Annotated in this window: 57 protein-coding genes and 1 tRNA gene (2 of these 58 only partly in view); 15 read left to right on the top strand and 43 right to left on the bottom strand. The window is 66.7% G+C overall.

The window, feature by feature from the left end; genetic code table 11:
- Together K2L43_RS02420 and K2L43_RS02415 are read left to right on the top strand one after the other, a co-directional pair.
- Positions 1–1184, top strand: the 3' portion of a protein-coding gene (locus K2L43_RS02420; protein WP_220638427.1) for a DUF3108 domain-containing protein. It extends 25 nt beyond the left edge of the window; only the last 1184 of its 1209 coding nucleotides appear in the window; its start codon lies off the left edge, out of view; the stop codon is at positions 1182–1184.
- Between the two features lie 176 nt (positions 1185–1360).
- On the top strand, positions 1361–1651 hold the full coding sequence (locus K2L43_RS02415) for a DUF3567 domain-containing protein (RefSeq protein WP_012655478.1): 291 nt from the start codon (positions 1361–1363) through the stop codon (positions 1649–1651).
- A gap of 234 nt (positions 1652–1885) precedes the next feature.
- Here the strand turns inward: K2L43_RS02415 and K2L43_RS02410 are convergent, their stop codons facing one another.
- The 15 genes from K2L43_RS02410 to K2L43_RS02340 all read right to left on the bottom strand — a co-directional run bounded on the left by K2L43_RS02410 (position 1886) and on the right by K2L43_RS02340 (position 21450).
- Entirely contained in the window at positions 1886–2431 is a 546-nt protein-coding gene (locus K2L43_RS02410; protein ID WP_047350257.1) for a hemerythrin domain-containing protein, read from the bottom strand.
- 4 nt (positions 2432–2435) lie between these two features.
- Positions 2436–2861: a ribonucleotide reductase subunit alpha gene (locus K2L43_RS02405; RefSeq protein WP_220638426.1), complete on the bottom strand. Its 426-nt coding sequence runs from the start codon at positions 2859–2861 to the stop codon at positions 2436–2438.
- Positions 2862–3524, bottom strand: a complete 663-nt coding sequence (locus K2L43_RS02400) for a nitroreductase family protein (RefSeq protein WP_011803903.1) — start codon at positions 3522–3524, stop codon at positions 2862–2864.
- Positions 3525–3529: 5 nt separating this feature from the next.
- Positions 3530–4864 carry an NnrS family protein gene (locus tag K2L43_RS02395; protein WP_220638425.1) on the bottom strand — a complete coding sequence of 445 codons (1335 nt, stop codon included), beginning with the start codon at positions 4862–4864 and terminating at the stop codon, positions 3530–3532.
- 36 nt (positions 4865–4900) lie between these two features.
- Entirely contained in the window at positions 4901–5578 is a 678-nt protein-coding gene (locus tag K2L43_RS02390; protein WP_011803901.1) for a carbonic anhydrase, read from the bottom strand.
- A gap of 21 nt (positions 5579–5599) precedes the next feature.
- Entirely contained in the window at positions 5600–6436 is an 837-nt protein-coding gene (locus K2L43_RS02385) for a peptidylprolyl isomerase (protein WP_220638424.1), read from the bottom strand.
- Positions 6437–6527: 91 nt separating this feature from the next.
- Positions 6528–7262, bottom strand: a complete 735-nt coding sequence (narI, locus tag K2L43_RS02380) for a respiratory nitrate reductase subunit gamma (protein WP_012655473.1) — start codon at positions 7260–7262, stop codon at positions 6528–6530.
- Complete coding sequence (narJ, locus tag K2L43_RS02375; protein ID WP_011803898.1) at positions 7259–7957, bottom strand: nitrate reductase molybdenum cofactor assembly chaperone; 699 nt, start codon at positions 7955–7957, stop codon at positions 7259–7261. The genes narI and narJ overlap by 4 nt, the downstream gene beginning before the upstream one ends.
- Positions 7958–7976: 19 nt before the next feature.
- Positions 7977–9500 carry a nitrate reductase subunit beta gene (narH, locus tag K2L43_RS02370; RefSeq protein WP_012655471.1) on the bottom strand — a complete coding sequence of 508 codons (1524 nt, stop codon included), beginning with the start codon at positions 9498–9500 and terminating at the stop codon, positions 7977–7979.
- An 18-nt stretch (positions 9501–9518) separates the two neighbouring features.
- Positions 9519–13298, bottom strand: coding sequence for a nitrate reductase subunit alpha (locus K2L43_RS02365; protein ID WP_220638423.1), 3780 nt, complete (start codon positions 13296–13298; stop codon positions 9519–9521).
- A gap of 36 nt (positions 13299–13334) precedes the next feature.
- Positions 13335–14780: a NarK family nitrate/nitrite MFS transporter gene (locus tag K2L43_RS02360; protein WP_220638422.1), complete on the bottom strand. Its 1446-nt coding sequence runs from the start codon at positions 14778–14780 to the stop codon at positions 13335–13337.
- A gap of 19 nt (positions 14781–14799) precedes the next feature.
- Positions 14800–16107, bottom strand: a complete 1308-nt coding sequence (locus K2L43_RS02355; RefSeq protein ID WP_220638421.1) for a nitrate/nitrite transporter — start codon at positions 16105–16107, stop codon at positions 14800–14802.
- 146 nt (positions 16108–16253) lie between these two features.
- The gene (locus K2L43_RS02350; RefSeq protein ID WP_123674874.1) at positions 16254–16925 is read right to left on the bottom strand and encodes a response regulator; all 672 of its coding nucleotides are present in this window, start codon (positions 16923–16925) and stop codon (positions 16254–16256) included.
- Positions 16922–18838, bottom strand: coding sequence for a type IV pili methyl-accepting chemotaxis transducer N-terminal domain-containing protein (locus K2L43_RS02345; protein WP_220638420.1), 1917 nt, complete (start codon positions 18836–18838; stop codon positions 16922–16924). Before K2L43_RS02345 ends, K2L43_RS02350 begins: the two co-directional genes overlap by 4 nt.
- A gap of 170 nt (positions 18839–19008) precedes the next feature.
- On the bottom strand, positions 19009–21450 hold the full coding sequence (locus K2L43_RS02340; RefSeq protein WP_220638419.1) for an adenosylcobalamin-dependent ribonucleoside-diphosphate reductase: 2442 nt from the start codon (positions 21448–21450) through the stop codon (positions 19009–19011).
- 276 nt (positions 21451–21726) lie between these two features.
- Between K2L43_RS02340 and K2L43_RS02335 the strand changes: the two genes are divergently transcribed.
- Positions 21727–22581: a ChaN family lipoprotein gene (locus K2L43_RS02335; protein WP_047350292.1), complete on the top strand. Its 855-nt coding sequence runs from the start codon at positions 21727–21729 to the stop codon at positions 22579–22581.
- 27 nt (positions 22582–22608) lie between these two features.
- Here the strand turns inward: K2L43_RS02335 and K2L43_RS02330 are convergent, their stop codons facing one another.
- Positions 22609–24789 carry a putative bifunctional diguanylate cyclase/phosphodiesterase gene (locus tag K2L43_RS02330; protein WP_370633106.1) on the bottom strand — a complete coding sequence of 727 codons (2181 nt, stop codon included), beginning with the start codon at positions 24787–24789 and terminating at the stop codon, positions 22609–22611.
- 190 nt (positions 24790–24979) lie between these two features.
- On the opposite strand from K2L43_RS02330, the gene purU reads away from it, so the two are divergent.
- The 4 genes from purU (at position 24980) to K2L43_RS02310 (ending at position 28988) form a co-directional block, all read left to right on the top strand.
- Positions 24980–25828, top strand: coding sequence for a formyltetrahydrofolate deformylase (gene purU / locus K2L43_RS02325; RefSeq protein ID WP_011803889.1), 849 nt, complete (start codon positions 24980–24982; stop codon positions 25826–25828).
- 25 nt (positions 25829–25853) lie between these two features.
- Entirely contained in the window at positions 25854–26774 is a 921-nt protein-coding gene (locus K2L43_RS02320; protein ID WP_012655462.1) for a LysR substrate-binding domain-containing protein, read from the top strand.
- A gap of 175 nt (positions 26775–26949) precedes the next feature.
- Positions 26950–28434 (top strand): FAD-linked oxidase C-terminal domain-containing protein, encoded by a 1485-nt coding sequence (locus K2L43_RS02315; RefSeq protein WP_187148595.1) that lies wholly within the window; start codon positions 26950–26952, stop codon positions 28432–28434.
- A 92-nt stretch (positions 28435–28526) separates the two neighbouring features.
- Positions 28527–28988 (top strand): carboxypeptidase regulatory-like domain-containing protein, encoded by a 462-nt coding sequence (locus K2L43_RS02310; protein ID WP_220638418.1) that lies wholly within the window; start codon positions 28527–28529, stop codon positions 28986–28988.
- Positions 28989–29047: 59 nt separating this feature from the next.
- Here the strand turns inward: K2L43_RS02310 and K2L43_RS02305 are convergent, their stop codons facing one another.
- From K2L43_RS02305 to K2L43_RS02295, 3 genes are all read right to left on the bottom strand, one after another.
- Complete coding sequence (locus tag K2L43_RS02305) at positions 29048–30394, bottom strand: DUF445 domain-containing protein (protein WP_187148593.1); 1347 nt, start codon at positions 30392–30394, stop codon at positions 29048–29050.
- Between the two features lie 82 nt (positions 30395–30476).
- Positions 30477–31613, bottom strand: coding sequence for an aminotransferase class V-fold PLP-dependent enzyme (locus K2L43_RS02300; protein WP_220638417.1), 1137 nt, complete (start codon positions 31611–31613; stop codon positions 30477–30479).
- A gap of 38 nt (positions 31614–31651) precedes the next feature.
- Complete coding sequence (locus K2L43_RS02295; protein WP_220638416.1) at positions 31652–32368, bottom strand: YggS family pyridoxal phosphate-dependent enzyme; 717 nt, start codon at positions 32366–32368, stop codon at positions 31652–31654.
- 39 nt (positions 32369–32407) lie between these two features.
- Between K2L43_RS02295 and K2L43_RS02290 the strand changes: the two genes are divergently transcribed.
- From K2L43_RS02290 to K2L43_RS02275, 4 genes are all read left to right on the top strand, one after another.
- Positions 32408–33451, top strand: a complete 1044-nt coding sequence (locus tag K2L43_RS02290; RefSeq protein WP_047350274.1) for a type IV pilus twitching motility protein PilT — start codon at positions 32408–32410, stop codon at positions 33449–33451.
- Positions 33452–33527: 76 nt separating this feature from the next.
- The gene (locus K2L43_RS02285) at positions 33528–34157 is read left to right on the top strand and encodes a Crp/Fnr family transcriptional regulator (protein ID WP_047350275.1); all 630 of its coding nucleotides are present in this window, start codon (positions 33528–33530) and stop codon (positions 34155–34157) included.
- Positions 34158–34203: 46 nt separating this feature from the next.
- Positions 34204–35340 carry a PilT/PilU family type 4a pilus ATPase gene (locus K2L43_RS02280; RefSeq protein ID WP_012655455.1) on the top strand — a complete coding sequence of 379 codons (1137 nt, stop codon included), beginning with the start codon at positions 34204–34206 and terminating at the stop codon, positions 35338–35340.
- Positions 35341–35404: 64 nt separating this feature from the next.
- Positions 35405–36334 carry an NAD(P)-dependent oxidoreductase gene (locus tag K2L43_RS02275; protein ID WP_011803878.1) on the top strand — a complete coding sequence of 310 codons (930 nt, stop codon included), beginning with the start codon at positions 35405–35407 and terminating at the stop codon, positions 36332–36334.
- Between the two features lie 97 nt (positions 36335–36431).
- On the opposite strand, the gene K2L43_RS02270 is transcribed toward K2L43_RS02275, so the two are convergent.
- Genes K2L43_RS02270 through K2L43_RS02260 form a run of 3 tightly spaced genes read right to left on the bottom strand, consistent with a single transcriptional unit; the run spans position 36432 to position 38153 of the window.
- Complete coding sequence (locus tag K2L43_RS02270; RefSeq protein ID WP_012655453.1) at positions 36432–37106, bottom strand: BON domain-containing protein; 675 nt, start codon at positions 37104–37106, stop codon at positions 36432–36434.
- Positions 37103–37696 carry an SIS domain-containing protein gene (locus K2L43_RS02265; RefSeq protein ID WP_220638415.1) on the bottom strand — a complete coding sequence of 198 codons (594 nt, stop codon included), beginning with the start codon at positions 37694–37696 and terminating at the stop codon, positions 37103–37105. Before K2L43_RS02265 ends, K2L43_RS02270 begins: the two co-directional genes overlap by 4 nt.
- A 58-nt stretch (positions 37697–37754) precedes the next feature.
- Entirely contained in the window at positions 37755–38153 is a 399-nt protein-coding gene (locus K2L43_RS02260; protein ID WP_135149859.1) for a YraN family protein, read from the bottom strand.
- Between K2L43_RS02260 and rsmI the strand changes: the two genes are divergently transcribed.
- Positions 38153–39091 carry a 16S rRNA (cytidine(1402)-2'-O)-methyltransferase gene (gene rsmI, locus K2L43_RS02255; RefSeq protein ID WP_220638414.1) on the top strand — a complete coding sequence of 313 codons (939 nt, stop codon included), beginning with the start codon at positions 38153–38155 and terminating at the stop codon, positions 39089–39091. The two genes, K2L43_RS02260 and rsmI, sit on opposite strands and share 1 nt — an antisense overlap.
- A 205-nt stretch (positions 39092–39296) precedes the next feature.
- Here rsmI and K2L43_RS02250 read toward each other — a convergent pair whose 3' ends face one another.
- Positions 39297–40226 carry a lysylphosphatidylglycerol synthase transmembrane domain-containing protein gene (locus K2L43_RS02250; RefSeq protein WP_220638413.1) on the bottom strand — a complete coding sequence of 310 codons (930 nt, stop codon included), beginning with the start codon at positions 40224–40226 and terminating at the stop codon, positions 39297–39299.
- The gene (locus K2L43_RS02245; RefSeq protein ID WP_220638960.1) at positions 40223–41254 is read right to left on the bottom strand and encodes a glycosyltransferase family 2 protein; all 1032 of its coding nucleotides are present in this window, start codon (positions 41252–41254) and stop codon (positions 40223–40225) included. The genes K2L43_RS02250 and K2L43_RS02245 overlap by 4 nt, the downstream gene beginning before the upstream one ends.
- Before the next feature lie 103 nt (positions 41255–41357).
- On the opposite strand from K2L43_RS02245, the gene K2L43_RS02240 reads away from it, so the two are divergent.
- Genes K2L43_RS02240 through K2L43_RS02230 form a run of 3 tightly spaced genes read left to right on the top strand, consistent with a single transcriptional unit; the run spans position 41358 to position 45219 of the window.
- Positions 41358–42875 carry a glycosyltransferase family 39 protein gene (locus K2L43_RS02240; RefSeq protein WP_011803871.1) on the top strand — a complete coding sequence of 506 codons (1518 nt, stop codon included), beginning with the start codon at positions 41358–41360 and terminating at the stop codon, positions 42873–42875.
- Entirely contained in the window at positions 42872–43882 is a 1011-nt protein-coding gene (locus K2L43_RS02235; RefSeq protein WP_220638412.1) for an NAD-dependent epimerase, read from the top strand. The genes K2L43_RS02240 and K2L43_RS02235 overlap by 4 nt, the downstream gene beginning before the upstream one ends.
- Positions 43879–45219, top strand: coding sequence for a UDP-glucose/GDP-mannose dehydrogenase family protein (locus tag K2L43_RS02230; RefSeq protein ID WP_220638411.1), 1341 nt, complete (start codon positions 43879–43881; stop codon positions 45217–45219). Before K2L43_RS02235 ends, K2L43_RS02230 begins: the two co-directional genes overlap by 4 nt.
- Before the next feature lie 146 nt (positions 45220–45365).
- Here K2L43_RS02230 and K2L43_RS02225 read toward each other — a convergent pair.
- The 19 genes from K2L43_RS02225 to K2L43_RS02135 form a co-directional block, all read right to left on the bottom strand.
- Positions 45366–45442 (bottom strand) — tRNA-Met (locus K2L43_RS02225).
- Between the two features lie 24 nt (positions 45443–45466).
- A complete protein-coding gene (gene rplQ, locus K2L43_RS02220) occupies positions 45467–45856 on the bottom strand; it encodes a 50S ribosomal protein L17 (protein WP_047350282.1) in 390 nt (129 codons plus the stop codon).
- Between the two features lie 89 nt (positions 45857–45945).
- Positions 45946–46938, bottom strand: coding sequence for a DNA-directed RNA polymerase subunit alpha (gene rpoA, locus K2L43_RS02215; protein WP_011803867.1), 993 nt, complete (start codon positions 46936–46938; stop codon positions 45946–45948).
- A gap of 111 nt (positions 46939–47049) precedes the next feature.
- Positions 47050–47673 carry a 30S ribosomal protein S4 gene (gene rpsD, locus K2L43_RS02210; RefSeq protein WP_012655444.1) on the bottom strand — a complete coding sequence of 208 codons (624 nt, stop codon included), beginning with the start codon at positions 47671–47673 and terminating at the stop codon, positions 47050–47052.
- Positions 47674–47761: 88 nt separating this feature from the next.
- A complete protein-coding gene (gene rpsK, locus K2L43_RS02205; protein WP_011803865.1) occupies positions 47762–48166 on the bottom strand; it encodes a 30S ribosomal protein S11 in 405 nt (134 codons plus the stop codon).
- Positions 48167–48183: 17 nt separating this feature from the next.
- Positions 48184–48549 carry a 30S ribosomal protein S13 gene (gene rpsM / locus K2L43_RS02200; RefSeq protein WP_011803864.1) on the bottom strand — a complete coding sequence of 122 codons (366 nt, stop codon included), beginning with the start codon at positions 48547–48549 and terminating at the stop codon, positions 48184–48186.
- A gap of 23 nt (positions 48550–48572) precedes the next feature.
- The gene (rpmJ, locus tag K2L43_RS02195; RefSeq protein WP_003050535.1) at positions 48573–48686 is read right to left on the bottom strand and encodes a 50S ribosomal protein L36; all 114 of its coding nucleotides are present in this window, start codon (positions 48684–48686) and stop codon (positions 48573–48575) included.
- Positions 48687–48830: 144 nt separating this feature from the next.
- Positions 48831–50150 carry a preprotein translocase subunit SecY gene (gene secY, locus K2L43_RS02190; protein WP_011803863.1) on the bottom strand — a complete coding sequence of 440 codons (1320 nt, stop codon included), beginning with the start codon at positions 50148–50150 and terminating at the stop codon, positions 48831–48833.
- A gap of 23 nt (positions 50151–50173) precedes the next feature.
- Positions 50174–50605 carry a 50S ribosomal protein L15 gene (gene rplO, locus K2L43_RS02185; RefSeq protein WP_011803862.1) on the bottom strand — a complete coding sequence of 144 codons (432 nt, stop codon included), beginning with the start codon at positions 50603–50605 and terminating at the stop codon, positions 50174–50176.
- 10 nt (positions 50606–50615) lie between these two features.
- Positions 50616–50798, bottom strand: coding sequence for a 50S ribosomal protein L30 (gene rpmD, locus K2L43_RS02180; protein ID WP_012655443.1), 183 nt, complete (start codon positions 50796–50798; stop codon positions 50616–50618).
- Positions 50799–50812: 14 nt separating this feature from the next.
- Complete coding sequence (rpsE, locus tag K2L43_RS02175; RefSeq protein WP_011803860.1) at positions 50813–51334, bottom strand: 30S ribosomal protein S5; 522 nt, start codon at positions 51332–51334, stop codon at positions 50813–50815.
- 17 nt (positions 51335–51351) lie between these two features.
- A complete protein-coding gene (gene rplR, locus K2L43_RS02170; protein ID WP_011803859.1) occupies positions 51352–51717 on the bottom strand; it encodes a 50S ribosomal protein L18 in 366 nt (121 codons plus the stop codon).
- A gap of 11 nt (positions 51718–51728) precedes the next feature.
- Positions 51729–52262: a 50S ribosomal protein L6 gene (gene rplF, locus K2L43_RS02165; protein WP_011803858.1), complete on the bottom strand. Its 534-nt coding sequence runs from the start codon at positions 52260–52262 to the stop codon at positions 51729–51731.
- 24 nt (positions 52263–52286) lie between these two features.
- On the bottom strand, positions 52287–52682 hold the full coding sequence (gene rpsH, locus K2L43_RS02160; protein WP_220638410.1) for a 30S ribosomal protein S8: 396 nt from the start codon (positions 52680–52682) through the stop codon (positions 52287–52289).
- Between the two features lie 20 nt (positions 52683–52702).
- The gene (gene rpsN, locus K2L43_RS02155; protein ID WP_011803856.1) at positions 52703–53008 is read right to left on the bottom strand and encodes a 30S ribosomal protein S14; all 306 of its coding nucleotides are present in this window, start codon (positions 53006–53008) and stop codon (positions 52703–52705) included.
- 9 nt (positions 53009–53017) lie between these two features.
- The gene (gene rplE, locus K2L43_RS02150; protein ID WP_103738498.1) at positions 53018–53557 is read right to left on the bottom strand and encodes a 50S ribosomal protein L5; all 540 of its coding nucleotides are present in this window, start codon (positions 53555–53557) and stop codon (positions 53018–53020) included.
- Between the two features lie 9 nt (positions 53558–53566).
- Positions 53567–53887: a 50S ribosomal protein L24 gene (rplX, locus tag K2L43_RS02145; protein ID WP_011803854.1), complete on the bottom strand. Its 321-nt coding sequence runs from the start codon at positions 53885–53887 to the stop codon at positions 53567–53569.
- A 10-nt stretch (positions 53888–53897) separates the two neighbouring features.
- Complete coding sequence (gene rplN / locus K2L43_RS02140; protein WP_011803853.1) at positions 53898–54266, bottom strand: 50S ribosomal protein L14; 369 nt, start codon at positions 54264–54266, stop codon at positions 53898–53900.
- Between the two features lie 191 nt (positions 54267–54457).
- Positions 54458–55456: the 3' portion of a glycerol-3-phosphate dehydrogenase/oxidase gene (locus tag K2L43_RS02135; protein ID WP_220638409.1), read on the bottom strand. It continues 600 nt past the right edge of the window; only the last 999 of its 1599 coding nucleotides appear in the window; its start codon lies off the right edge, out of view; it ends in the stop codon at positions 54458–54460.

Genomic DNA, 55456 nt, shown 5'->3' with positions numbered 1-55456 from the left:
TGACCGCCGTGGTACTGGCCCTGCACTGGCTGGTGCTGGTCGGGTTGCCGCGGGGCGGCACGGACCAAGGCGCGCCGCAGCGGCTGGCCTTCCATACGCGGATGGTGGAGCCCCCGCCTCCGCCTCCCCCGGAACCCCAGGCCGCGCCAGTGCCGCCGCCGGCCCCCAAGCCGCGCCCCCGTCCCGTGCGCAAGCCACCGCCGCCGCCCGTGGAGGCACCGCCTCCCACGCAGCACCCTGAGCCCGCACCAGCCACGGAGGCGCCCGCGCAAGCCGCACCGTCGCCCGCGGAGTCCCCTGCCGAGGTGCCGGCCGATTCCTCCACCCCACCCCCCGAAGTGCCGGCGGACGCCGCGGCGCCCTCCGCCCCCCTCTCCCCGGCCAGCGATCCGGCCATGCCCGCAATGGCCGAAGCCTCCAGCGCGTCCGCGCCAGCCGCCGCATCGCAGCCGGCGCAGGAAGCGCCCGCGTTGACCGCGGGCGTGGAAATCCTGCCCCCCGGCGCCGCAGGTGCCGTGGCCGGCACCGAACCGCCCCCGGTACGCCTGCCGCCCTCGGCGCGGCTGGCGTTCGACGTGACGGGCGAGGTGAAGAAGTTCCACTACAACGCCAGTGCCGAACTGCTGTGGCGCCAGGACGGTACGCAGTACGAGGCGCGCCAGCAGATCAAGGCCTTCCTGCTGGGAGCGCGCTCGCAAAGCAGCGTGGGCCAAATCACGCCGCAAGGACTGCGCCCCACGCGGTTCGGAGACAAGTCGCGCAGCGAGCGCGCAGCGCATTTCGACTTCGAGCGCGGCGAGGTGATCTTCAGCGCCAACGCCCCGCGCGCGGCCATCGGCAGCGGCGCCCAGGACCGGCTGAGCGTGTTCATCCAGCTGGGCGCCCTGCTGGCCGCCGCACCCGAACGCTACCCCCCTGGCACCCGGATCACGCTGACCACCGTGGGTGCGCGCAGCGCCGAGCGCTGGACCTTCACCGTGGAAGGGCCGCAAACGCTGGAGCTGCCCGCCGGCAGCACGCCCGCGCTCAAGCTGCAGCGCCTGCCCCGCCCCGACCAGCGCTACGACCAGAAGGCCGAACTCTGGCTGGGCACGGACATGGGCTATCTGCCAGTGCGCATCCGCCTCACACAGGCCAACGGCGACTTCGCCGACCTGTCCCTGAGCCATCACGACACGCCCTGATGCCGGCATTTGCCGCGCGCTGCCGGCGCATCCCGGCGTGGGACAAGGCCGCGACCGCGCACGAAGGCCGCCACGGCCCCTTTTCCGTGGAATACTGGTCACAGCGGCGGGGCGCGGGGGCTTGAACTCTGCCGATCCGCTGCAATCTGACAGGCATACCGATAGGGGGACACGCCATGAATATGCTCTACGACTCCGACTCCTTTGTGGTGGTCCACATGCTGGCAGACGCAACCCCCGACAGCGCCAGCGAAGCCGCCACGCCCGCCGTTCCACAACTGGTGCGCCACGGCTTCGAGATCGTGGACAAGCGCTCCGGCAAGGAGGTGTACCTGGATGGCTCCTGGGCCGAGATGTTCCAGCAGCAGATCCTGGCCTGGCAGCGCAACACGCCCACCCAGGAAGAGGTGGAGGACACGCTGGATGGCTATGTCGGGCTCGCGCAGAACCCGGTGATCGTGCACTGACGCGGCACGAGAGTTTCGGGGGCCAGGCCCCCGTTGCGGTCCGCCCCCGGCGGGTCGCCCCCGGCGGGTCGCCGCCCCGTGAGGGGCACAGCGCGCCGTGGCCTTGGCCACGGCGCCTTCTTTTTGGAGGCCGCGCGCTGACGAACAGCGGCGCGCCGCCGCCCGTCCGATTCAGATGAAAAATGGCTCTAGCGCTTATCCATCAAGCGTTAGCAGCTCATATTTTAATAGCGATCAACGCACGCCGCGGCGACGCGCCATCTCCTGCCCCATGGACTGCTGTGCGGGGTCGTCCAGCAGCGCGCGCGCGGCGGGATAGATGCGGTCGTCTTCATGGCGCAGGTGATCGTCATAGCACTGCGCAAACCGGTCCAAGGCCGTCTCGTGCTGCGGCGTGAACGCCTGCACGGCCCCGTCGGCCAGCGCCTGCAACCCCACGCGCGCGGCAGCCCAGCGTTCGGCCATCAGCACATGGTCCCGCTGCAGCTGGCGCACCAGGTCCTTCAGCGCGGCGTCGCCACCGGCCAGCAGGGGCGGGAAGACGTGGAGTTCCTCGTCCTCGTGGTGCAGCGGGGCGGCGATGTCGAAATAGCGCAGCACGTCGCGCGCCGCCTGGCGGGCGGAGTCATCGCAGGCGTGCGCCTTGAGGTAGTCGCGCAGGCGCTGCAGCAGGTCCAGCGAGCGGCGTACGCGGTCATGGCAGGCGCCCAGCATCTCGAACGGCTCGTCAAAGCCCGCGCCTGGCGTGTGCAGACCGGGCAGGGACACACGGCTGGCCATGGCGTCAGCCCAGCCGCACGGGCTGGCCGTCGCGGTTGAAGGGCAGATAGGCGCTGAAAGCGCCCGTTTTCACGGCCTCCACCATGCGGCGCAGCACCTTGTCGGCGTCGTCGTCGGACGGCGCCTGCGCCGCCGTGCCCGACAGCGCCGCGGTGAACACCAGGCGCCAGGGCTGGCCCGGCTGCTCGAACTGCTGCGACTCGCGCACCAGCGCGTCGAACGACTCCAACTCCTCGGGCAGCTTGTCCACGCACATCAGCGGCACCAGCACCCCGCCCTCGCCCTGCGCGAAGCGCTCGCGCTGCTCCGGCGTGGCCTCGTCGGGCAGCTCTGCACCGGCAAACACGAACAGCAGGCGCTGGCGCTCGCGGTGGCTGCGCGCGGCGCGCAGCAGGTCGTCAAAGCTGTTGATCTCGGTTTTCACTTGCATTCATTCCCCTTGTTGCGGCCAAGGCTGCACGCCCCGGCCGGGCACCAGCGTGCCCACATACTGCGCCGGCACGGGCCGCGCGCGCACGGGCTTGCGCGACACGACCGTTCCCACGCTCACGAAACACAGCGCGCGCTCGCCTTCGCCCAGCGCGAACAGCCCGCGCAGCGCCTGCGACTGCAGCGCCTTGCCGCTGGTGAGCGCGGAGCCAAAACCCAACGCGGTCGCCATGAGCAGCAGGTTCTGCACCGCGCAACCCGCGGACACCAGCCGCTCACTGGGTGCGATCTCGGGATCGCCCCCGCATTCGTCCACCACCACCAGCAGCAGCACGGGCGCGCGCAGGGCCTTCTCGCGCGCCTGCTCCTGCTGCTCGGGCGTGGCCTGCGCGTCGCGCTCGCGCAGCGCATCGGCAAACGCCTGGCCCAGCGCCGCGCGGGCCGCGTCGGGCACCAAGACAAACCGCCAGGGCAGCAGACAGCCATGGTCCGGCGCATGCGCGGCCGCGGCCAAAATGGCCTGCAGCTGCGCGGCGTCCGGCCCCGGCGCGCCCAGCCGCTTGGGCAGGATGGTCTGGCGCGCCTGCAGCAGCGCGGCGGCCAGTTCCGCCGTGGCGGCTGCATTGTTCAAGGCCTGTGGAGGCACCGGTCTCTCCTGTTCCATGGCATTCACCCCGGCCGGCCATCGGCGCGCAGCCGGCCATACCAGCCGATGAGGCGCAGGCCCCACACCGCCATGATGCCAGCCCACAGCAGGGCCGCGACGGCCAACAGCACGGGCGACCAGGGCAATGGCATGCTCGCGGCCAACCGCACCACGGTCGCCAGTTGCAGCACCCAGAACAGCGTCCAGACCAGGCGGTCCGCCACCAGCGCGCGGCCGCCATGGCCGCAGGACACGCGCGTGACCATGGCGAGCATGAGCGAGCCCAGGCACCCCATGGTGAGCGCATGCAGCGCGCCCAGTTCCCCGGCAGCGCTGCCGTAGAGACCCTGCGCCCCGTGCGCCAGGCCATGGCCCACGAAGGCCAGCCCCAGCCAGATGAAGCCGATGTGCAGCATGGCCAGCAGGCGCTGCGCCAAGCTCTGCAGCAGGCCCCAGCGGTAGGCCAGCCACAGCAGCACGGCCCCCGCCGACAACTCCAGCGCGCCACGCACCAGCAGCCCGCCCGTGTCGAGCGCGGGCGCCCAGCCAAGCCACGGCAGCCAGACGGCGAGCGCCTCGGCCACCACCGCGGCAAGCATCAGCCACAGAACCCAGAAAGGGCGCCATGCCTGCACCATGGGCAGCACGGCCGAGGTGAAGAAAGGAATCATGCGGTGCGCCACCACCACGAAGACCGCGGCCACGAACCCCCACAGCCCGGTCAGCACCCAGGCACGCGCCAGGTCGCCACGGCCGCCGGCCAGGCTCAGCCCCAGCGCCGCGATGCACACGCAGCCCACCAGGCAGGCCGCGGCAATGGCGCGCGCATGCAAACGGTCCTGCAGCGTGCTGCGCTGGACCAGGCGGATGAAAAGCACCGTCATCCACGCCAACCCGAGGAACGCGACAGCGCAGCCGGCGAGCGCAACCAATAGCCCCCAGGAACCGCCGGCGAGCCACACCAGCCAGCCGCCGGCCTGCAGCAGCAGGGGCGGCATGACGCGGGAGACCGGCCAAGGCTCAACATGCAGCCACTTGGGTCCCGCGGTGAAAAGAAAGCCGGCGAAAAACAGCGGCATGAAGCCAAACGTCATCACCGCCGCGTGCACCAGCGACGGCGCCACACCGTATGGCAATGCCAGCGCCCCGCTCACGCGGTCGATCTGCACCAGAGCCCACCACAGGCCCGAGGCCATGAGCAGCAGCATCGCCAGGAAGAACCCCAGCCGGTGCGGCGCCAGCATGAGGTAGCGCGGCCGCCAGCGCCGGTCCAGCCGCGCCAGCGCCTCGGCCGAGGGCCGGCCCGGCGCGGCGGGCTCACTGCGCAGGGGCACGGTGCGGCGCCGCGCTTCAGTCATGGGCGTGGGCCTCGCCCAGTGTGGCCAGCGTGCACCTCAATCCACCAGCACTTGCCCATCATGTTCCACATATGGCGCATACGGGCCCGTGCCGCTGCTCTTGGCCTTGGACGCCGCCACGAAGCCGCCGGTGGCCACGTCGAACACGTGGACCTCGCCCTCCTCGATCACGTAGTGCCAGCCATGCAGCGCAATGCTGCCGTCCTCGACGCGGCGGCGCACCATGGGGTACTCCATGAGGCGTTCCAGTTGCAGCACCACGGCGCGCTGTTCGGTGCGGCGCAGGGCCTCGGGGCCGGGCTGCACGGGCAGCGCGGCCTCGCGGCCCAGGTCCAGCCAGCGCTGCAGGTTGCGCGCCTCGGGCGAGACCTCGCCATACAGGGCCTTGATGGCGCCGCAGTGGCTGTGGCCGCACACGACGATGCGGCTCACATGCAGTTCGAGCACCGCGAACTCGATGGCGGCGGCCGTGCCATGGTGGCCGTAGGAGCCGTCGTAGGGCGGTACGAAGGCCCCCACGTTGCGCACCAGGAACAGCTCGCCCGGTCCTGCCCCCGTCAGCAGGTAGGGCAGCAAACGGGAATCCGAGCACCCGATGAACAGGGTCGTCGGGTGTTGCCCCTCGTCCACGAGCGTCTGGAATTGCTCGCGGTATTGGGGGAAGGCATCCAGATGGAAGCGGCGCAGCCGTTGCAGCAGCTCGTCGTCAGGCATGGGTGTCTCCCCTGCCTGGCGCTACTGCACCAGCGGCGTATCGGCCGCATCGAGGTGCACGCCCTCGACCTCGGCCTCGCCCGCCAGCAACTGAAGGTACTGGCGCAATGCGTTGACCCAGGCCTGCTGGCGCAGCATGAGCGCCACGCTGGCGCGCACCTGCTCGAAGGGCAGCTCCTGGCCCGGCTGGCGCTCGCACACCTCGACCACGTGCAGGCCGAAGCGGCTGTGCACCAGGCGCGAGAGCACGCCCACTTCCTGCGTGCCGAACACCTCGCGCGCGAACTCGGGCGCGCAGTCCTCGGCCGACAGCCAGCCCAGATCGCCGCCCTCCTGCCCGCTGGGGCAGTTGGACCACTGGCCCGCCGCGGCGGCAAAGCGCGCGCCGTCATCGTCAGCGCAACGCAGATCCAGCAACACGCCTTCGGCGCGCTGGCGCAGCAGCTTCACATCCACCCCCGGGGTGACCGCGAACAGCACGTGGCGCATCCGCACGCGCTCGCCCTGCCCGCCCAGCGTCGGGTGGGCGGCGTGGTAGCGGCGGCAGGCCTCCTCGGAGGGCTCGGGCACTTGCAGGGCCTGGTCGAGCAGGCGCTCGATGGCCTGCGATGCCTCGGCGCTGGTGGCGCCGTCCAGGCCCGGCGCGTCGTCTTGCGGCAACAGCCCCTCGCGCTGCGCCTGCTGGCGCAGCAGCTCGGTGCAGGCGCGCTGGCGCAGTGCATCGGGCGGCAGGATCTCGCCGTCGGCGTGCAGAGGCACGCCATTGATGCGGGCCACCGGGGCGGCGTCTTCCTGTGGGAGGTTGTCGGTGCTGCCGGCGCAGCCGCAGCCGCCCGATCCGCAGGTGGTGTTGCTCATGGGGTTCTCCTGGAGGCTGGGAGGCCGAAAGCCGATTTCAAGCGAAATTGGCCTCCAGCCCGCTACCAGCAAGCGCTGGTAGCTATTTACTTCATAGCGCGTTGCGATTACCCGGCTGGTTGTGGCCTGCGGGCAGGTTCATGCGGCGGGCGCGCACCAGTTGGTACGGGCGCGTGATGTAGGCCAGTGTGCCAAACCCGCTCCACACGTGCACCAAGCGGGTGAACGGGAAGATCAGGAACACGGTCATGCCCAGGAACATGTGCGCCTTGAACACCCAGCCGGCATTGGCCAGCAGTTCCACGGCGCCGCCGCGGAAGGTGACGATGCGTTGCGCCCATTCGGCCAGCAGCATCATCATGGAGCCGTCCAGGTGCTGCGCCGACAGCGGGATGGTCGCCAGGCCCAGGGCCAACTGCACCCACAGCACCCACAGCAGCAGGATGTCGCTGGTCTTGGAGGTGGCGCGGATACGCGCGTCCGTCAGGCGGCGGTGCAGCAGCAGCGTCACGCCGATGAAGCCCAGGGTGCCGGCGACGCCGCCCACGACCATGGCCATGATCTGCTTGGCGCCTGCGCTCATGAAGGGCTCGTACAGCGCGTGCGGCGTGAGCATGCCCACGAAGTGGCCGAAGAACAGGACCAGCACGCCCACGTGGAACAGGTTGCTGCCCCAGCGCAGGCTGCCGCGGCGCAGCAGCTGCGAGGAGTCGCTCTTCCAGGTGTACTGATCGCGGTCGAAGCGCGCCCAACTGCCGATGAAGAAAACGGCCAGACAGATGTAGGGGTACAGGCCGAACAAGAGGTTGTCGATCCAGGCGGTCATACCGAGGCTCCTTGGGACGAGTTGGCGCGTGCGTTGCGCACGAAATGCAGGGGTTGGGGCTGGTCCGGGCGGTTCTGGCCGCGGGTGGCGCAGCCGTCGAATGCCTCGGGCTCGGCCCAGGCGTCGTCCAGGCCCGGCTCGGGCGCGATGGCGACGGCCTGCACGCGCTGGCCGGCGACTTCGAGCACCGCCGCGATCACGCAGGCGTAGGGGTTGCCCTTGCTGGTCAGCGCGGTGAACAGCGCATTGAGGATGTGCGCCATCTCGCCGAGGAATTCGCGCGCCACGGCCGGCGGCTGGGTGGAGGCGAACTCCAGCACCACCGCCAGATGGTCGGGCAGTTCCTGCGCGTCGAACTGCAGGCCGGCCTTCTCGTAGGTCTGCATCAGGTCGATGAGCGCGGGGCCGCGCTCGCGCGAGTCGCCGTGCACGTGCTCGAACAGGTGCAGCGAGGTCTGCCGGCCGCGGTCGAAGGTGTCGACGTAGCGCGCCTCGGCCTCGTAGGGCTCCATGGCACACAGTTGGCGGCACAGAGCTTCGATCTCCTGCATGCGCGCCTCGGGCAGGGCGCGCTCCAGCCGCAACGCGTCCAGCAGCGCCGGCGCGTTCGCACGCAGCGCGGCATCGGGATAGCCCAGCAGGTGCGCCAGCGCACGCAGCGTCAGGCGCAGGGATTCAGGCGTTTTCTGGAACATGGCAATTCTTCCTTTCGCCTCAGACCGTGGCCTTGATGGGGATGGTGCGTCGCTTCTTGCCACCGAACATGCTCACGTCCGTGGAGCCGTCGGAGCAGCCGTTGCCGAACGAGAAGCCGCAGCCGCCGCGCAGGTCGAATGCGTTCTCGGCGTACTCGCGGTGCGCCGAGGGGATGACGAAGCGGTCTTCGTAGTTGGCGATCGCCATGACCTGGTACATGTCTTCCACTTCATGCACCGTGAGCCCCACCTGCTGCAGCACGGCCAGGTTCTGCTGGCGGTCCACATGCATGCCGCGCTGGTAGGCGCGCATGGCCAGCATGCGCTCCAGCGCCCGCACCACGGGGCCGGTGTCGCCGGCGGTGAGCAGGTTGGCCAGGTACTGCACGGGGATGCGCAGCTGCGACACGTCGGGAATCTCGCCGTTCACGCCCAGGTGGCCGGCGTTGGCCGCCGAGGTGATGGGCGACAGCGGCGGCACGTACCACACCATGGGCAGCGTGCGGTACTCGGGGTGCAGCGGCAGTGCGATCTTCCAGTCCACGGCCATCTTGTAGACGGGGCTGTTCTTGGCGGCTTCCAGCCAGGCGTCGGAGATGCCGTCGGCTTTGGCCTGGCGGATCACGTCCGGGTCGTTGGGGTCCAGGAAAATGTCCAACTGGGCCTCGTACAGGTCGCGGTCGCGCTCCACGCTGGCGGCTTCCTGGATGCGGTCGGCGTCATACAGCAGCACGCCCAGGTAGCGGATGCGGCCCACGCAGGTCTCGGAGCACACCGTGGGCTGGCCCGCCTCGATGCGCGGGTAGCAGAAGATGCACTTCTCGGCCTTGCCGGTCTGCCAGTTGTAGTAGATCTTCTTGTAGGGGCAGCCCGACACGCACATGCGCCAGCCGCGGCACTTGTCCTGGTCGATCAGCACGATGCCGTCTTCCTCGCGCTTGTAGATCGAGCCCGAGGGGCACGATGCCACGCACGCCGGGTTCAGGCAGTGCTCGCACAGGCGCGGCAGGTACATCATGAAGGTGTTCTCGAACTGGCCGTACATGTCCTTCTGGACCTGCTCGAAGTTCACGTCGGCGCTGCGCTTGGAGAACTCGCCGCCCAGGATTTCCTCCCAGTTCGGGCCCCACTCGATCTTTTCCATGCGCTGGCCCGTGATCAGGCTGCGCGGGCGCGCCGTTGGCGCGGCCTTCATCTCGGGGGCCGACTGCAGGTGGTCGTAGTCGAAGGTGAAGGGCTCGTAGTAGTCGTCGATCTGCGGCAGGTTGGGATTGGCGAAGATGCGCATCAGCAGCTTCCACTTGCCGCCCTGGCGGGGGGCGATGGAGCCGTCCGGGTTGCGCACCCAGCCGCCGTTCCACTTGTCCTGGTTTTCCCATTCCTTGGGGTAGCCGATGCCGGGTTTGGTCTCGACGTTGTTGAACCAGGCGTATTCCACGCCGGGACGGCTGGTCCAGACGTTCTTGCAGGTGACGGAACAGGTGTGGCAACCGATGCACTTGTCCAGGTTCAGCACCATGCCGATTTGTGCGCGAATTTTCATCGTGTCTCTCCTTGTCGCTCAGGCGTGGGCGGCGCTGGTGGATGCCTCGTCGTCCATCCAGTCGACGCGGCGCATCTTGCGCACCAGCACGAACTCGTCGCGGTTGGTGCCGATGGTCCCGTAGTAGTTGAAGCCGTAGCTGTACTGCGCGTAGCCGCCGATCATGTGCGTGGGCTTGGGGACGATGCGAATGACCGAGTTGTAGATGCCGCCGCGCGTGCCCGAGATCTCCGAGCCGGGCGTGTTGATGGTCTTTTCCTGGCCGTGGTACATCATCACCATGCCGGCGTTGACGCGCTGGCTCACCACGGCCCGGGCAGCGATGGCGCCGTTGGCGTTGAACAGCTCCACCCAGTCGTTGTCCACGATGCCGGCGCGGGCCGCGTCCTCCTCGCTGAGCCAGACCACCGGGCCGCCCCGGTTGAGGGTGAGCATCAGCAGGTTGTCGCTGTACGTGCTGTGGATGCCCCATTTCTGGTGCGGCGTGATGAAGTTCAGCGCGATCTCGGGGTTGCCGTTGGGCTTCTTGCCTTCGACCTCGTACAGCGTCTTCAGGTGCACGGGCGGGCGGTAGCTCACGAAGCCCTCGCCAAAGTCGCGCATCCACGGGTGGTCCTGGTAGAACTGCTGGCGGCCCGTGAGGGTGCGCCATGGGATCAGCTCATGCACGTTGGTGTAGCCGGCGTTGTAGCAGACCTTCTCGCTCTCCAGCCCGCTCCAGGTGGGCGAGCTGATGATCTTGCGCGGCTGCGCCTGGATGTCGCGGAAACGGATCTTCTCGTCCTCGCGGTGCAGGGCCAGGTGCACGTGGTCGCGGCCGGTCTGCTTGCCCAGCGCTTCCCATGCCTTGCAGGCCACGTGGCCGTTGGTCTCGGGCGCCAGCATCATCACGGTCTCGGCCGCGTCGATGTCGCTCAGGATGCGCGGACGGCCCTGCGTGACGCCTTCCTCGCGCACGCGGCCGTTGAGGTCGCCCAGCTGCTCCACCTCCGTCTGCGTGTTCCAGGCGATGCCCTTGCCGCCATTGCCGAGCTTTTCCAGCAACGGGCCCAGGGCGGTGAAGCGCTTGAAGGTGTTGGGGTAGTCGCGCTCGACGACGGTGATCTGCGGCGCCGTCTTGCCCGGCACCAGATCGCATTCGCCCTTCTTCCATTCGCGCACCTCGGCCTGCGCGAGCTCGGCGGGCGTGTCGTGCATCAGCGGGGTCAGCACCACGTCCTTTTCCACGCCGAGGTGGCCCACGCACAGCTCGCTGAAGGTCTTGGCGAAGCCCTTGTAGATCTCCCAGTCGCTGCGGGCCTGCCAGGCGGGGTCGACGGCCGTGGACAGGGGGTGGATGAAAGGATGCATGTCGCTGGTGTTGATGTCGTTCTTCTCATACCAGGTGGCCGTGGGCAGCACGATGTCGGAGTACAGGCAGGTGGTGCTCATGCGGAAGTCGAGCGTCACCAGCAGGTCCAGCTTGCCCTCGGGGCCCTGCGCGTGCCAGCGCACTTCCTCGGGGCGCGCGTCCTGCGAACCCAGGTCCTTGCCCTGCACGCCGTGCGTGGTGCCCAGCAGGTGACGCAGGAAGTACTCGTGCCCCTTGGCCGAGTTGCCCACCAGGTTGGAGCGCCACACGAACATGTTGCGCGGCCAGTTGTCGGGGTGGTCAGGATCCTCGCAGCTCATCGCCAGCGAACCGTCCTGGAGCGCGCGCGCCACGTAGTCCTTCGCATCCGCGCCGGCGGCCTGCGCGTCGCGCGCCACCTGCAGCGGGTTCACCTGCAATTGCGGCGCGCTGGGCAGCCAGCCCATGCGCTCGGCGCGCACGTTGTAGTCGATGATGGCGCCCGCGGCCGCCTTCTCGCTGGCCAGCGGGGAGAGCACTTCGCGCACCCCCAGCTTTTCGTAGCGCCACTGGTCGGTGTGGTTGTAGAAGCAGCTGGTGCTGTTCATCTGGCGCGGCGGGCGCACCCAGTCCAGCGCGAAGGCGAGCGCCGTCCAGCCGGTCTGCGGGCGCAGCTTTTCCTGGCCCACGTAGTGCGCCCAGCCACCGCCGCTCTGGCCGATGCAGCCGCACAGCATCAGCATGTTGATGATGCCGCGGTAGTTCATGTCGCTGTGGAACCAGTGGTTCATGGCCGCGCCGATGATGACCATGGACTTGCCGCGGGTCTTGTCCGCGTTGTCCGCGAACTGCCGCGCCACGGTGATGACCTGCTCGCGCGGCACGCCGGTGATCCGCTCCTGCCATGCGGGCGTGTAGGGCAGGTCGTCGTCGTAGCTGGCGGCGGCGTTCTCGCCCTCGATGCCGCGGCGCACGCCGTAGTTGGCCGCCGTCAGGTCGAACACCGTGGCCGCCGTGACCCAGCGCCCGTCATCGAGCTGGATGCGGCGCACCGGCACCTTGCGCACCAGAACGTCGCCCTCGGCCTGTACGCTGGCCGGGAAATTCGGCGTCTCGATGCCGCCGAAATACGGGAAGGCGACGTCGCCCGCCTCCCAGGAAGGCGCCTCGCCTTCCATCAAGCTGAGCTTGAGCCGGACGTCGCCGTTGTGCTCGGCTTCCTTGCTTTCCAGGTTCCACTTGCCCAGGTCGGTGCCCTTTTCCTGCCCCCAGCGGAACCCGATGGATCCGTTGGGCAGCACGACCCGGTCCTGCTCGTCCAGCGCCACCGTCTTCCACTCGGGGTTGTTGTCCTGCCCGAGCTGGCCGGCGAAGTCGCTGGCGCGCAGGTAGCGGCCCGGCACCAGGGCCTGGCGCCCATCCGCCAGCGTGCGCTCTTCGAGCTGCACGAGGTTGGGCATGTCGGTGTAGCGGCGCACGTAGTCGTCGAAGTACGCCGAGCGCTTGTCGAAGTAGAACTCCTTGAGGATCACGTGGCCCATGGCCATGGCGACGGCGGCGTCGGTGCCCTGCTTGGGGTGCATCCAGAGGTCGGCCAGCTTGGCGACCTCGGAGTAGTCGGGCGTCACGGCCACGGTCTTCGCGCCCTTGTAGCGGACTTCCGTGAAGAAGTGCGCGTCCGGCGTACGCGTCTGCGGCACGTTCGAGCCCCAGGCGATGATGTAGGTGCTGTTGTACCAGTCGGCCGATTCGGGCACGTCGGTCTGCTCGCCCCACACCTGGGGGCTGGCCGGGGGCAGGTCGGCATACCAGTCGTAGAAGCTCAGGCTCACGCCACCAATCAGGCTCAGGTAGCGGGTGCCTGCGGCGTACGAGATCATCGACATGGCCGGGATGGGCGAGAAGCCGAAGATGCGGTCCGGACCGTGCTTCTTGATGGTGTAGATATTGGCCGCGGCAATCATCTGGTTGACCTCGTCCCAGGTGCTGCGCACGAAGCCGCCCAGGCCGCGCTGCTTCTGCCATTCGCGGCGCGCGCTGTCGTTCTCGACGATGGCGGCCCAGGCGTCCACGGGGCTCTTGGCGATGGCCAGTGCGGCACGCCAGTGCTTGAGCAGGCGGCCACGCACCATGGGGTATTTCACGCGATTGGCGCTGTACAGGTACCAGCTGTAGCTGGCGCCGCGTGCGCAGCCGCGCGGCTCATGGTTGGGCAGATCGGGACGCGTGCGCGGGTAGTCGGTCTGCTGTGTTTCCCACGTGACGATGCCGCCCTTGACGTAGATCTTCCACGAGCAACTGCCCGTGCAGTTCACACCGTGGGTGGAGCGCACGATCTTGTCGTGCGCCCAGCGGTCGCGGTAGGCGTCTTCCCAGGTACGGTCTTCGCCGTTGGTCTGGCCGTGGCCCTGCGAGAAGGTTTCGCGCGGCTGCGCAAAGTACGAGAGGCGGTCTAGGAAATGGCTCATCGTGGGACTCCTTGGAAATCGTTGTAGTGGCGTGGCTCAGCAGGGCATCTCTGCATGCTTGCGAGAGTAGTACCACCAAGTGATGATGATGCAGAGAACATAGAAAACGGCAAACATCCACAGCGCGAATTCGGGACCGCCCGTCGCGGCGATGGAGCTGCCATAGCTCTTGGGAATGAAAAAGCCCCCGTAGGCGCCCAGCGCTCCGGCGAAGCCCACCGCGGCCGCGCCTTCGGTGTTGCCATCCTTGATGGCTTGGGCGCGCGATGCTTCGTCATCGGTGCGCAACTCGCGCAGCTTCTGGGTCAGAAATATCACGGGGATCATGCGGAAGGTGGAGCCGTTGCCGATGCCGGTGGTGAAGAAGAGCACCAGGAACATCAGGAAAAAGCCCGTGAAGCTGCCTTCAGCCGGGCCAAAGGGCAGCGCAAAACCGCCCGAGCCCTTGGGCAGGAAAAACAGAACACCCACCACGGCCAGCGCCATGACGAGGAAGCTCCAGACCGTGACCCGGGCACCGCCCACCTTGTCGGCCAGCCAGCCACCGAGCGGACGCACCACGGCGCCCACCAGCGGACCCAGCCAGGCGTAGGCCAGGGGGTTGACTTCAGGGAAGAGCGCCTTGATCAGCAGCGGAAAGCCTGCGGCAAAACCGATGAACGAACCGAAGGTGCCCAGGTACAGCACGCACATGATCCAGTTGTGCTTGCGCTTGAAGATGGCCGCCTGCGCGGCGAAGCTGGCACGCGCATCGGCAATGTCGTTCATGCCGAACCACGCCGCCACCGCGACCAGTGCGATCCAGGGCACCCAGATGAAGGCGGCGTTCTGCGCCCACACCATCTGCTCCTGGCCATTCTTCACGATGGTCTGGGGCTCCCCGCCAAAGATACCGAAGATGCCTGCCGTAATGACCAGCGGGCTCAGGAACTGCACCACCGACACCCCCAGGTTGCCCAGGCCGGCGTTCACACCCAGCGCGGAACCCTTGCGCTCCTTCGGGAAGAAGAAGCTGATGTTGGCCATGCTGGAGCTGAAGTTGCCGCCGCCCAGGCCGCACAGCAGCGCCAACAAAAGCATGGTGGGGTAGCTGGTGGTGTTGTCCTGCACCGCATAGCCGATGCCGATGGCGGGGATCAGCAGCGACGCGGTGGACAGCGCAGTCCAGCGGCGGCCGCCGAAGATGGGCACCATGAAGGAATAGAAGATACGCAGCGTGGCGCCGGACAACGCCGGGGCGGCAGCCAGCCAGAACAGCTGGTTGGTCGAATACTTGAAACCCAGGGCCGGCAAGTTCACGGCGACCACACTCCAGACCTGCCAGATGGCGAAGGCCAGGAACAGTGCGGGCACCGAAATCCAGAGATTGATCTTGGCGACAGCCTCGCCCTCTCGCGCCCAGAAGGACTTGTCCTCGGGGGTCCAGAGCGTGAGCACCCGGCCTTTGCGACCGCTGCCTTGCGAAACGGTGTTGGTGGACATGTGGGATCTCCGGTGGGGATCAGTGGGCAGCCGGGGCGGCGTTGTGAGACTTCATCACGTCGGTACGGCGCACCTCGGTGAAATACATCCAGATCAACGAAACCCATACCACGCCGTACATCAGCATGAAGGCACTGGAGCGGATGCCCGTCCAGTCCATGAGCATGCCGAACAGGATGGGCAGGATGAAGCCGCCCATGCCGCCCGCCAGGCCCACGATGCCGCTGATGGCGCCGATGTTCTTGGGGTAGTCGTCGCTGATGTACTTGAACACGCTGGCCTTGCCGAAAGCCCAGGCGATGCCCAGGACGAACATCAGCGCGGTGAACATGTATACGTTCAGGCCGACGTGCAGGGTGGTGGGTCCGTTGACGGTCTGGATGGTGAAGTCGGTCTGCGGGTAGGACAGCAGGAACAGGCAGATCCAGCTCACCCACATCACCCACCAGGTCACGGAGTGCGCCCCGAACTTGTCGGACAGCACGCCGCCGATGGCGCGCAGCACGCCGCCCGGCAGCGAGAAGCAGGCTGCCAGCAGCGCCGCCACACGGATGTCCAGGCCGTACTCACCGACGTAGTACTGCACCATCCACAGGGAAAGCGCCACATAGCCACCGAACACGATGCTGTAGTACTGGCAGTACTTGAGCACCTTGGGGTCCTTCAGTGCCTTGAGCTGATCGCCAAAGGACACGTTGCTGGGTACCAGGTGTGCCGGGTCGCTGTGGCTGAACAGCCAGAACAGCACCAGCGTACCGAGCATGATGGCGGCATACACATGCGGCACGGCCGCCCACCCGAAGGCCACCAGGATCACGGGCGCCACGAACTTGTTCACGGCTGCGCCCGAGTTGCCCGCGCCATACACGCCCATGGCCGTGCCCTGGCGGTGCTTGGGGAACCACCGGGCCACGTAGGGCGTACCGACCGAGAACGAGCCGCCGGCCAAACCGACGAACAGGCCGATCACGAGGAAATGCCAGTATTCGGTGGCGTAACCCATCATCCAGATAGCGGGAACGGTGGCGGCCATGAGCAACGCCATCACGATGCGGCCGCCGTAGCGGTCGGTCCAGATACCCAGCGGCACGCGCACCAGCGAGCCCGTGAGCACGGGCATGGCCGTGAGCAGGCCGAACTGGGTGGAGCTGAGGTTCAGCATCTTCTTGATCGGGATCCCGATGACGCCGAACATCATCCAGACCATGAAGCAGACGGTGAAGGCGAGCGTGCTGACGATGAGCACTGACCAGGCTTTGCGGGTATGGCGTGGATCTTCGCCGACGGTTGAGGCGCTCGGCGCGGCGCGCTGGGGCAGTTGAGCCATTGCAGATGTCCTCTCTTGGGTACGGTGCAATCGTCCCGCAACTGGCCGTGCCTGCACATCCTTCGCTGGGACACCGCGGGCGGTGCAAAAGGACGAGGGCGGCCTATGCCGCCCTACTCCCTAAGAACTATGCCGGGCTCTGGGGGTTATTCCGTGAGGCGGTGGCGGTCCGAGGCGTAGACCGCCGCCTGCACGCGCGAGGACAGTCCCAGCTTGCGCAGAATGTGCTGCACATGGATCTTCACGGTGGTCTCGGCAATGTCGAGCGCACGTGCGATTTCCTTGTTGCTGAGACCGCGCGCAATCTCGCGCAACACGTCTTCTTCGCGCGGCGACAGCACCGACACGGGCTCTTCCTCTTCGGGCAGGGGCTCGGGCGTGGGCGCCCCCTGGGACTGGAACGCCGCCACCAGCTTGCCCATCATTTCGGGGCTGACCACCGGCTCGCCGCGTGCGGCCCGCCGTATCGCCTGCGCAAGCAGGTCACCGTCAATGGTCTTGAGCAAATACCCCTGCGCGCCGTTGCGCAAGGCGGCCGCCAGATCCTGCCCATCCTCGCTCACCGTGAGCATCAACACGCGGCTGCCCTGCGACGCCTCGCGCAGGCCGGCAATGGCGTCCACGCCGCGCACACCGGGCAGGTGGTTGTCCAGCAGGATCACGTCGGGGCGCAGCGCAGGCAGCAGACGCAGGGCCTCCGCGGCGTCCCCGGCCTCGCCCACCACGCGCAGGTCCGGCTGCTGGGACAGCAGCGCCACCAGTCCGCGGCGCAGCAAGGTGTGGTCATCGATCAGGAAAAGCGTGGTGGGAGCATTCATGCGGCGGCGGAAGAAACAAGGGACAGGGGCAACGCAGGCTCCTCGCGGGTGGTTGGTGGCAGCTCCAGGACTACGCAGGTGCCACCGCCGCCGGGGCGCGAAACCAGCTCCAGATGCGCACCGATGCGCTGCGCGCGTTCACGCATGATGCCCAGGCCCACATGCAGCGAATCGGGTGGCACGCTGTCCGGGTCGAACCCGCGGCCATCGTCCTGCACCTCGAAGCGCCAGCGGGGGTGGCGCTGCACCCGCAGCTCCACGCGGCGTGCATCGGCGTGCTTGCGCACGTTGGACAAGGCCTCCTGCAGGATGTGCAGCACCTGGATCTGCACGTCCTGCGCCAGCGGCAGGCCGTGCCCCGCCATGCTCAGCGCCGTGGCCGCGCCGGTCTGGTGTTCGAACTTCGAGAGCGTGGCGCGCAGCGCCGCTTCGATGTCCTCGTCCTGCGTGCGCGTGCGAAAGTGCACCAGCAGCTCACGCACGTCGGCATAGCATTCGCGCACACCGGTATCCAGCTCCGCCATGCTGCGGTCACGCGCCTCGGTGTTGTCCTTCGCCACCGCGTCGCGCAGCAGCTGGGTTTGGATCTTGAGAAAGGCCAGCGACTGCGCGATGGAGTCGTGCAATTCGCGCGCAATGAGGCTGCGCTCCTGCGCCACCGCTGCCTCGCGCTCCAGCGCCGAGGCGCGCAGGCTTTCCATGGAAGTGGCCAAGTGATGCGCCATGGTGGACAGCAGCTCGCGCATCTCCGCCGACAGCTCCAGCGGACTGCGATACAGCAGCGTGACCTCGCCCAACAGGCGCTGGTGCATCTGCACCGGGATACTCACCACCGTCTCGAAACCAGCCTCGCGGCAATGCGGCAACTGCAGGCCCCCGACAGGCATGATCGGAATCACACGCATGCGCGCCTGGCCCTGCGCCTGTCCGCATTCGCAGGCGCCGGTGACCACGCAGTGCTCGTGCTCCGCCAGCGACTGGGGCAGCCCGTCGGAGGCCAGCAGCACGTAGCGCTCGTTGGCTTCGTCCGACCAGCGCACGGCCGCCGCGTCGCACCCCGCCACGCGGCGGATCTGCTGCACGAAACCCTGGGTCAACTCTTCCAGGCTCCCCGCCTCCGCCGCAAGGGCGCTCACCGCATACAACGCCGCCAGGCGCTGGTTGCGCACTTCGATGGTGGCGGTCTTTTCGCGTACCTTGCGCTCCAGGTCCTCGTGCGAGGTCTGCAGCGCATGGGCCATGAGGTTGAAACCCGCCGTCAGCTGGCCGAACTCGTCGTCTGCTTCCACCTCCAGGCGCGTGCCCAGGTCGCCCTTGCGCAGCCGCGCCAGGGCCTGTTGCAGCCGCGTGACGGGGTTGAGTACAAGCAGGTAGCTCAGCGCCATGAAGGCCACAGCCGAGCCGATGGCCAACGCCACCATGAACAGGTGGAACAGATGCAGCACCGCCGTGAGGCGCACGATCTGGATCTCGATGGCCTCGACGAAGCTGTCCAGGTCCAGCACGAAGGCATCGGCGCGCGCCACGGCCGCGGCGCTGCTTTCATAGTGCGCGGCGGCTTTCCAGTCGTTTTCGATGAGCAGCCACTGCCGGCGGATGTGTTCGTAGCGCTCGCGCGTGTCATCGCTCCAGGGCACGAACAGCGGCCGGGCGGGGTCACCCGTGCGCAGCAACTCCAGCCCTTCGTTGAAGCGCGTTTCCAGCCGCGCGAACTCCTGGGGCGACTCGTTCTGCTGGGCCAGCACCATGCGCAGCATGTTCATGCGCAGGCGACCCGCCTCGTTCACCGCAGCGGCGCCCCCCTCCAACTTCCAGGTCACCCACAGCGTGAAGCCGATGGATGCCAGCGCCACCAGCAGGAACACCGTGCCCATGGCCAGCAGCTTGGTGGACAGCGTGGACTTGTTGCGCATGGCGGCAGTGTAGGCACGCGCTTTTGAAATGTCTTGATGGAAGTCAAGTTTGCTCAAGCCTACGGCCGCGGCATACAAGCGAAAACATGCTTCCGCGCGCTCCCATCAAGCGCAAACAGCTATCATATTGATAGTAAACACCCTGGTGTTGCCAGGGCGTTCCGGTCTGCTCAGCCGCAGCTGCCCAGGGCGCCGCACTGGGTGCAGTAGTCGCAGCCATCCTTGCGGATCACGGCGTGGGCACCGCACTCATTGCACTTCTTGCCGGCCATGGCCGGGGGCATGCCGGTCGCGGGCGCTGCGGCGGGCTCGTCCAGCGGCAGCACCTGCTGCTGCGGCATGGCACGCTGGGCCAGGATGTTCTGCACGGCATACGCGATGGCGGCCACCTCGGAGTCGTGCCACAGCGGCACGTGGGTGCCGTCGGCCTTCTGGTGCGTGCCCAGGCGCACGGGGCCACGGTCCCAGGCCACCTTGCGCATGTCGGACAACGCGCGCTCCAGGAAGCCGCCGCGCGCGGCCAGCGACAGCAGGCGCATGCTGGAGGTGATCCACTGCTGCGATTCGCCGCTCTGCCCCACGGGCATGAAGAACTCGATGGCGCGGTCCACCGTGCCGCCGCGCCCGTCAGGCACGGGCAGGAAGGAGACGATCAGGTACAGCGTCTTGTGGCCTTCCTGCGTCCAGTACTCCAGCTTCTCCGCCACGGCCGACAGGCCGCCTGTGGGACGGCTCTCGATCATGGTGCGCATGGGGTCCACCACCACCGGGGCAGGCGCGGCCTCGGGTGCGGCGGCGGGGGCCGGCGCTGCGGCGGGCGTGACTTCCAGCACGGCGCCCAGGATGCTGTTGGGCCGGTAGGTGGCCAGGCCCTTCAGGCCCGAGTGCCAGGCCTGCATGTACAGGCCCTTGAAATCGGCGTAGGGGTAGTCCTCGGGCACGTTCACGGTCTTGGAGATCGCCGTGTCCACAAAGGGCTGCACGGCCTCCATCATGGCCACGTGGTCGGCGGCCGCCATGTCCATGGCGCTCACGAAGTACGCAGGCAGATGGTTCACGTCGCCGCCCAGCGTCTTGTACAGACGCCAGGCGTAGTCCTCCACCACGTACTCGCTCTTGCTGCCGTCGGCCTCGCGCTTGCGGCGCGTGTAGCTCCAGGAGAACGGCGGCTCGATGCCGTTGGAGGCGTTGTCGGCGAAAGCCAGACTCACCGTGCCCGTGGGCGCGATGGACAGCAGATGGCTGTTGCGGATGCCGTGCTTGCGGATGGCCTTCTGGATGTCCGCGGGCAGGCGGCTGGCGAAGGTGCCCTTGGCCAGGTAGCCATCGGCGTCGAACTTGGGGAATGCGCCCTTTTCCTTGGCCAGTTCCACCGACGCGCGGTAGGCCGCGTTGCGCATGCGCTCGGCGATCTGTACCGCCATGTCGCGCCCTTCCTGGCGGTCGTAGCGCTTGCACAGCATGGCCAGCGTGTTACCCATGCCCGTGAAGCCCACGCCGATGCGGCGCTTGGCCGCCGACTCGGCCTGCTGCTGCGGCAGTGGCCAGAAGGTCACGTCCAGCACGTTGTCCAGCGCGCGCACCTGGGTGGCCACGGCCTGCTCGAAGGCATCGAAGTCGAACGACGCCTCGCCATGCAGCCCGAACGGGTTGCGCACGAAGCGCGTGAGGATGATCGGGCCCAGGTCGCAGCAGCCGTAGGGCGGCAGCGGCTGCTCGCCACACGGGTTGGTCGCCTGGATGGTCTCCGTGTAGTGCAGGTTGTTGTCGGTGTTGATCTGGTCCAGGAACAGGATGCCGGGCTCAGCGAAGTCGTAAGCCGACTTCATGATCGTGTCCCACAATTCGCGCGCGCGCACCGCGCGGTACACCCACTGCCCGTCGGCGCGCTGGTGTGCGCCCTGGGCCTGCAGCTCCGCACCGGGCGCGGCGCCATGCACCAGCTCCCAATCACGGTCCTGCTCCACCGCTTCCATGAAGGCGTCGGGCACGCCCACGGACACATTGAAATTGTTCCAGCGGCCCGGCGTACGCTTGGCGGTGATGAAGTCCAGCACGTCCGGGTGGTCGATGCGCAGCACGCCCATCTGCGCGCCGCGGCGCGCGCCCGCACTCTCCACCGTGGAGCAGGACTGGTCGAAGACGTTGATGTAACTGCAGGGGCCCGAGGCCATGGAGGCCGTGCCCTTCACCAGCGCGCCGCGCGGGCGGATGCGCGAGAAGTCGTAGCCCACGCCGCCGCCGCGGCGCATGGTCTCGGCGGCCTCGCGCAAGGCCTCGTAGATGCCGGGGTAGCCCGCATCGTCCACGCCCTGGATGCAGTCGCCCACGGGCTGCACGAAGCAGTTGATGAGGGTGGCCTGGATGTCGGTGCCGGCAGCGCTCATGATGCGCCCCGCCCCGATGGCGCCGGCACGCAGGTTGTCCAGGAAGCGCGCCTCCAGGGCCTGGCGCATGTCCTCGCGCTCGACCGAGGCCAACGCCCGCGCCACGCGGCGGAACAGATCCTCGACATCGCTCTCGCCGTCTTTGAAGTATTTCTCCTTCAGCACATCCATGCTGATGGGTTGTGTAGACAGGGCGGGGGCAAGGTCGGTGATTTCACGCTGCATGGAGGGGCTCCGAAAGGGATTCTGACGGGCACGCCGCGGGCAGCCGCGGCGGCAATCCTAGATTTTTACACTGCTCGGGAGCCCGCGCCGCGAACCTGCGTCAAGACCCTGCGGGGGGCACCACACAAAGGCGCCCCTGTAGTCCGCCGCGCTCTCCGTTTCCTGTAGCACGCCAGCCGCCTGGGAAGCGGCCCCGCGCAATTACGCACCCGCATGATCGGCATGCAAGTCGCATTTACGCCCGGTTGCAAGGCAACCACGCCCTACCATTGGCCCATGATTTTCTCGCCGCTGGTTCGTCTCTTGCTCACCGCTTTGGCACTGGTCTGGATCGCAGGCTGCACGACACCCCCCGAGCAGCCACAGCCCACCTCTGGGGCCGAAACGGCCTGGGATTCCCAACTGGAGCGCTGGCCGCCCGTGGACGCCCTGCTGCTGGGCGAGCAGCATGACGCCGCCGCCCACCAACAGTGGCAGCGGCACACGGTCCAGTGGCTCGCCGCGCGCCAGCGCCTTGCGGCCCTGGTGTTGGAGATGGCGCCCGAAGGCGCGGGCACCGATGGCCTGCCGCCGGACGCGGACGCTGCCCAGGTGCGCGCCGCGCTGCAATGGGATGAACAGGCCTGGCCCTGGGACCGCTATGCGCCGGTGGTGATGGCTGCCGTGGCCGCGGGCGTGCCGGTGCGCGGCGGTAACCTGCCGCGCAGCCAGATGCCGCAAGCCATGCGCGACACCGCGCTGGACACGCACCTGCCTCCCGCCGCGCTGGCGCGCCAGCGCACCGCGATCGAGGAGGGCCACTGCGGCCTGGTGCCGGCGCAGCGGCTGATGCCCATGGTGCGCATCCAGTTGGCGCGGGACGCCCGCATGGCGCGCGCCGTGCAGGCCGCCCACCGCCCCGGCCGCACGGTATTGCTGGTGGCGGGCTTCGGCCACGTGCAGCGCAGCCTGGGCGTGCCCACGTGGCTGCCGAGTGATTTCACGTCAAAAGTGGCAATAGCCCAAGCGGGACAAGCGCGACCAGCTATTGAAAGCGAAGCGGATTACATCCACCGCACGCCGGCGCTGACGCCCCACGACCCGTGTGCGGAGCTGCGCGAGCGCTGGCCCGGCCCGCCGCCCGCGCCGTAGCGGACGCTGGCCCCAGCCCGCGCTCGCTCAGCCCGCCATGCCGTTGTGCGCCTGCAGCAGCCGGGCGAACTCCTCCGCCGGCAGGGGGCGGCTGCACAGGTAGCCCTGGTAGGCGTCGCAGCCGCGCTCGCGCAGGAACGCCAGCTGCTGCGGCGTCTCCACCCCCTCGGCCAGCACCGACAGCCCCAGGCTGTGCCCCATGGCAACGATGGCGGCGCTGATGGCCATGTCGTCGGCGCTGCGGGGAATGTCGCGGATGAAGCCCTGGTCGATCTTGAGCACGTCGATGGGAAAGCGCTTGAGGTGCGCCAGGGACGAATAGCCGGTGCCGAAGTCGTCCACCGCCATGCGCACGCCCAGCTGCTGCAGCCGCTGCAGCACGGCGCGGATCTCGTCGGGTCGCTCGGCCAGCACCGACTCGGTCAGTTCCAGCTCCAGGCAGCGGGCCGGGAAGCCGCTGGCCTTGAGCGCCTCGGCGGCGCAGGCGGCCACGTCGGTCAACTGGAACTGGCGCGGCGAGAGGTTGATGGCCAGGCGGATCTCCGGCAGGCCGTCGGCGCGCCAGCGCTGGCCCTGCTCGCAGGCGGCGCGCATCACCCACTGGCCCAGGGGGCCGATCACGCCCGAGGTCTCGGCCACGGGGATGAAGCGCGCGGGCGAGATCATGCCCTCCTGCGGGTCCAGCCAGCGCACCAGCGCCTCGGCCCCCATGATCCGGCCGGTGGCGATGCATACCTGCGGCTGGTAGTACAGCCGCAGGTGCCCCTGCGCCAGGGCCACGCGCAGCCGCGCCTCGATCTCCAGGCGCTCGCGCGCGGCCTGGATCAGCGATTCGTCAAAGAAGCAATACGCGCCGCGCCCGCGGGCCTTGGCGCCGTACACCGAGGAATGCGCGCCCTGCAGCAGCGCCTCGGTGGTCCGCGCATGGGCGGGGAACATGCAGATGCCCACGCTCACGCCCACCACCACCTCGATGCCGTCGGGCGTGCTCCAGGGCGTGCTGGCCGCGGCGATCAGGTGCCGCGCCACGGCTGCCGCGCCGTCCGCATGGCGCAGGTGGCGGGCCAGCACGGCGATCTCGTCGCCGGCCAGCCGTCCCAGCAGATCGCCCGGGCGCAGGTTCTGCTCGACCTGGCGGGTGATGTGCCTGAGCACCTCGTCGCCCACGGCGTGGCCGTAGCTGTCGTTCACGTCCTTGAAGCGGTCCAGGTTCAGGAGCAGCAGGGCCATCTGCTCGCCGCTGTCCTGGGCCTGGCGCACGGCGCTGTCGAGCTGCTCGCCGAACCAAGCGCGGTTGGGCAGGCCGGTCAGCGGGTCGCAGTGCGCCAGAAACTCCAGGCGCTGGTGCTGGGCCTTTTCCTCGGAGATGTCGGTGAACATGCACACGTAGTGCGTCACCGCGCCGTCCGCGCCGCGCACGGCCGAGAGCGACATGCGCTCCGGGAACACCTCGCCGTTCTTGCGCCGGTTCCAGATCTCCCCCTGCCAGTGGCCCGTCTGGCGCATGGTGTCCCACATGGCCTCGTAGAACGCCGGTCCATGCCGCCCCGACTTGAACACGCGCGGGTTCTGGCCCAGCAACTCTTCCTCGGTATAGCCCATGAGCCGCGTGACGGCCGGGTTGACCGAGAGGATGCGGCCGTCGGCATCGGTGACCACCACGCCTTCGATGGTGTTGTCCACCACCGTGGCCGCCAAGCGCCAGCGCTGTTCGCTGAGCGCCTGCGCGTCGCGCGCGGCATGCACTTCGCGCAGGGACTGCAGTACGCACACCAGGTGGTCGGGCTCGCTCTCCAGGGCCAGCACATGGCTCACGGTGCACAGCACGGGCAGCTGCGATCCATCGCGCTGGTTGCGGCACCAGCGCTCGCCCTGGTAATGGTCGATCTCGCGGGCGCGCAGCCGCTGCAGTTGCCGCTGCGCCCAATCGCTGTCGTGCGGGCGCACCAGCGTTCGGAAGTCGACCTGCGGCAGCGGCTCGTGCGGCGCCACGCCCAGCCATTCACGCAGGCGTTCATTGGCCCACACCAGGCGGCCGTCCATGCTCAGCCGCGCCATGCCGGCGGGCGCGTGGCGCAGCACCTGCTCCACCCGGCGCGCCAGGGTGCGCCGGCTCCCGCCCCGGCGCCAGCGCAGCAGGAGCCAGCCCAGCAGAGCACCCGCCAGCACGGCGTCCAGCCCGCTCTTGTACTGCAGCAGGGACTGCAGCGCCTGCGGCTCCAGGGGCAGGTACTGCAAGGCGGCCGCCCGCCCAGGCCCAGGCCGCACCCATGGCACCAACGGCCAGCGCCAACATCCAGCGGCCCTGCAGGGGCCTCCACGAGGGCCTGCGGCCCGCGCCTTTACTCAGCAATCCACACTCCTGAAGGGGCCTCGCGTGCTGCGACAATCGCAGCATATGACCCATTCCTACATCCTGACACTGTCCTGCCCCGACCGGCTCGGGCTGGTGCACGCCGTCTCCGGCTTCCTGCTGGACCACGGCGGCAACATCGAGGAAGCCGCTCAGTACAACGACCAGGGCACCGGCCTTTTCTTCATGCGCGTGCAATTCGCATGCGAGTCCACCGACGAAGCCACCCTCAAGGCCGAACTGGCCACCTTTGCCGAAGAGCACAGCATGCGCTGGAGCCTGCATGCCACCAGCGCGGCCATGAAGACCGTGCTGATGGTCAGCAAGGAAGGCCACTGCCTCAACGACCTGCTGTTTCGCTACAAGAGCGGTTTGCTGCCCATCGACATCCGCGCCATCATCAGCAACCACCGCGACTTCTACCAGCTCGCGGCCAGCTACAACATCCCTTTCCACCACATCCCCGTCACCGCCGCCACCAAGGCGCAGGCCGAGGCCAAGCAGTACGAGATCATCCAGGCCGAGGGGGCCGAACTGGTGGTGCTGGCGCGCTACATGCAAGTGCTGTCCAACGACCTGTGCACCAAGCTGTCGGGCCGCGCGATCAACATCCACCACAGTTTCCTGCCCAGCTTCAAGGGCGCCAAACCCTATTACCAGGCGCATGACCGCGGCGTGAAGCTGATTGGCGCTACCGCCCACTACGTGACGGCCGACCTCGACGAGGGGCCGATTATCGAACAAGATGTTACAAGAGCGGATCACACGGATACCGTGGAAGATCTCACCGCCCGCGGGCGGGACACCGAAAGCCAGGTGTTGGCGCGCGCCGTGAAGTGGCACAGCGAGCACCGCGTGCTGCTCAACGGCCACAAGACCGTCGTCTTCCGCTGAACCCGCCCTGCCCCCATACGCCGCCATGGCCACGCAATCCCTTTCCATCGCGGCCAAGGCGGCCCTGGACGCCGCCAGCCTGCGGCGCATCCCGCCCATCCAGTGCCTGCTGACCTTCGAGGCGCTGGCGCGCCTGCGCAGCGTGACGCAGACGGCCGATGAGCTGTGCGTCACCCCCAGCGCCGTAAGCCACCGCGTCAAGCAGCTGGAGCAGATCCTGGGCACGCGGCTGTTCGGGCGGGCCGACTTTTCCCTGACCACCGACGGCAGCGCCTATCTGGCCCATGTGCGCGAGGGGCTCACCGCGCTGCAGCGCTTCCCAGGCACGGCAGTGGCGCCGGGCAAGCGCCGGCTGAAGATCGCGGTCACCCCCACCTTCGCGCGCGCCTTGCTCATCCCGCGGCTGCGCCAGTTCACCGAGACCTACCCCGAGATCGACCTGGCCCTGCAGGTCTCCATCCCGCTGCTGGACGTGGTGGCGGAAGACGCGGACCTCGTCGTGCGCTACGGCCCCGGCCACTACGCCGACATGGAGCATGTGGAGATCGCACGCGACGTGCTCACGCCCCTGGCCTCGCCCGGCTTCGTGCGCGAGCACGGCCCCTTCGAGCGCCCCGAGGACCTGGAAGGCCTGCCCCTGCTGCGCAGCCCGCTGGAGCCCTGGCGCAGCTGGTTCGCGGCCGTGGGCCTGGCCTGGGCCGAGCCCAACGAAGGCTCGCAATTCAACGACGTGGGCCTGATGTGCGACGCCGCCGCGGCGGGCATGGGCGTGGCCCCGGTACGGCTCAAGCTCGCCGCGCCCTGGCTGGACCAGGGCACGCTGGTACGCCTGTTCGACACCGACGCCCCCAGCCCCTACGCGCACTACCTGTGCTGGCGCACCGGCACCATGGACCGCTGGGAATGCGCGGCCTTCGCGGACTGGCTGCGCCGCACGCTGGGGTAACCCCGCAAGCGGCGCGGCCGTGCGCAAGCCAATTTCCATAAGCCAAATCAGGCTCTAGCGCTTATCCATCAAGCGCCAGTAGCTATTAATAACGCAGCAATTGGCGCAACACGGCTCACGCCCGCCTGCAAGAAAACTCACGCCGCGCGCGCACGCCATGGCCTACAGTCACGCCATGCCCAGCCCCACATCCACCGAACGCGCCCAGCGCCAGGCCGAGGTCGTGCAGGCCCTGTCGGCCTGCGTGCCACAGCATGCGCTGCTCTGGCAGCCCGAGGACACCACGCCTTACGAATGCGACGGCCTCACGGCCTACCGCCAGCGCCCGCTGGTCGTGTGCCTGCCCGAGACGGAAGGCGAAGTGCAGGCCGTGCTGAAGACCTGCCACCGCCTGGGCGTGCCCGTGGTGGCGCGCGGCGCTGGGACGGGCCTGTCGGGCGGCGCCATGCCGCATGCCATGGGCGTGACGCTGTCGCTGGCCAAGTTCAACCGCATCCTGGACCTGGACCCGGTCGCCCGCACGGCGCGCGTGCAGTGCGGCGTGCGCAACCTGGCCATCAGCGAGGCCGCCGCGCCCTACAACCTGTATTACGCCCCTGACCCCAGCAGCCAGATCGCCTGCACCATCGGCGGCAACGTGGCCGAGAACTCCGGCGGCGTGCACTGCCTGAAGTACGGCCTGACGGTGCACAACGTGCTGCGCGTGCGCGGCTACACCATGGAGGGCGAGCCCATCACCTTCGGCAGCGAGGCGCTGGACGCGCCCGGCTACGACCTGCTGGCCGCCGTGATCGGCAGCGAGGGCATGCTGGCCGTGGCATTGGAGGTCACCGTCAAGCTGGTGCCCAAGCCGCAGTTGGCGCGCTGCATCATGGCCAGCTTTGACGACGTGCGCAAAGCCGGCGACGCCGTGGCCGCGGTGATCGCCGCCGGCATCATCCCGGCCGGCCTGGAGATGATGGACAAGCCCATGACCGCCGCCGTGGAGGACTTCGTCAAGGCCGGCTACGACCTGACGGCCGAGGCCATCCTGCTGTGCGAGTCCGACGGCACGCCCGAGGAAGTGGAGGAAGAGATCGCGCGCATGAGCGAAGTGCTGCGCGGCTCGGGCGCCACGGCCATCTCGGTCAGCACCAGCGAGGAAGAGCGCATGCGCTTTTGGAGCGGGCGCAAGAACGCCTTCCCCGCCAGCGGCCGCATCAGTCCCGACTACATGTGCATGGACTCCACCATCCCGAGGAAGCGCCTGGCGGACATCCTGCTCGCCATCCAGGAGATGGAGAAGAAATACCAGCTGCGCTGCTGCAACGTGTTCCACGCGGGCGACGGCAACCTGCACCCGCTGATCCTGTTCGATGCCAACGACCCCGACCAGCTGCACCGCTGCGAGCTGTTCGGCGCCGACATTCTGGAAACCAGCGTGGCCATGGGCGGCACCGTGACGGGCGAGCACGGCGTGGGGGTGGAAAAGCTCAACTCCATGTGCGCGCAGTTCACCGTGGAGGAGAACGCGCAGATGTTCGCGCTCAAGGAGGCGTTCGACCCGCAGGGCCTGCTCAACCCCGGCAAGGTGATCCCGACGCTGAACCGCTGCGCCGAGTACGGCAAGATGCTGGTGCGCAACGGCAAGATGAGCCACGCCAACCTGCCGCGCTTCTGACGGCCACCACGCGCGCTCGCGCCCTGGGCTGACAGCGCGGCGCGCAACCAGGTGCCAGCATGGCGCTTTTACCCCTGACAAGGAGGTGCGCCATGCCCGTGTTGTCCCCGTTCCCGTTTCGACTTCCGCGCCGTCTGGCGCCGCTGGGTCTGTGTGCCCTGCTGGCCAGCGGCGCCAGCGCCGTGCAGGCGCAGGCGCAGGCCGACAGCGCGTCCCGCCCGGCCGTGCTGCCGCCCGTGCAGACGGCCGGTGCGCTGCACTACCAGTGCGGCGGCATCGGCACGGACGAATCCACCGCCATGCGCGCAGCCATGAAGGACTATCCCCTGTCGCTGCTGTTCGCGCGTGCCGATGGCGCCTACGAGGCCAACGTCGACGTGCGCATCACCCCGCAAGGCGGGGGCGACGCGATGCAACTGCGCGCCGGCGGCCCCGTGTGCCTGCTGCAACTGCCTGCGGGCAGTTACCGTGTGGAAGTACAGGGCGCCGGCCAGAACCACAGCCGCACCGTGCAGGTGGGCCGAGCGCCGCAAACGCTGGATTTTCGGTTCTAAGCAAAATCGGGTCTTAGCGCTTATCCAGTAAGCGCTAGCAGCTACTAATTAGATAGCACTCACGACCCGACCACCGCCGCCCACAACGCGCCCGCGTGCGAGACGGCGAACAGCAGCAGCCCGATGCAGCCCCCCACCACGGTGCCGTTGATGCGGATGTACTGCAGGTCGCTGCCGATGTGCAGTTCCACCAGCCGCGCCATCTCCTGCGCGTCCCAGCGCTGCACCGTAGCGCGGATGTGTTCGGCCACCGACTGCGCCACATCGGGCGCAAAGGTGGCGGCCCACAGTTCCAGGCGCACGTTCAGGCGCACGCGCAGCGCCGCATCACCCGCGAGCGACAGCCCCAGCCACTGCCCCATGTCGGCCACGCGCGCGGACAATGCCGAGTCTTCGTTCATCAGATCGTCGCGCAGCTTCTGGCGCAGGTCGCTCCACAGATCGCGCACATAGCGGCCCAGCACCTCGTCGTTCTGCAGGTAGCCGCGCACCTCGTCGCCGCGGCGCGCCCAATCGGGGTCGGTCTGCAGGCGGGCGATGAGGCGCTGCACGGCGCCGTCCAGCGCCTCGCGCAGCTCGTGCTGCGGGTCCTCGGCCACCGCCTTGAGCAGGGTGTCCACGGCGTGCGTGATGGCCGAGGCGCCCTTGCCCGAGAGCCAATCGGTGGGCAGCACCTTCTGCTTGAGCGGATGCTCACGCTTGATCCACTGCAGCAGCGTGTCGGCCACGAAGGCGCGCGTGTCCTCCGATCGCACCATGCCGCCCAGGCGCTCCAGCAGGTCGTCCAGCAGCGCCTGGTGCCGGCCCTGGTAGGTGAGCGCGCCCAGCGCCGACGCCATGGAGCGCGACAGGTCGATCTTGCCCACCAGCGTGCGCGCGGCCTGGCTCAGGAAGGCCTGGATCTTCGCGTCCTCCACCGTGTCCAGCGCGGTCAGCGCCAGCCTGGCCACCTGCCTGCCCAGCAGGCGCGCGTTGGCCGGTGCCGTGAGCCACTGCGCCAGCATGTTGGCCGGATCGTGGCGGCGGATCATGGTCACGAGCGAAGGCGCGTCCAGGAATTTGTCGCGCACGAACACCGCCAGGTTGCCGCCGATGCGGTCCTTGTTGCGCGCAATGATGTCGGTGTGGCGCTGCACCAGCGGCAGCGGGATGCGCCGAAACAGCGCCGAAACCGCAAACCAGTCGGCCAGGGCGCCCACCATGGCGGCCTCCGCCACGGCGCGCACGCAGGCCACGCCCAGACTGGGTGGAAAGAAATAGGTCAGCGCAAAGACGACGACCACTGCTAGCAGCAGGCCGGTGGCCTGGCGCTTGGCCCGGGACAGCTGGGAGGCGCGGCCCGCGAGCGCGGCCGGCTCGGCCGAAGCCGCGGCCTGCGCACCAGGCTCCAGGGGGGAAGCATGCATGCGGGAAAGCATAGCCGCGCACCGCGGCCCACGCCACCCCGCGGTTGTAGGAGATGGACGCTTTTGCGCCGCCGGCCAGCAGTCAGCGCGCCGGCGCGACCTGGTCCAGCGCCGCGGCCAGGTGGCCCACCGTGCGGTCCACGTTGTGCCACTTCTCCAGGCCGAACAGGCCCAGGCGGAAGGTCTGGAAGTCCGCACCCTCGCCGCATTGCAGCGGCACGCCCGAGGCGGTCTGCAGCCCCGCCTCGGCGAACTTCTTGCCGCTCTGGATGCCGGGGTCGGTGGTGTAGCTCACCACCACGCCCGGTGCCTCGTAGCCCGCAGCCGCCACGCTGGGAAAGCCCCGCGCCTGCAGCAGCGCGCGCACCTTGGCGCCGAGTGCGATCTGCTCGTCGCGCACCTTGGCAAAGCCGTAGTCGCGCGTTTCCAGCATCACGTCGCGCAGGCGCACCAGCGCATCGGTGGGCATGGTGGTGTGGTAGGCGTGCTGGCCCTTTTCGTAGCCCTCGGCGATCTGCATCCACTTCTTGAGGTCGCACGAGAAGCTGGAGCTCTGCGTCTGCTCGATCGCCTCACGCGCGCGGGCCGACAGCATCACCATGGCGCAGCAGGGCGAGCCGCTCCAGCCCTTTTGCGGCGCAGAGATCAGCACGTCCACACCGGTCTTTTCCATGTCCACCCACATCGCGCCGGAGGCCACGCAGTCCAGCACGAACAGCGCGCCCACCTCGTGCGCGGCGTCGCTCACGGTGCGCAGGTAATCGTCGGGCAGCAGGATGCCACTGGCCGTCTCCACATGCGGGGCGAACACCACCTTCGGCCGCTCGGCGCGGATGGCGGCGGCCACCTCGCTCGCCGGGCAGGGAGCCCAGGGCGCCTGTGGACCATCGCCCTGGCGGCGCGCCTGGCAGACCGCGGCACCACCGCCCAGCCCGCCGGCGTCGAAGATCTGGCTCCAGCGGTAGCTGAACCAGCCGTTGCGCACGATGAGCACCTTCTCGCGGTTGGCGAACTGGCGTGCCACGGCCTCCATGCCGAAGGTGCCGCTGCCGGGCACGAGCACCGCCGTGTGCGCGCGGTAGACATCCTTGAGCGTCGCCAGGATGTCCTGCATCACGCTGACGAAGCGGCGCGACATGTGGTTGAGCGCACGGTCGGTATAGACCACCGAGAATTCGAGCAGGCCATCGGGATCGACGTCGGGCAGCAAACCGGGCATGAGGGAATCTCCGTCAAAACTAGATGACGGCCAGCTTATCAGGCCGGGTAGTGGCGCGCACCGAAGATGCCGCTGCCCACGCGCACCATGGTGCTGCCGGCGCGCACCGCGGCCTCCAGGTCGCCGGTCATGCCCAGCGACAGGGTATCGACCGCCTCGAACCCCGGGCCGCCATTCGCGCGCAGGGTGTCGAACACCTGGCGCACGCGCAGCAGCACGGCCAGTTGCGCGGCCTCGTCGGGCGCCGGGTCGGGGATGCTCATGACGCCGCGCAGCGTGAGCCGCGGCAGCGCTGCCACCGCCTGGGCCAGCGCCAATGCCTCCTCGGCCGGCACACCGGCCTTGGTGGCGCCACCATCCACGTTCACCTGGATACAGACCTGCAGCGCGGGCAGGTTGTCGGGACGTTGGTCGGACAGACGCTGCGCCGTCTTGGGGCGGTCCACCGTGTGCACCCAGTCGAAGTGCTGGGCCACCAGGCGGGTCTTGTTGCTCTGCACCGGGCCGATGCAGTGCCACTCCAGCGGCTGCGGCAGCCCGAGCGCCGCCACCAGAGCCATCTTTTCCACGGCTTCCTGAATGTAGTTTTCGCCAAACCGCCGCTGGCCCGCCAATGCCGCGTCACGCACGGCCTCGGGGCCGAAGGTCTTGGAAACCGCCAGCAGCGCCACGGCATCGGGTGGCCTGCCGGCCGCCGCGCAGGCGCGCGCGATGCGCTCCCGCACATTCTGGAGGTTGCTGGCAATCGTCGTCATAATGTTCGCCCAAGCGTATCAAACGATAAGAGGGAATCCGTGGACATCACCCAATTGCTCGCCTTCAGCGTGAAGAACAAGGCGTCCGACCTGCACCTTTCCGCCGGCCTGCCGCCCATGATCCGGGTCCACGGGGACGTACGCCGCATCAACGTCGATGCACTGGACCACAAGACCGTCCACGCCATGGTGTACGACATCATGAGCGACGCCCAGCGCAAGACCTACGAAGAGTTCCTGGAAGTGGACTTTTCCTTCGAGATCGACGGCCTGGCGCGCTTTCGCGTCAACGCGTTCAACCAGAACCGTGGCGCGGCCGCGGTGTTCCGTACCATTCCGAGCAAGATCCTGACGCTGGAGCAGCTCAACGCGCCGCGCATTTTTGCCGACCTGGCGCTCAAGCCACGCGGCCTGGTGCTGGTGACGGGCCCCACGGGTTCGGGCAAGTCCACCACGCTGGCGGCCATGGTCAACTACCTCAACGAAAGCGAGTACGGCCACATCCTCACCATCGAGGATCCGATCGAGTTCGTGCACGAGTCCAAGAAGTGCCTGGTCAACCAGCGCGAAGTGGGGCCGATGACGCTGTCGTTCGCCGCGGCCCTGCGCTCAGCGCTGCGCGAGGACCCGGACGCCATTCTGGTGGGCGAAATGCGCGACCTGGAAACCATCCGCCTGGCCATGACCGCCGCCGAGACCGGCCACTTGGTGTTCGGCACGCTGCACACGTCCAGCGCCGCCAAGACCATCGACCGGATCATCGACGTCTTCCCCGCTGAAGAAAAGGAAATGGTGCGCGCGATGTTGTCGGAGTCGCTGCAGGCGGTGATCTCGCAGACGCTGTGCAAGACCAAGGACGGCTCGGGCCGCGTGGCGGCGCACGAGATCATGCTGGGCACGAGCGCCATCCGCAATCTGATCCGCGAGGCCAAGGTGGCGCAGATGTACTCCACCATCCAGACCAGCAACAGCGTCGGTATGCAGACGCTGGACCAGAACCTCTCCGACCTGGTGCGCCGCAACATCATCAGCCCGGCCGAGGCGCGCAGCAAGGCCAAGATTCCCGAGAACTTCCCCGGCTGACCCCCCTCCAAGGCGGGCCCGCACACTTTTTCACTACCCGGCTCGTTGGTACACGAGCCCGCATCGGAGCCCCATCATGAAAGGCATCCTCGGCCTGCTCAAGTCCAAAAACCGCAAGTCCGGCGAGGAGAGCACCGACTCTGTGTTCTTCACCACCGCATTTGCCGGCCAGGGCGTGGAGCAATCACAACTGGTCCCCTGGGAGGCGCGCGCCGTCGAAGTCGATGCCAAGCGCCTGCCCCAAAGCCGTGGCGGTAGGCTGCTGCAGTCGCTGTGGAGCAAGGACAAGTACATGGCGCACCTGGACCACGACGCCGTGGAACGCATGGAGCGCTTCTTCGAGTTCGCCTCCGTTGCGCCCAACCGCGACCTGATCCGCCAGGACGAATACGGCAACTTCATGGTCGTGCTGCTCACGGGCACCATCGCCGTGGACCGTGTCCAGCCCTGGGGAGAGCAACTGCGCCTGGCCGAGACGCGGCCCGGCGATATCCTGGGCGAGATGTCGCTGCTGGACAGCGGCATCCGTTTTTCGGCGTGCACCACGCTCACGGAATGCGAGATCGCGGTGCTCAGCGCCGAGGCGCTGGATGAGATGATGGCCCACGACCCGCAACTGGCCGCCAGCCTGGTGGCCCTGCTGGCGCGCAAGCTGTCGCAGCGCCTGCGCGTGGTGAGCGCGCGTCTGAGTGAAAATCAACGCTGAACAGCCCGGCACAACAACACAAGGCTGACGACCAAGGGGGTATGGGATGGAACGGGATCAGGCGAGCAAATTCATCAACGATCTGCTCAAGCTGATGGTCAGCCGCGGGGGGAGCGACCTTTTCATCACGGCGGAGTTTCCGCCGGCGATCAAGGTCGACGGCAAGGTCACCAAGGTCTCTCCCCAGCCTCTGACGCCCAACCACACGCTCACGCTGGCGCGCGCCATCATGAGCGACAAGCAGGTGGCCGACTTCGAGCGCACCAAGGAGTGCAACTTTGCCATCTCGCCCGCGGGCGTGGGCCGGTTCCGAGTGAACGCCTTCGTACAGCAGGGCCGCGTGGGCATGGTGCTGCGGACGATTCCGCTCACGCTGCCCACCATCGACGGCCTGGGCGTTCCGCAGGTGCTCAAGGAAGTCACCATGACCAAGCGCGGGCTGTGCATCCTGGTCGGCGCGACGGGCTCGGGCAAGTCCACCACGCTGGCCGCCATGCTGGACTGGCGCAACGAGAACTCCTTCGGCCACATCATCACGGTGGAAGACCCGGTGGAATTCGTGCATCCGCACAAGAACTGCGTGATCACGCAGCGCGAGGTGGGCCTGGACACCGACAGCTGGGAGGCGGCCCTCAAAAACACGCTGCGTCAGGCGCCGGACGTGATCCTGATGGGCGAAATCCGCGACCGCGAGACCATGGAGCACGCCGTGGCGTTTGCCGAAACCGGCCACCTGTGCCTGGCCACGCTGCACGCCAACAGCGCCAACCAGGCACTGGACCGGATCATCAACTTCTTCCCCGAGGAGCGGCGCGCCCAGTTGCTGATGGACCTGTCGCTGAACCTCAAGGCACTGATCTCGCAGCGCCTGATTCCCAAGCAGGACGGCAAGGGGCGCGCGGCTGCCGTCGAGGTGATGCTGAACACGCCGCTGATCGCCGACCTCATCTTCAAGGGCGAGGTGGCCGAGATCAAGGAAATCATGAAGAAGAGCCGCAACCTGGGCATGCAGACCTTCGACCAGGCACTGTTCGACCTGTTCGAGGCCAACGTGATCAGCTATGAGGATGCCCTGCGCAACGCCGACTCGGTGAACGACCTGCGCTTGCAGATCAAGCTCAGCAGCCAGCGTGCCAAGACGACGGACCTGGCCTCGGGCACCGAGCATTTCGCCATCGTCTGATACCCCCACACTCGCCCCACCCGGCCCGCCCCTGCGGGCCTCTCTTTTTGACGGAGCCCAACCCATGAGCAGCAGCATCAATCCCCGCACCTACGATCCGGTCCCCGCACGCCGCGTGGCCTTCCTGGGCTTGGGCGTCATGGGCTACCCGATGGCGGGGCACTTGGCATCGGCGGGCCATACCGTGACGGTGTACAACCGTACCGCTACGAAATCAGAAGCATGGTGCGCTGAATTCAAGGGCGTTGCAACCGTAAAACATGCCAAGACGCCGCGCGAGGCCGCACAAGGCGCGGACATCGTGTTTTGCTGCGTGGGCAATGACGACGACCTGCGCTCCGTGGTGCTCGGGGCCGACGGCGCGTTCGCCGGCATGCAGCAGGGTGCGGTCTTCGTGGACCACACCACGGCATCCGCGGCGGTGGCGCGCGAACTCTATGGCGCCGCCCGCACGCTGGGCCTGCAGTTCATCGACGCGCCGGTCTCCGGCGGGCAGGCCGGCGCGCAAAACGGGCAACTGACCGTGATGTGCGGCGGCGACGCTGCAGCCTTCGATGCCGTACGCCCTACGGCGATGGCCTTCTCGCGCGCGTTCACCCGTATTGGCGACAGCGGCGCCGGCCAACTGGCCAAGATGGTCAACCAGATCTGCATTGCCGGACTGGTGCAGGGTCTGTCCGAGGCGATCGCCTTCGGCCAGCACGCGGGCCTGGACATGCCGCTGGTGCTCGACGTGATCGGCAAGGGCGCTGCCCAGAGCTGGCAGATGGACAACCGCGGCAAGACCATGGTGGAGGGCCGTTTTGACTTCGGCTTTGCCGTGGACTGGATGCGCAAGGACCTGGGGCTGGTGCTCGACGAAGCCAAGCGCAACGGTGCGCGTCTGCCGGTCACGGCGCTGGTGGACCAGTTCTATGCCGACGTGCAGCTTGCCGGCGGCAACCGCTGGGACACGTCCAGCCTGATCACCCGCCTGGCGCCCAAAAAAGACTGAGGCCCCAGGCGCACTGCCCGCGCAGGGCGGGCAGTGGTTCAATCGCCTGTCACAAGGCGCGGATGGTGCCGACTTGTTCGGCGCGAGCAGCCCGTGCTCAGGGCTTGACTGGCTGCGCCGCCGCGGCGGGGTCCTGCGAGACGGGCGCGGGCTGCTGCGCCGCGCCACCGCGGATCAGTTCCTCTTCGGAGATCACCTCGAACACGCGCACGACCTTGCGTACGCCATCCACGCCGCGCGCGATCTCCGCGGAGCGCTTGGCTTCGCGCTGCGTGACACGGCCCATCAGGTACACCACGTCGCGCTCGGTGACGACCTTGAACGCATTGGCAGACAGGTCCTTGGCGTCCACGAGGCTCGCGCGCACCTTGGTCGAGATGAAGGCGTCGCGCGAGCGCTGCGTCAGCGAGGACGCGGGCATCACGCCCAGGTCGTTGACCACCGAGCGCACGTTGTCCACGCCTTGCGCGATCTGCTCCACCTTCTGGCCGTCGGCGGCCGTGGGCACTTCGCCCGTCAGCAGCACCTGGCGGTTGTAGCTGGTCACGTTCACGTGCACGCGGTCGCCCAGGGTCTCACGGATGCGGCTGGCGGTGCGCATCTCGATGCCTTCGTCCTCCACCTGGGTGCCGGTGGTGCGCCGGTCGGTCGCCATCAGGGTGCCGACCACGGCACCGCCGCCGATGACCAGCGGCGCGCAGCCGGCGAGGCTGCCGGCCAGGGCCGCGGCAGCGAGCGCGGCGCTAGAAATTCGCAGCAGGGGAAATGTCATAGAGGAATCTCCTGTTCTCCAAGTAACTGGGCGTCCACGCCGTCGCACAGGCAGTGCAGCACCAGCGCATGCACCTCGCGCACACGGGCGGCTCGGTCGTTCGGCACGCAGATCTGGACATCGGTTTCGTGCAGCAACGCGCTCAACGCCCCACCGTCGCGGCCACACAGGGCGACCACGGTCATGTCCCGCTCATGGGCGGCCTGCACGGCCTGCAGCAGGGCTGGCTCGTTGCCGCCGATGGTGATGACCAGCAGCAGATCTCCTGCCTGCCCCAGGGCGCGCACCTGGCGCGCCAGCACGGCGCTGTCCGCTACGGCGCTGGTGCCGGTGGCCAGGGCATCGGGCAGCAGGGCCAGCGCCGCCAGTTCGGGCCGGTCGCGCTCGAAACCGGCCACGCAAAAGGCCGCGAACTGCAGGGCCTGCGCGGATGAAGGGCCGCTACCACAGGCCAGCACCTTGGCGCCGTTGGTCACACAGGCCCAGATGGCCTGCACGGCTGCGCTGATGGGATGACTGAGCGCCTGGGCCGACTGGTATTTCAGGTCGGCGCTGTCGATGAAATGCTGTTGGATGCGTTGCTCAAGCATGGGCCGTGAATGATACCTGGGGGTATCGCGGCGCCTGTAGCAAACGGTAGGCCGCGCGCTACGCGGCGTCGAATGCGCCGCGCAGCCACTGCAGCCGGTCGCCCTCGATGAGCACCGCATCGAAGCGGCACGGCGGCGGTGCGGGCCAGCGCAGCAGGTAGTGCTGCGCGGCAAAGACGATGCGCCGCTGCTTGGCCACGCCGATGCTGCCGCCCGCGCCGCCGTAGCCGCTGGCGCCGCGGCTGCGCACCTCCACGAACACCAGCGTGCCGTCGCGCTCGCGCAGGATCAGGTCGATCTCTCCGCCGCCGCGCCCCGGCGTCCGATAATTGCGCTCCACCAGCGCCAGGCCCGCCGCCGTGAGATGGGCCAGCGCGCGGTCTTCCGCCGCCTGTCCCGCGGCACGCGTGGTGCGCGCGGGCGCACTGCCATTCACCTTCTTGCCGAGGAATCCCATTGAGCGCCTCTTTTGCCTCTGCCTTGAGCGCCGCGCGCGATGCGGCGGCCGCGCAGCATTATCCGCAGGGCGCCCTGTACGTGGTCGCCACGCCCATCGGCAACCTGGCCGACATCACACTGCGTGCGCTGCACGTGCTGCAACTGGCCGACACGCTGGCGTGCGAGGACACGCGCCACACCCAGTCGCTGCTGCGCGCCTACGGCATCGACAAGCCCTCCGACCGCCTGCTCGCGCTGCACCAGCACAACGAGGCGCAGGCCGCGCAGATGGTGGTGCAGCAACTGCAGGCCGGCCAGCGCGTGGCATACGTGAGCGACGCCGGCACGCCCGGGGTAAGCGATCCCGGCGCGCGCCTGGTGGCGGCCGTGCAGGCCGCGGGGCTGCGCTGCATTCCGCTGCCGGGCGCCAGCAGCGTGACGAGCGCGCTGAGCGTCGCGGGCGCGGTGGCCCCCACCGCGGACAGCGGCGGCTTCCTGTTCGCGGGCTTTCTACCGCCCAAGGGCGCCGAACGCACGGCCGCGGTGCAGCGCCTGGCGGCCGAGCCGCGCTGCGTGGTACTGCTGGAGGCGCCGCACCGCATCGCAGCGCTGGCCGACACACTGGCGGACCTGGGCGAGCGGCCGGTGACACTCGCGCGCGAACTCACCAAGCAGTTCGAGGAAGTCTCCACGCATCCCGCGCGGGAGCTGGCCGCCTGGCTGGCCGGCGCTCCCCAGCGGGTCAAGGGCGAGTTCGTGGTGCTGCTGCACCCGTTGGCGGCCACGCCGGGCGACGGTGCGGAGGCCGAGCGCGTGCTGCGCCTGCTGCTGGACGAGCTGCCGACCAAGACCGCGGTGAAACTGGCGGCCGACATCGCGCACGCCTCGCGCAACACGCTGTACGAGCGCGCGCTGCAGATCAAGCGGGACGCAGAGGCCGCGGGCGAACACGGCTGAATCGCGCCGGCGCCCCGGCGCCGGCAGCGCCAGTGCCCCTTCCGACCGGCATGCACGGGCACGGCGCCGCTGCATGGTCGGCGCGGGCACGCCCTTCATTTCAAGCCCAATTGACCTCCAGCGCTTATCCATCCATCGCAAGGTGCTATCAATTTGATAAAAGTACGCCAATGATGGCCAGGCCATCGCGGGCCAGCGCCCGGGCCTACCGCCCCGCGCTGCGCGGCAGGCCGAACGCCAGCGCCCCCAGCGCGCCCTGCGCCAGGCCGTAGACGCCATAGACCACGCCCACGCCCACGGCGGCGGACGCGGCCACGCCGAAGGGGGCCAGCGCGGCCACGGCGGCCGCCTCGCGCGTGCCCCAGCCGCCCACGCTCACCGGCAGCGCCGCCATCAGGAACACAGGCGCGATCGCCCAGGCCCACACGCTGGCCGGCAGCGCCACGCCCAGTGCCAGCCCGCCCCCCGCCAGCGCCGCGGCCGACAGCAGCTGCACCGCCGCCGATGCCCCGGCCTGCCAGACCAGTTGACGCGGGAAGTCGGGGCGCGTTGCGGCTTCACGCAGCGGCGCGAGCCAGCCGCCCGCAATCCGGCGGCTGCGCAGCAGCGCAGGCAGGCACCACGGCAGCGCCAGCCACAGCAGCGTGCCCACAAGCATCAGCGCGATGAAAAGTCCCCTTGGCAACCGCAGCCAGGGCGCCAGCACGTCGGCACAGGCGGCAGCGCCCAGGCCGCCGATGGCGCACAGCATCCACAGGCCGCTCAGCCGGTCGAGCACCACCGACCAACTGGAGGCCGCCGTGTCCTGACCGGCACCACGCAGTACCACGGCGCGGTACACGTCGCCCCCCACCACGGCCCCCGGCAGCAGCGCATTCAGGCCGATGGCCTGGAAGTACCAGCGGCAGGCATCGCGCGCGCTCGCGTCGGCGCCCAGCCACCGCGCCAATGCCCGCCAGCGCAGCGCCGAGACGAGGTTGGAAGCGATGCCCGCCAGCAGCCCCGCCAGCAGCCACACTGGCTGGGCCTGGCGCAGTTGGCTCCACACGCGGGACGGATCGGCCAGCGCCACCACTGCGCCCAGCAGGGCCAGGCCCACCAGGCCGCGCAGCAGGGCCTTGAACGGACGTTTCACGCTATCTTATTAGTAGCTGCTTGCGCTTGCTGGTCGCGCGCCGCAGGCATATTTACTCTTGAATCCGGCACATATTCCTGCGCATGGAACTGCGGTGCCCCGCCGGCCTCGTGGTAGATGCGCATCAGCAGCTCGCCGATCAGGCCCGCCACCACCATCTGCACGCCCATTAGCACCAGCATGACGCCGGCAAGCAGCAGCGGCCGGCCGCCGATGTCCTCGCCCAGCACTTTCTGCAGCAGCAGCCAGGCCAGGATCAGCACGCCCGGCGCAGCCAGCCACAGCCCCAGCCCGCCAAAGGCATGCAGCGGGCGCTGGCGGTAGCGCATGAAGAAGACGATGAGGATCAGGTCCAGGATGACGCGGAAGGTGCGGTCGATGCCGTACTTGGACACGCCGCGCGTGCGCGCATGGTGGCGAACCGGCACTTCAGTGATGCGCGCGCCCGCCTCCTTGGCCAGCGACGGGATGAAGCGGTGCAGCTCGCCGTAGAGGCGGATACGGTCGATGATGGGCCGGCGGTAGGCCTTGAGCGCGCAGCCGTAGTCGTGCAGGTGCACGCCCGTGGCGCTGGAGATCAGCCGGTTGGCGATGCGCGAGGGCAGCTTGCGCGACAGCTCCGCGTCCTGCCGGTCCTTGCGCCAGCCGCTGACCATGTCCACGCTGGAGTCTGTCTCCAGGCGCTCCAGCAGCAGCGGAATGTCGCCGGGTTCGTTCTGCAGGTCGGCATCCAGCGTCACCACATAGCGGCCGCGCACGCGATCGAAACCCGCCTGCAGGGCGCTCGACTGGCCGTAGTTGCGTGCCAGGAACACCGGGCGCAACCAGGGGCGCGTGGCCGCCAGTTCACGCAGCGTGTCGGCGCTGCCGTCGCGCGAGCCGTCGTCCACCGCCAGCAGTTCGAAGCTGAGCGGCTGCGCGGACATCGCCTGCGCGATGCGCTCCACGAGGTCGGGCAGGTTCTCGACCTCGTTGTAGATCGGCACCACGATGGAGACGTCGGGCGTTGGAGTAGGGGCGGTGTTCATCAAGGAAACAGTTGTAGCGGGATAATGGCTGCGATTGTGCCTCGCGCGCCCCGCGCGTTCGCGCCCGCCGGACGCACACAGTGCGCTACTTTCCCCTTGCCCCATGACCGCCTCCACCGCGCCCCGCGCGCTTTCGTCCCGCCTTCCCTGGACCCACCCGCTGTTCTGGTTCGCGGCCATCTCGCTGGCGCACGTGGCCATGCGCCTGCTCGCTTCGCCCGCGCTGAAGTGGGATGAGGCCGAGCAGATTCTGTGGACCCAGGAGCTGGCACTGGGCTACGGCCCGCAGCCGCCGCTGTACACCTGGCTGCAATGGGCGATGAACCAGGTGTTCGGCCCCAGCGTGCTGGCACTGTCGCTGCTCAAGCATGGGCTGCTGGCACTGACGTATTCGCTCATGTACCTGGCCGGGCGGGAACTGCTGGACGAGCGGGGGGCCTTCTGGGCGTCGGCGAGCATGGTGCTGATGCCCGCGCTGGGCTGGTATTCGGTCCGCGACCAGACCCATACCATCCTCGTCACGGCGATGGCCTGTGGCGCGTGGTGGCTGCTGCTGCGCATCGTGCGGCGCCCCCGGCCACTGGACTTTGCCTTGCTGGGGCTGGTGTGCGGCTTCGGCATGCTGGCCAAGTACAGCTTCGCGCTGGTGGCGGGCGCCATGCTGCTGGCGGCACTGTCGGTACCCGAGGCGCGCCGCGCGCTGCTGTCGCGCGGCTGGTGGTGGGCGCCCCTGGTGGGCCTGCTGGTCGTGCTGCCGCATGTGGCATGGCTGCTGTCGCACCTCACCGAGGCGACGTCCGGCACCATCAGCAAGATGAACATCCAGCCTGAAAACGGGCTGGTCAAGGGCCTGCTGAGGCTGCTGGAGGGCGTGGTCCCCAGCACGCTGCTGCTGTGGGCGCTGTTCGCGTTGTGGGCTTTCCGTTCGGCCTGGTGGCAGCGGCCGCTGGCGCCGGTGTCGCCGCCGATGCACCGCGTGTTCGTGCGCTACCTGGGCCTGGTGTTGCTGGCGCTGGCCGGCATGGTGGTGTTTGCAGGCGTGAGCAACTTCAAGGGCCGCTGGATACTTCCACTGCTGTGTATGGCACCCCTGGCCGCCTTCTCTGCGCGGCCCGAATTGCAACACCATCCCCGTGCACGGCGCTACACGATCGCCGTGGCCACGATGGCCGTCATCCTGCTGGTCGCTGCCGGCATACGCCCCTGGTTCAGCGGGCTGCGCGGCGAGGTGGATGAGCTGAACCACCCGTCCATCGAACTGGCGGACGCCCTGCGCGCCGCGGGCTATGACGGCACCAGCCCCATCGTCGCATCCGACCATATGCTGGCCGGTATGCTGCGGGTGCGCTTTCCCGACGCACTGGTGGACGCCTGTGCGCCGGGCGAAGACGAGATCCCGACCTGCGTCGCGGACCATTTGCGCCGCAGCGTGCAGCGGGGGCAAGGCCTGCTCTTGATTTCACGCACCGACTACGTTCCGTCGAGCTGGTGGGATCAGGCCCAGGCCCGCATCGCGCCGCGTGCGCTGCAGTCCATCCACCTGCCCTTCCACATGGTGCGCGCGGGCACACCCCTGGCCCATTACGAATACATCTGGAGCCCACGCGGCACACAACCATGAGCGTCACCCTGGTCACCGGCTGCGCCGGCTTCATCGGCATGCATTGCGTGCAGCGGCTGCTGGAGCGCGGCGAACGGGTGGTGGGCATCGATAACCTCAATGCCTACTATGACGTCGGCCTGAAGCACGCGCGCCTGGACCGCTTGCACTGTCAGAGCGACTTCACTTTCGAGCAGATCGATGTCGCCGACCGCGACGCCATGCATGCGCTGTTTGCGCGGGTGCGTCCCCATCGGGTGTTGCATCTGGCGGCACAGGCCGGCGTGCGCTACTCCATCGACCAACCCGACGATTACACCGACTCCAATCTCCTGGGCTTCGGCAACATCCTGCAGGGCTGCCGCGCACAGCAGGTGGAGCACCTGGTGTTTGCCAGCAGCTCCAGCGTGTACGGAGGCAACGCGAAGTTGCCGTTCTCCGAGCGCGACGCGGTGGACCATCCCGTCAGCTACTACGCGGCGACCAAGAAGGCCAATGAGGTGATGGCGCATGCCTACGCGCACCTGTACGGCATTCCGACCACGGGCCTGCGGTTTTTCACGGTGTATGGGCCATGGGGGCGGCCCGACATGGCGCTCTTCAAGTTCACCCGTGCCATGCTTGCGGGCGAGACGATCGACGTCTACGGCGAAGGTCAGTTGGTGCGTGACTTCACCTACATCGACGACATCGTCGAGGGCGTATTGCGCGTACTCGACAAGCCCGCCACACCCGACGCCGCATTCGATCCACTGTCGCCGTCGCCCGGCACGGGCCACGCGCCCTACCGTATCTTCAATATCGGCAACAGCGCTCCTACGCTGCTCATGGACTACATCCATGCGCTGGAGGAGGCGTTGGGGATTGTCGCCCTCAAGCGCATGCTTCCACTACAACCCGGCGACATGCACAGCACGGCGGCCGACATGTCGGCGCTGGCTTCCTGGGTCGGCTTTGCCCCCCATACGCCCGTGCGGGACGGCGTGGCGCGCTTCGTCCACTGGTACAAGGACTTCTATCCATCATGAAAGTTACGGTTTTTGGCACCGGCTATGTCGGCCTGGTGCAGGGTGCAGTGCTGGCCGACGTCGGCCACGATGTGATCTGCGTGGACGTCGATGCCGCCAAGGTGGCCGCGCTGCAGGCGGGCCATATCCCCATCCACGAGCCGGGGCTGGAGCCCCTGGTGAAAGCCAACCAGGCGGCAGGCCGCCTGCGCTTCACTACTGACGCTGCTCAGGGCGTGGCCCATGGGGAGCTGATCTTTCTCGCCGTCGGCACCCCGCCCGATGAGGACGGCAGCGCCGACCTGCAGCATGTGTTGGCCGTCGCGCGCACCATCGCTACGCACATGACCGAGCCGAAGACCATCGTCAATAAATCCACCGTCCCCGTGGGCACGGCCGACAAGGTCGCCGATACCGTACGCAAGGTGCTGGAGACGCGGGGCGTGGCCTTGGCATTCGAGGTGGTGTCCAACCCCGAATTCCTCAAGGAAGGCGCTGCCGTCGCCGATTGCAAGCGGCCCGACCGCATCGTCATCGGTACACGCGCACCCCAGGCCGAGCGCCAGTTGCGCGAGCTGTATGCGCCTTTCAATCGGAACCACGATCGCATCGTGATGATGGATGTACGCAGCGCCGAACTGACGAAGTACGCCGCCAACGCCATGCTGGCCACCAAGATCAGCTTCATCAATGAAATGGCCAACCTGGCCGAGCAACTGGGTGCGGACATCGAAGACGTGCGCCGCGGGCTCGGAAGTGACCCGCGCATTGGCTACCACTTCATCTATCCCGGCGTGGGCTACGGCGGGAGCTGCTTTCCCAAGGACGTCAAGGCCCTCATCCACACGGCCCAGTCCATTGGCTTCACCCCCGATCTGCTGCTGGCGGTCGAAAGCCGCAATGACGCGCAGCGGCAGTTGCTGGCGCGGCGCATCATTGCGCACTACGGCGGCAACCTGCGCGGCAAGACCATCGCGGTCTGGGGGCTGGCCTTCAAGCCGGAAACCGATGACATGCGCGAAGCGCCCAGCCGTTACCTCCTGCAGAGCCTGTGGGCGGCAGGCGCCCAGGTGCGCGCCCACGACCCGGCCGCCATGGACGAGGCCCGGCGCATTTTCGGAGAGCGTGACGACCTGGTGCTGTGCGGCAGTCCCACCGAGGCATTGGAAGGAGCGGACGCGTTGGCCATCGTGACGGAATGGAAAATCTTCCGCGTGCCCGACTTTGCGCAGATGGCCCATGCGCTCCACGACCGTATGGTCTTTGACGGACGCAACCTCTATGACCCCGAGACCATTGCGCGCTTCGGCCTGGGGTACGTATCAATAGGACGCGCGCCAGTCGTCGGCATGTCCTGAAACCCAACCACGTGGGGGACCTAAGACAACAGAGGGCCGTTTCCGTCCGCCCTCGGGTCCCGCGCGCCGCAGATTCAAGAAGCGGAGCAGCCTGAACAAAAACAAAAAGGCCCACCGAGGTGGGCCTTTTTTTGACTGCCAGAATTTGGTTGCGCGAGAAGGATTTGAACCTCCGACCTTTGGGTTATGAGCCCAACGAGCTACCAGACTGCTCCATCGCGCGGTAGACAGAAATTATAACCTATATTTAAGCTTCCGTGGAAGAAACTTCAGGCGTCTCAGAACGATCAACCAGTTCGACGTACGCCATGGGCGCGTTGTCGCCCACCCGGAAGCCCATCTTCAGAATGCGGGTGTAGCCGCCGGGACGCGTCTTGAAACGCGGACCCAGGTCGTTGAACAGCTTCGTCACGCTGTCACGATCACGCAGGCGATTGAAAGCCAGGCGGCGATTCGCAACGGAATCTTCCTTGGCCAGGGTGATCATGGGTTCGATCACGCGGCGCAGTTCCTTGGCCTTGGGCAATGTGGTCTTGATGGCCTCGTGCTCGATGAGCGAGTTCATCATGTTCTGCAGCATCGCGAGGCGGTGCGAGCTGGTGCGATTGAGTTTACGGAGACCGTGTCCGTGGCGCATGGTGCTTTCCTTTGATGTAATTAAATCGGGCAGCCGTATCAGGTACTGCCCGAGGCACTGGCTCTTTTCAGAGAGCCTAAGATTATAACTTAACGCTTGTCGAGCCCTGCCGGAGGCCAGTTCTCGAGCTTCATACCGAGGGTCAGGCCGCGCGAAGCGAGCACTTCCTTGATCTCGTTGAGCGACTTGCGACCCAGGTTCGGCGTCTTCAGCAGTTCATTCTCGGTTCGCTGAATCAGATCACCGATGTAATAGATGTTCTCCGCCTTGAGGCAGTTGGCGGAGCGAACGGTGAGTTCCAGTTCGTCCACAGGACGCAGCAGGATCGGATCGAAGGTCGCAGCGCCGCGAGAGCTTGCCGGCGCATCGAAAGCTGCCAACTCACCGCCTTCCAGCTGCGCGAACACTGCCAGTTGTTCCACCAGAATCTTGGCGGAAGCGCGGACCGCGTCCTCGGCAGTAATAGCGCCGTTGGTTTCGATCTCGACGACGAGCTTGTCCAGGTCCGTGCGCTGTTCCACACGCGCGCTCTCAACGGTGTAGCTCACGCGTTTCACCGGCGAGAAGGAAGCATCCAGCACGATACGGCCAATGGACTTCGTCGCCTCGTCCGCGTAGCGGCGCAGGTTGCCGGGCACGTAGCCGCGGCCCTTCTCCACCTTGATCTGCATGTCCAGCTTGCCGCCCGCGGACAGCGTGGCAATGACGTGCTCGGGGTTCACGATTTCAACGTCGTGCGGCGTCTGGATGTCGCGCGCCGTGACGACGCCTTCGCCATCCTTGCGCAGGCTCAGCGTGACTTCGTCACGGTTGTGCAGCTTGAACACCACCCCCTTGAGGTTCAGCAGGATGTTGACCACATCCTCCTGAACGCCGTCAATGGACGAGTATTCGTGCAAGACACCGGCAATCGTCACCTCCGTTGCTGCGTAACCCACCATGGAAGAGAGCAGTACACGGCGAATGGCATTGCCCAGCGTGTGCCCGTAACCGCGCTCAAAAGGCTCCAACGCCACCTTGGCACGGTTGGGGCCAAGTTGCTCGACATTGATTGCCTTGGGTTTCAGCAAATTGGTTTGCATGCAGACTTCCTCTCAATACCCCCAGCTCGTTACACCGGTAAGGCTGGTGAAGCGCCTAAACCGCGATGCCTCGCGGTTCAGGGACGATTTCGGCTAACTTAAAGCTATGGTTTAACGCGAGTACAACTCAACGATCAGGGATTCGTTGATGTCTGCACCGAACTCATCGCGATCCGGGACCTTCTTGAAGGTACCTTCTACCTTGTCGGCATTCACTTCGACCCAAACGGGCATGCCCACCTGCTGCGCCAGTTGCAAGGCTTCAACAATACGTGCTTGCTTCTTGGATTTTTCGCGTACCGCAACCACGTCGCCGGCCTTGACCAGATAGGATGCGATGTTGACGCTCTGACCATTCACCGTGATGGCCTTGTGGGACACGAGCTGACGCGCTTCGGCACGGGTCGAGCCGAAGCCCATGCGGTACACCACGTTATCCAGGCGGCACTCGAGCAGGCCGAGCAAATTAGCTCCCGTGTTGCCCTTGAGGCGCTCAGCGGCCTCGAAATAGCGGCGGAATTGCTTTTCCAGCACGCCATACATGCGCTTGACCTTCTGCTTTTCGCGCAGTTGCAGACCATAGTCTGACGTACGCGCACCGGAAGTACGGCCATGCTGGCCTGGCTTCGAATCAAACTTGGCCTTGTCCGCGATAGAGCGGCGTGCGCTCTTCAGGAACAGGTCGGTGCCTTCGCGGCGGGAGAGTTTGGCCTTAGGGCCGAGATAACGTGCCACTTTTTATATCCTTGAATCGACTGCCGCAGCGGACTGCGGGAGCCACCATCGCACCAGGCGATCGGTGGCGGTGGGCTTATGAAACCAATTAAATACGGCGGCGTTTCTGGGGACGGCAACCGTTGTGGGGCACAGGCGTCACATCCGAGATGGAGGTGATGCGGATGCCGAGAGCGCCCAGCGCGCGCACCGAGGATTCGCGGCCAGGACCGGGACCCTTGATTTCGACATCGAGGTTCTTGATGCCTTGTTCAATGGCTGCGCGACCGGCCACTTCCGATGCCACCTGAGCAGCAAAAGGAGTCGACTTGCGCGAACCCTTGAAACCCTGGCCACCAGAAGAAGCCCAGGACAGAGCGTTGCCTTGGCGATCGGTGATCGTAATGATCGTGTTGTTGAAGGAGGCGTGCACGTGGGCGATGCCGTCCGAAATGTTCTTGCGAACCTTCTTGCGCACACGTTGCGCGGCATTATTGGCAGGAGATTTAGCCATAGTGATCTTTCAGAATCTTACTTCTTCAGTGCCGCTGCACCCTTGCGCGGGCCCTTGCGGGTGCGTGCGTTGGTGCGCGTGCGCTGACCACGCATCGGCAGACCGCGACGATGACGGAAACCGCGATAGCAACCAATGTCCATCAGTCGCTTGATGTTCATCGTGGTCTCACGGCGCAGGTCACCTTCGATGGTGAACTGAGCGATCTGGTCGCGAATCTTCTCCAGATCGGCATCGGTCAATTCCTTGACCTTCTTGGAATAAGCAATTCCGCATGCCTCGCAAATCTTGCGAGCACGGGTACGCCCGATCCCGTAGATGGCCGTCAGGCCAATCTCGGTGTGCTGATGGGGCGGGATATTGATACCAGCAATACGTGCCATGTTCGTCCTCTAATACTTCCCAATCAACCTTGGCGCTGCTTATGGCGCTGATCCGTGCAGATCACGCGCACAACGCCCTTACGGCGGATGATTTTGCAGTTACGGCAAATTTTCTTGACCGAAGCCGAAACCCTCATTGCATTCTCCTAAACTTGTCCAATCGTTCCGGCCCAGTGCGCGGAACACAAAATAAGTGCCCGCGATGGATCGAAGGGCATCAATAAGCCGTTGCTTCTTGGCGAACCCGCGACTATAGCGCATTCGCCAAAGGCACACGGACATCAGGTACCTAATGTCGTCTTGAAGTTAGCCTTCTTCAGCAGCGACTCGTACTGCTGCGACATCATGTAGTTCTGTACCTGAGCCATGAAGTCCATCGTCACGACAACGATGATCAGCAACGACGTACCACCAAAATAGAACGGCACGTTGTACTTCAGGATCAGGAACTCGGGCAGCAAACACACGAATGTGATGTAAACAGCCCCGGCCAGCGTCAGCCGCACCAGGATCTTGTCGATGTAGCGCGCGGTATGTTCACCCGGGCGGATGCCTGGAATGAATGCTCCGCTCTTCTTCAGGTTGTCTGCCGTTTCGCGGCTGTTGAAAACCAGAGCCGTGTAGAAGAAACAGAAGAAGATGATCGCCGCGGCGTAGAACATCACATAGACCGGCTGGCCGGGCGTCAGTGCCGCAGAAATATCACGCAACCACCGCATCGACTCTCCCGCACTGAACCAATTCACAATGGTTGCAGGCAGCAGGATGATGGACGATGCAAAGATTGGAGGAATCACACCGGCCATGTTGAGCTTCAAAGGCAGATGGGAGGATTGCCCACCATAGACCTTGTTGCCCACCTGGCGCCGCGCATAGTTCACCAGTATCTTGCGCTGACCACGTTCGACGAAGACGACGAAGTACGTCACCAGTCCCACGACGATCACGATGAAGATGGCTGCCAGGATGCTCATCGCCCCTGTGCGCACCAACTCCAACAGACCACCGATAGAACTGGGCAGACCCGCGGCGATACCGGCAAAGATCAGGATCGAAATACCGTTGCCCAGGCCACGCTCGGTGATCTGTTCACCCAGCCACATCAGGAACATCGTGCCGGCGGTCAGGCTGACCACTGCCGTGAGCCGGAAGCCGAAGCCCGGACTCAACACGAGACCTGCAGAGCTCTCCAGAGCCACCGCAATACCCAGCGATTGGAAAATCGCCAAGCCCAACGTTCCATAACGGGTGTACTGCGTGATCTTGCGGCGCCCGGCCTCCCCTTCCTTCTTCAACTGCTCGAATGTGGGCACCACATAGGTCATCAGCTGCATGATGATCGATGCCGAGATGTACGGCATGATCCCCAGCGCGAAGACCGTGAAGCGCGAGAGCGCTCCACCCGAAAACATATTGAAAAGGTTGAGAATGCCGCCCTGCTGGCCACTGAACAACTGCTGCAGCTGCGCCGGGTCAATCCCAGGAACGGGAATGTGCGCGCCGATGCGGTACACAACCAACGCGAGCAGCAGAAAGACCAGACGCCGGCGTAGATCGCCAAACTTACCGGTTTTTGCCAGTTGAGCTGCGTTAGTAGCCACAGATGCCTTTCGTCAGAACCAGATCAGGCCAGGCTACCGCCGGCCGCTTCGATGGCAGCCTTGGCGCCAGCAGTTGCGGTGATTCCCGACAGCTTCACAGCCTTGGAAATCTCGCCACTCTTGATCACCTTGACCACCTTGGCCAGCTCGCCCACCAGTCCTGCGTTCTTCAACGCCAGCACATCCACCTCAGCCAACCCCAGGTTTTCCAGGGCGGTCAAGGAGATTTCCGCATTGAACTTCAGCAGGTGCGATTTGAAGCCGCGCTTGGGCAGACGGCGCTGCAAAGGCATTTGACCGCCTTCGAAGCCCACCTTGTGGTACCCCCCGGAGCGGGACTTTTGTCCCTTGTGGCCACGGCCAGCGGTCTTGCCCAGGCCGGAACCAATGCCGCGACCAACGCGGCGCGCGGCGTGCTTGGCACCATCTGCGGGCTTGATGCTATTGAGTTCCATCATCAACCTCTCAGAGGACTTTGACCAGATAGCTGATCTTGTTAATCATGCCGCGCACTTCAGGCGTGTCCTTGAGTTCGCTGATGCTGTTGAGCTTGCGAAGACCCAGGCCACGAACGGTAGCGCGGTGCGATTCTTTGGTGCCAATCGGGCTGCGCACCAGTTGAATCTTGATGGTTTGTTGCGTTGTCATTGCACGCCTCCCTATCAGGCAGCGAAGAGGTCTTCGACCGTCTTACCGCGCTTAGCGGCCACTTCGGCCGGCGTAGTGGAATTGGTCAGGGCGTCAAACGTGGCGCGAACCATGTTGTAAGGGTTGGACGAACCGTGGCTCTTGGCCACGATATCGGTAATGCCCATCACCTCGAACACGGCGCGCATCGGGCCGCCAGCGATGATGCCGGTACCCTTGGGGGCCGGGGCCATCATCACCACGGCTGCGCCGTGGTGGCCCGTCACGTTGTGGTGAATGGTGCCGTTCTTCAGCGACACCTTCACCATGTTGCGACGTGCCTCTTCCATGGCCTTTTGCACGGCGGCGGGCACTTCCTTGGACTTACCCTTGCCCATGCCCACGCGGCCGTCACCATCGCCAACCACCGTCAGCGCAGCGAAGCCCAGAATGCGGCCACCCTTCACGACTTTGGTCACGCGGTTGACCGCGATCATTTTTTCGCGCAGACCGTCGTCCTGACCTTCGCTCTGTACCTTGGGTTGAAATTTAGCCATTTTGTATTCCGCTCCGCTTAGAACTGCAGGCCGGCTTCACGGGCTGCATCGGCCAGGGCCTTCACGCGGCCGTGGTATGCAAAACCTGCACGATCAAATGCAACCTTCTCGACACCGGCCGCCTTCGCCTTCTCAGCGATGCGCTTGCCGATGATCTGGGCTGCAGCGGCGTTGCCACCCTTGCCCGAGCCACCGAGCGACTTGCGCACATCGGCTTCGGCCGTGGATGCGCTGGCCAGCACCTTGCTGCCATCGCCGGAGATCACACTGGCGTAGATATGGAGATTCGTACGATTGACCGTCAGACGCGCGACACCTTGCTGGGCAATGCGGATGCGGGTCTGGCGGGCACGACGAAGACGCTGCTCTTTTTTGGTCAACATGCTGCAGCTCCTTACTTCTTCTTGGTCTCTTTGATCGTGACTTTTTCGTCCGCGTAGCGGATACCCTTGCCCTTATAGGGCTCGGGCGGACGAACGGCACGGATCTCGGCGGCCAGCTGGCCCACCACTTGGCGGTCAGCACCCTTGATCACGATTTCGGTGGGCGTCGGCGTGGCAACGGTGATGCCGGTGGGCATCTCGAAGTTCACGGGATGCGAAAAACCGATGGCCAGGTTCAGCTTGTTGCCGGAGGCTGCTGCCTTGAAGCCCACGCCAATCAGCGTCAACTTCTTCTCAAAGCCCTTGCTCACACCGACCACCATGTTGTTCACTAACTGGCGCACGGTGCCGCTCATGGCATTGGCTTCACGCGAGTCGTTGACCGGCTCAAAGCTCAGCTTGCCTTCGTTGTTAGACACCTTCACCAGCGCGTTCTGCGCCAGCGACAGCACGCCACCAGCACCCTTGACACTGATCTGGTCGTCCTTGATGGACACATCCACGCCTGCGGGGATGCTTACCGGGGATTTACCTACACGGGACATTTCAGTCTTCTCCTCAATGCCACGTTAAGCGACGTAGCAAAGCACCTCGCCACCGACACCGGTAGCGCGCGCCTTGCGGTCGGTCATCACACCCTTGGGCGTCGTGACAATTGCCACACCCAGGCCGTTCATGACTTGCGGAATGGAACCACAGCCCTTGTACACGCGCAGGCCGGGACGGCTCACGCGCTCGATGCGCTCGATCACCGGGCGACCGGCGTAGTACTTCAGGGTGATTTCGAGTTCAGTCTTGCCGCTGTCGGACTTCACTTCGAAGCCGTCGATATAACCCTCGTCCTTCAGCACCTGGGCGATGGCAACCTTCACTTTGGAAGAAGGCACCGACACGGTGGCCTTGGACACCATTTGTGCGTTGCGGATGCGGGTCAGCAAGTCAGCGATGGGATCACTCATGCTCATGTTGTATCTCTCCTGCCTGCTTACCAGCTGGCCTTGGTGACACCGGGGATGTCACCGGCAAATGCCAGTTCACGGATCTTTGCGCGACCCAGACCGAATTGACGGAAAGTGCCACGGGGACGACCGGTGATTTCGCAGCGGTTACGCTGGCGCGTGGGGTTGGCGTTGCGAGGCAGTTTCTGCAGGCCCAGACGGGCCGCTTCGCGCTCTTCGTCGCTGCGCTTGGCATCGCCGGCAATCGCCTTCAGTTCCGCGTACTTGGCGGCGTACTTGGCGGCCAGTTTTTCGCGCTTCAGTTCGCGCTGGATCAAAGCTACTTTAGCCATACGCTGCCTTTAGTTCTTGAACGGGAAACGGAAAGCCGTGAGAAGCGCCTTGGCTTCTTCGTCGGTCTTGGCCGTCGTGGTGATGCTGATGTTGAGGCCGCGCAAGGCATCCACCTTGTCGTACTCGATCTCAGGGAAAATGATCTGCTCTTTGACGCCGATGTTGTAGTTGCCACGGCCGTCGAATGCGCGACCGGAGATACCACGGAAGTCGCGCACGCGGGGCAGCGCGATCGTCACGAAGCGATCCAGGAATTCGTACATCCGCGCACCGCGCAGCGTCACCATGCAGCCAATGGCCTGGCCTTCGCGGATCTTGAAACCGGCGATAGCCTTCTTGGCCTTGGTCACCACGGGCTTCTGACCTGCGATCTTGGTCAGGTCCGCCACGGCGTTGTCCATGATCTTCTTGTCCGCCACGGCCTCGCTCACGCCCATGTTGAGCGTGATCTTGGTCAGACGGGGAACCTGCATGGGCGAGGTGTAACCGAACTGCTTGACCAGTTCGGGGGCGATCTTGTCGCGGTAGATTTCTTGCAGTCGTGCCATGTGGACTCCTTAGGCAGCCTTGATTTCGGCGCCGCTGGACTTGAACACGCGAACACGCGTGCCGTCGGCCTGCACCTTGATGCCCACGCGGTCAGCCTTGCCGGTAGCGGCATTGAAAATGGCCACGTTGGATTGGTGGATGGGCATGGCCTTTTCCACGATGCCGCCAGTCGTACCCTTCATGGGGTTCGGCTTGACATGCTTCTTGACCAGGTTAATGCCTTCGATGACCAGATGAGAGTCATCCTTGCGCAGCGACACCGTGCCGCGCTTACCCTTGTCGCGCCCGGTGAGCACGATGACTTCGTCGCCCTTGCGGATCTTGTTCATGGCGCGTCCTTCAGAGAACTTCGGGAGCCAGGGACACGATCTTCATGAAGCGCTCGGTACGCAGTTCACGCGTCACGGGGCCGAAGATGCGGGTGCCGATGGGCTCCAGCTTGGAATTGAGCAACACTGCTGCATTGCCGTCGAACTTCACGAGCGAACCGTCGCCGCGGCGGATACCCTTCGCCGTACGCACAACCACTGCGCTGTAGACCTCGCCCTTCTTGACGCGGCCACGCGGAGCAGCTTCCTTCACGCTCACCTTGATGATGTCGCCAACGCTGGCATAGCGACGCTTGGAACCGCCCAGCACCTTGATGCACAGGACGGACTTCGCGCCGGTATTGTCGGCAACGTCTAACCGAGATTCTGTTTGGATCATTTCAATATTCCCAACTTGCACCAGCGGTCGAATGCCCCGAAGCCTTTCAAGGCGGCCGACCTGCCAGTCAGTCTTGGGCCCGTCGTCCACGCCGCAAACCATTTGCGGCGCTTCCCGCTGGGCAGAAACCTCGCGCACTTAACGCGAAGCCCGGTAGTATCGCAAACTTAAAACCGGGCGTCAAGCGCTTTTTATACCGGCACCGTGGCGTAGTGTGCGGCCAACTCTAGGAACGCGGGCAGCTGCGGGTCCTGGCCGGGGATTTCCTCGCGCAGGATGTCCGCCACGCGCGGCGCCAGCGCGGCCGCCAGGCGCGCATCGAGAAACAGCACGCGCGAGCGCCGTGCGAGCACGTCCTCCACGGTGCGTGCGTACTCATGGCGCGCGGCAAAGCGCACCATGGCCTCGCTGAGCCCTTCGGCCAGTTGCACCTGCGAACCCGGAAGGGCTTGCACCCGCGCGGCCTCGTCACCGTAGGAATGCAGACCCTGGGGCGCGTTCATTCCCTGTCGCTCCCGGGTGGCACCGGCTCCTACCAGAGGCAGCGCAACGGTGATCCCGCCCGGGCGGCGCGGCAGCAGGTGTTCGTCCATGCACTTGAGCAGTACATCCTCGGCCATGGCGCGGTAGGTGGTCCACTTGCCGCCAGTCACGGTGACCAGCCCGCTGCGGCTGGCCAGCACGGTGTGTTCCCGGCTGATGCTCTTGGTGGCGGCGGCGTCTTCGTCCGAGGGCTTGACCAAGGGACGCAGGCCCACCCAGATGCTGCGCACATCGCTCGCCTGGGGGGCGCGCCGCAGGTAGCGCGCCGATTCCCCCAGGATGAAGGCCACTTCCTCCCGCATGGCCTGGGGCTCGCGCGCCAGATCCTGGCGTGGGCTGTCGGTCGTGCCCAAAATCACCTTGCCCAGCCAGGGCACCGCAAACAGCACCCGCCCGTCGGCCGTCTTGGGCACCATCAGCGCATGGTCGGAGGGCAAGAACTCGCGGTCCACCACGATGTGCACCCCCTGGCTGGGCGCCACCATGGGCTTGGCGGGCTGGCCGCTCACATCGCCATCGCGCTGGCGCAGGGCATCCACCCACACGCCGGTGGCGTTGACCACGCAGCGCGCACGCACCTCGTAGCGCCGCCCGGTCTCGGCATCCTGGCAAACCACGCCCGCCACCTTCCCCCCGTCGTACAACAG

It is taken from the genome of Diaphorobacter sp. MNS-0, from assembly GCF_019602835.1.
Lineage (GTDB): Bacteria > Pseudomonadota > Gammaproteobacteria > Burkholderiales > Burkholderiaceae_C > Diaphorobacter > Diaphorobacter nitroreducens.
The sequence above is the reverse complement of the archived record's forward strand: the minus strand, read 5'-3'. Positions and strand labels throughout refer to the sequence as shown.

Bases quoted from the DNA above. Each gene is read 5' to 3' on its own strand.
- K2L43_RS02415 (WP_012655478.1), top strand. From the start codon at position 1,361: ATGAATATGCTCTACGACTCCGACTCCTTTGTGGTGGTCCACATGCTG.
- K2L43_RS02410 (WP_047350257.1), bottom strand. From the start codon at position 2,431: ATGGCCAGCCGTGTGTCCCTGCCCGGTCTGCACACGCCAGGCGCGGGC.
- K2L43_RS02405 (WP_220638426.1), bottom strand. From the start codon at position 2,861: ATGCAAGTGAAAACCGAGATCAACAGCTTTGACGACCTGCTGCGCGCC.
- K2L43_RS02400 (WP_011803903.1), bottom strand. From the start codon at position 3,524: ATGGAACAGGAGAGACCGGTGCCTCCACAGGCCTTGAACAATGCAGCC.
- K2L43_RS02395 (WP_220638425.1), bottom strand. From the start codon at position 4,864: ATGACTGAAGCGCGGCGCCGCACCGTGCCCCTGCGCAGTGAGCCCGCC.
- K2L43_RS02390 (WP_011803901.1), bottom strand. From the start codon at position 5,578: ATGCCTGACGACGAGCTGCTGCAACGGCTGCGCCGCTTCCATCTGGAT.
- K2L43_RS02385 (WP_220638424.1), bottom strand. From the start codon at position 6,436: ATGAGCAACACCACCTGCGGATCGGGCGGCTGCGGCTGCGCCGGCAGC.
- narI (WP_012655473.1), bottom strand. From the start codon at position 7,262: ATGACCGCCTGGATCGACAACCTCTTGTTCGGCCTGTACCCCTACATC.
- narJ (WP_011803898.1), bottom strand. From the start codon at position 7,957: ATGTTCCAGAAAACGCCTGAATCCCTGCGCCTGACGCTGCGTGCGCTG.
- narH (WP_012655471.1), bottom strand. From the start codon at position 9,500: ATGAAAATTCGCGCACAAATCGGCATGGTGCTGAACCTGGACAAGTGC.
- K2L43_RS02365 (WP_220638423.1), bottom strand. From the start codon at position 13,298: ATGAGCCATTTCCTAGACCGCCTCTCGTACTTTGCGCAGCCGCGCGAA.
- K2L43_RS02360 (WP_220638422.1), bottom strand. From the start codon at position 14,780: ATGTCCACCAACACCGTTTCGCAAGGCAGCGGTCGCAAAGGCCGGGTG.
- K2L43_RS02355 (WP_220638421.1), bottom strand. From the start codon at position 16,107: ATGGCTCAACTGCCCCAGCGCGCCGCGCCGAGCGCCTCAACCGTCGGC.
- K2L43_RS02350 (WP_123674874.1), bottom strand. From the start codon at position 16,925: ATGAATGCTCCCACCACGCTTTTCCTGATCGATGACCACACCTTGCTG.
- K2L43_RS02345 (WP_220638420.1), bottom strand. From the start codon at position 18,838: ATGCGCAACAAGTCCACGCTGTCCACCAAGCTGCTGGCCATGGGCACG.
- K2L43_RS02340 (WP_220638419.1), bottom strand. From the start codon at position 21,450: ATGCAGCGTGAAATCACCGACCTTGCCCCCGCCCTGTCTACACAACCC.
- K2L43_RS02335 (WP_047350292.1), top strand. From the start codon at position 21,727: ATGATTTTCTCGCCGCTGGTTCGTCTCTTGCTCACCGCTTTGGCACTG.
- purU (WP_011803889.1), top strand. From the start codon at position 24,980: ATGACCCATTCCTACATCCTGACACTGTCCTGCCCCGACCGGCTCGGG.
- K2L43_RS02320 (WP_012655462.1), top strand. From the start codon at position 25,854: ATGGCCACGCAATCCCTTTCCATCGCGGCCAAGGCGGCCCTGGACGCC.
- K2L43_RS02315 (WP_187148595.1), top strand. From the start codon at position 26,950: ATGCCCAGCCCCACATCCACCGAACGCGCCCAGCGCCAGGCCGAGGTC.
- K2L43_RS02310 (WP_220638418.1), top strand. From the start codon at position 28,527: ATGCCCGTGTTGTCCCCGTTCCCGTTTCGACTTCCGCGCCGTCTGGCG.
- K2L43_RS02305 (WP_187148593.1), bottom strand. From the start codon at position 30,394: ATGCATGCTTCCCCCCTGGAGCCTGGTGCGCAGGCCGCGGCTTCGGCC.
- K2L43_RS02300 (WP_220638417.1), bottom strand. From the start codon at position 31,613: ATGCCCGGTTTGCTGCCCGACGTCGATCCCGATGGCCTGCTCGAATTC.
- K2L43_RS02295 (WP_220638416.1), bottom strand. From the start codon at position 32,368: ATGACGACGATTGCCAGCAACCTCCAGAATGTGCGGGAGCGCATCGCG.
- K2L43_RS02285 (WP_047350275.1), top strand. From the start codon at position 33,528: ATGAAAGGCATCCTCGGCCTGCTCAAGTCCAAAAACCGCAAGTCCGGC.
- K2L43_RS02280 (WP_012655455.1), top strand. From the start codon at position 34,204: ATGGAACGGGATCAGGCGAGCAAATTCATCAACGATCTGCTCAAGCTG.
- K2L43_RS02275 (WP_011803878.1), top strand. From the start codon at position 35,405: ATGAGCAGCAGCATCAATCCCCGCACCTACGATCCGGTCCCCGCACGC.
- K2L43_RS02270 (WP_012655453.1), bottom strand. From the start codon at position 37,106: ATGACATTTCCCCTGCTGCGAATTTCTAGCGCCGCGCTCGCTGCCGCG.
- K2L43_RS02265 (WP_220638415.1), bottom strand. From the start codon at position 37,696: ATGCTTGAGCAACGCATCCAACAGCATTTCATCGACAGCGCCGACCTG.
- K2L43_RS02260 (WP_135149859.1), bottom strand. From the start codon at position 38,153: ATGGGATTCCTCGGCAAGAAGGTGAATGGCAGTGCGCCCGCGCGCACC.
- K2L43_RS02245 (WP_220638960.1), bottom strand. From the start codon at position 41,254: ATGAACACCGCCCCTACTCCAACGCCCGACGTCTCCATCGTGGTGCCG.
- K2L43_RS02240 (WP_011803871.1), top strand. From the start codon at position 41,358: ATGACCGCCTCCACCGCGCCCCGCGCGCTTTCGTCCCGCCTTCCCTGG.
- K2L43_RS02235 (WP_220638412.1), top strand. From the start codon at position 42,872: ATGAGCGTCACCCTGGTCACCGGCTGCGCCGGCTTCATCGGCATGCAT.
- K2L43_RS02230 (WP_220638411.1), top strand. From the start codon at position 43,879: ATGAAAGTTACGGTTTTTGGCACCGGCTATGTCGGCCTGGTGCAGGGT.
- rplQ (WP_047350282.1), bottom strand. From the start codon at position 45,856: ATGCGCCACGGACACGGTCTCCGTAAACTCAATCGCACCAGCTCGCAC.
- rpoA (WP_011803867.1), bottom strand. From the start codon at position 46,938: ATGCAAACCAATTTGCTGAAACCCAAGGCAATCAATGTCGAGCAACTT.
- rpsK (WP_011803865.1), bottom strand. From the start codon at position 48,166: ATGGCTAAATCTCCTGCCAATAATGCCGCGCAACGTGTGCGCAAGAAG.
- rpsM (WP_011803864.1), bottom strand. From the start codon at position 48,549: ATGGCACGTATTGCTGGTATCAATATCCCGCCCCATCAGCACACCGAG.
- rpmJ (WP_003050535.1), bottom strand. From the start codon at position 48,686: ATGAGGGTTTCGGCTTCGGTCAAGAAAATTTGCCGTAACTGCAAAATC.
- rplO (WP_011803862.1), bottom strand. From the start codon at position 50,605: ATGGAACTCAATAGCATCAAGCCCGCAGATGGTGCCAAGCACGCCGCG.
- rpmD (WP_012655443.1), bottom strand. From the start codon at position 50,798: ATGACAACGCAACAAACCATCAAGATTCAACTGGTGCGCAGCCCGATT.
- rpsE (WP_011803860.1), bottom strand. From the start codon at position 51,334: ATGGCTAAATTTCAACCCAAGGTACAGAGCGAAGGTCAGGACGACGGT.
- rplR (WP_011803859.1), bottom strand. From the start codon at position 51,717: ATGTTGACCAAAAAAGAGCAGCGTCTTCGTCGTGCCCGCCAGACCCGC.
- rplF (WP_011803858.1), bottom strand. From the start codon at position 52,262: ATGTCCCGTGTAGGTAAATCCCCGGTAAGCATCCCCGCAGGCGTGGAT.
- rpsH (WP_220638410.1), bottom strand. From the start codon at position 52,682: ATGAGCATGAGTGATCCCATCGCTGACTTGCTGACCCGCATCCGCAAC.
- rpsN (WP_011803856.1), bottom strand. From the start codon at position 53,008: ATGGCTAAAGTAGCTTTGATCCAGCGCGAACTGAAGCGCGAAAAACTG.
- rplE (WP_103738498.1), bottom strand. From the start codon at position 53,557: ATGGCACGACTGCAAGAAATCTACCGCGACAAGATCGCCCCCGAACTG.
- rplX (WP_011803854.1), bottom strand. From the start codon at position 53,887: ATGAACAAGATCCGCAAGGGCGACGAAGTCATCGTGCTCACCGGGCGC.
- rplN (WP_011803853.1), bottom strand. From the start codon at position 54,266: ATGATCCAAACAGAATCTCGGTTAGACGTTGCCGACAATACCGGCGCG.